48 protein-coding genes (1 of these 48 only partly in view) are annotated in these 45,525 nt (G+C 60.4%); 29 read left to right on the forward strand and 19 right to left on the reverse strand.

All coding sequences use genetic code 11. From position 1 onward, the window contains the following. The 8 genes from hppD to Q1M54_RS01105 form a co-directional block, all read left to right on the forward strand. Window positions 1-635, forward strand: partial view of a 4-hydroxyphenylpyruvate dioxygenase gene (gene hppD / locus Q1M54_RS01070; protein ID WP_300552666.1) — the 3' portion only. Its footprint begins 448 nt before the window's first position; the window shows 635 of its 1,083 coding nt (coding positions 449-1,083); its start codon lies off the left edge, out of view; the stop codon is at window positions 633-635. Between the two features lie 174 nt (window positions 636-809). After that, complete coding sequence (locus Q1M54_RS01075; protein WP_300552670.1) at window positions 810-1,268, forward strand: (2Fe-2S)-binding protein; 459 nt, start codon at window positions 810-812, stop codon at window positions 1,266-1,268. Continuing rightward, the gene (locus Q1M54_RS01080; protein ID WP_300552671.1) at window positions 1,265-3,433 is read left to right on the forward strand and encodes a molybdopterin cofactor-binding domain-containing protein; all 2,169 of its coding nucleotides are present in this window, start codon (window positions 1,265-1,267) and stop codon (window positions 3,431-3,433) included. The genes Q1M54_RS01075 and Q1M54_RS01080 overlap by 4 nt, the downstream gene beginning before the upstream one ends. Beyond that, entirely contained in the window at window positions 3,430-3,840 is a 411-nt protein-coding gene (gene soxX / locus Q1M54_RS01085; protein ID WP_300552674.1) for a sulfur oxidation c-type cytochrome SoxX, read from the forward strand. The genes Q1M54_RS01080 and soxX overlap by 4 nt, the downstream gene beginning before the upstream one ends. Next, window positions 3,837-4,322, forward strand: a complete 486-nt coding sequence (locus Q1M54_RS01090; RefSeq protein WP_300552676.1) for a thiosulfate oxidation carrier protein SoxY — start codon at window positions 3,837-3,839, stop codon at window positions 4,320-4,322. The genes soxX and Q1M54_RS01090 overlap by 4 nt, the downstream gene beginning before the upstream one ends. Then, the gene (gene soxZ / locus Q1M54_RS01095) at window positions 4,319-4,660 is read left to right on the forward strand and encodes a thiosulfate oxidation carrier complex protein SoxZ (RefSeq protein WP_300552679.1); all 342 of its coding nucleotides are present in this window, start codon (window positions 4,319-4,321) and stop codon (window positions 4,658-4,660) included. Before Q1M54_RS01090 ends, soxZ begins: the two co-directional genes overlap by 4 nt. Window positions 4,661-4,664: 4 nt before the next feature. Beyond that, window positions 4,665-5,522, forward strand: a complete 858-nt coding sequence (soxA, locus tag Q1M54_RS01100; protein ID WP_300552681.1) for a sulfur oxidation c-type cytochrome SoxA — start codon at window positions 4,665-4,667, stop codon at window positions 5,520-5,522. A 207-nt stretch (window positions 5,523-5,729) separates the two neighbouring features. Then, on the forward strand, window positions 5,730-6,632 hold the full coding sequence (locus Q1M54_RS01105) for an NAD(P)-dependent oxidoreductase (RefSeq protein WP_300552684.1): 903 nt from the start codon (window positions 5,730-5,732) through the stop codon (window positions 6,630-6,632). Window positions 6,633-6,663: 31 nt separating this feature from the next. Here the strand turns inward: Q1M54_RS01105 and recQ are convergent, their stop codons facing one another. After that, window positions 6,664-8,547, reverse strand: a complete 1,884-nt coding sequence (recQ, locus tag Q1M54_RS01110) for a DNA helicase RecQ (RefSeq protein WP_300552686.1) — start codon at window positions 8,545-8,547, stop codon at window positions 6,664-6,666. 446 nt (window positions 8,548-8,993) lie between these two features. Between recQ and queC the strand changes: the two genes are divergently transcribed. Beyond that, the gene (queC, locus tag Q1M54_RS01115) at window positions 8,994-9,713 is read left to right on the forward strand and encodes a 7-cyano-7-deazaguanine synthase QueC (RefSeq protein WP_300552689.1); all 720 of its coding nucleotides are present in this window, start codon (window positions 8,994-8,996) and stop codon (window positions 9,711-9,713) included. 23 nt (window positions 9,714-9,736) lie between these two features. On the opposite strand, the gene Q1M54_RS01120 is transcribed toward queC, so the two are convergent. After that, the gene (locus Q1M54_RS01120) at window positions 9,737-10,264 is read right to left on the reverse strand and encodes a MarR family winged helix-turn-helix transcriptional regulator (RefSeq protein ID WP_300552692.1); all 528 of its coding nucleotides are present in this window, start codon (window positions 10,262-10,264) and stop codon (window positions 9,737-9,739) included. A gap of 133 nt (window positions 10,265-10,397) precedes the next feature. On the opposite strand from Q1M54_RS01120, the gene Q1M54_RS01125 reads away from it, so the two are divergent. The 8 genes from Q1M54_RS01125 to Q1M54_RS01160 are packed head-to-tail and all read left to right on the forward strand — an operon-like array spanning window position 10,398 to window position 18,231. Continuing rightward, window positions 10,398-11,066: a dihydroxy-acid dehydratase gene (locus Q1M54_RS01125; protein WP_300552695.1), complete on the forward strand. Its 669-nt coding sequence runs from the start codon at window positions 10,398-10,400 to the stop codon at window positions 11,064-11,066. Then, window positions 11,063-12,538 carry an FAD-dependent oxidoreductase gene (locus Q1M54_RS01130; RefSeq protein WP_300552698.1) on the forward strand — a complete coding sequence of 492 codons (1,476 nt, stop codon included), beginning with the start codon at window positions 11,063-11,065 and terminating at the stop codon, window positions 12,536-12,538. Before Q1M54_RS01125 ends, Q1M54_RS01130 begins: the two co-directional genes overlap by 4 nt. Continuing rightward, window positions 12,535-13,818, forward strand: coding sequence for an aconitase X catalytic domain-containing protein (locus Q1M54_RS01135; protein ID WP_300552701.1), 1,284 nt, complete (start codon window positions 12,535-12,537; stop codon window positions 13,816-13,818). Before Q1M54_RS01130 ends, Q1M54_RS01135 begins: the two co-directional genes overlap by 4 nt. Then, entirely contained in the window at window positions 13,815-14,255 is a 441-nt protein-coding gene (locus Q1M54_RS01140; protein WP_300552703.1) for a DUF126 domain-containing protein, read from the forward strand. Before Q1M54_RS01135 ends, Q1M54_RS01140 begins: the two co-directional genes overlap by 4 nt. A 10-nt stretch (window positions 14,256-14,265) precedes the next feature. After that, window positions 14,266-15,228, forward strand: a complete 963-nt coding sequence (locus tag Q1M54_RS01145) for a tripartite tricarboxylate transporter substrate-binding protein (protein ID WP_300552705.1) — start codon at window positions 14,266-14,268, stop codon at window positions 15,226-15,228. A gap of 30 nt (window positions 15,229-15,258) precedes the next feature. Continuing rightward, window positions 15,259-16,239: a tripartite tricarboxylate transporter substrate binding protein gene (locus Q1M54_RS01150; protein ID WP_300552708.1), complete on the forward strand. Its 981-nt coding sequence runs from the start codon at window positions 15,259-15,261 to the stop codon at window positions 16,237-16,239. A 34-nt stretch (window positions 16,240-16,273) separates the two neighbouring features. After that, window positions 16,274-17,149, forward strand: a complete 876-nt coding sequence (locus tag Q1M54_RS01155; protein WP_300552710.1) for a TauD/TfdA family dioxygenase — start codon at window positions 16,274-16,276, stop codon at window positions 17,147-17,149. A 35-nt stretch (window positions 17,150-17,184) separates the two neighbouring features. Then, the gene (locus Q1M54_RS01160) at window positions 17,185-18,231 is read left to right on the forward strand and encodes a homocysteine S-methyltransferase family protein (RefSeq protein WP_300552713.1); all 1,047 of its coding nucleotides are present in this window, start codon (window positions 17,185-17,187) and stop codon (window positions 18,229-18,231) included. Window positions 18,232-18,259: 28 nt separating this feature from the next. On the opposite strand, the gene otnK is transcribed toward Q1M54_RS01160, so the two are convergent. From otnK to Q1M54_RS01180, 4 genes are all read right to left on the reverse strand, one after another. Further along, complete coding sequence (otnK, locus tag Q1M54_RS01165; RefSeq protein WP_300552716.1) at window positions 18,260-19,528, reverse strand: 3-oxo-tetronate kinase; 1,269 nt, start codon at window positions 19,526-19,528, stop codon at window positions 18,260-18,262. Beyond that, window positions 19,525-20,424, reverse strand: a complete 900-nt coding sequence (gene ltnD / locus Q1M54_RS01170; RefSeq protein WP_300552718.1) for an L-threonate dehydrogenase — start codon at window positions 20,422-20,424, stop codon at window positions 19,525-19,527. Before ltnD ends, otnK begins: the two co-directional genes overlap by 4 nt. Before the next feature lie 52 nt (window positions 20,425-20,476). After that, window positions 20,477-21,451 carry a tripartite tricarboxylate transporter substrate binding protein gene (locus Q1M54_RS01175; protein ID WP_300552720.1) on the reverse strand — a complete coding sequence of 325 codons (975 nt, stop codon included), beginning with the start codon at window positions 21,449-21,451 and terminating at the stop codon, window positions 20,477-20,479. A gap of 70 nt (window positions 21,452-21,521) precedes the next feature. Beyond that, entirely contained in the window at window positions 21,522-22,340 is an 819-nt protein-coding gene (locus Q1M54_RS01180; protein WP_300552723.1) for an amidohydrolase family protein, read from the reverse strand. A gap of 51 nt (window positions 22,341-22,391) precedes the next feature. On the opposite strand from Q1M54_RS01180, the gene Q1M54_RS01185 reads away from it, so the two are divergent. The 3 genes from Q1M54_RS01185 to Q1M54_RS01195 all read left to right on the forward strand — a co-directional run bounded on the left by Q1M54_RS01185 (window position 22,392) and on the right by Q1M54_RS01195 (window position 25,093). Further along, window positions 22,392-23,132 (forward strand): GntR family transcriptional regulator, encoded by a 741-nt coding sequence (locus Q1M54_RS01185; RefSeq protein ID WP_300552725.1) that lies wholly within the window; start codon window positions 22,392-22,394, stop codon window positions 23,130-23,132. Window positions 23,133-23,153: 21 nt separating this feature from the next. After that, window positions 23,154-24,143 (forward strand): tripartite tricarboxylate transporter substrate binding protein, encoded by a 990-nt coding sequence (locus tag Q1M54_RS01190; RefSeq protein ID WP_300552728.1) that lies wholly within the window; start codon window positions 23,154-23,156, stop codon window positions 24,141-24,143. Between the two features lie 92 nt (window positions 24,144-24,235). Continuing rightward, window positions 24,236-25,093: a methyltransferase domain-containing protein gene (locus Q1M54_RS01195; RefSeq protein WP_300552731.1), complete on the forward strand. Its 858-nt coding sequence runs from the start codon at window positions 24,236-24,238 to the stop codon at window positions 25,091-25,093. A gap of 46 nt (window positions 25,094-25,139) precedes the next feature. On the opposite strand, the gene Q1M54_RS01200 is transcribed toward Q1M54_RS01195, so the two are convergent. Next, a complete protein-coding gene (locus Q1M54_RS01200; protein WP_300552734.1) occupies window positions 25,140-25,457 on the reverse strand; it encodes an NIPSNAP family protein in 318 nt (105 codons plus the stop codon). Window positions 25,458-25,598: 141 nt separating this feature from the next. Here Q1M54_RS01200 and argE point away from each other — a divergent pair, with 141 nt between their 5' ends. Then, window positions 25,599-26,828, forward strand: coding sequence for an acetylornithine deacetylase (gene argE, locus Q1M54_RS01205; RefSeq protein ID WP_300552737.1), 1,230 nt, complete (start codon window positions 25,599-25,601; stop codon window positions 26,826-26,828). A gap of 20 nt (window positions 26,829-26,848) precedes the next feature. On the opposite strand, the gene Q1M54_RS01210 is transcribed toward argE, so the two are convergent. The 5 genes from Q1M54_RS01210 to Q1M54_RS01230 all read right to left on the reverse strand — a co-directional run bounded on the left by Q1M54_RS01210 (window position 26,849) and on the right by Q1M54_RS01230 (window position 31,899). Next, window positions 26,849-27,634: a class III extradiol ring-cleavage dioxygenase gene (locus Q1M54_RS01210; protein ID WP_300552740.1), complete on the reverse strand. Its 786-nt coding sequence runs from the start codon at window positions 27,632-27,634 to the stop codon at window positions 26,849-26,851. Window positions 27,635-27,712: 78 nt separating this feature from the next. Then, window positions 27,713-28,417, reverse strand: coding sequence for a transcriptional regulator NanR (locus Q1M54_RS01215; RefSeq protein WP_300552742.1), 705 nt, complete (start codon window positions 28,415-28,417; stop codon window positions 27,713-27,715). Window positions 28,418-28,428: 11 nt separating this feature from the next. Then, window positions 28,429-29,811: a 3-oxo-isoapionate kinase OiaK gene (oiaK, locus tag Q1M54_RS01220; protein ID WP_300552745.1), complete on the reverse strand. Its 1,383-nt coding sequence runs from the start codon at window positions 29,809-29,811 to the stop codon at window positions 28,429-28,431. 5 nt (window positions 29,812-29,816) lie between these two features. Then, the gene (locus Q1M54_RS01225; protein WP_300552748.1) at window positions 29,817-31,058 is read right to left on the reverse strand and encodes a ribulose-bisphosphate carboxylase large subunit family protein; all 1,242 of its coding nucleotides are present in this window, start codon (window positions 31,056-31,058) and stop codon (window positions 29,817-29,819) included. 13 nt (window positions 31,059-31,071) lie between these two features. After that, the gene (locus Q1M54_RS01230) at window positions 31,072-31,899 is read right to left on the reverse strand and encodes a phosphogluconate dehydrogenase C-terminal domain-containing protein (RefSeq protein WP_300552751.1); all 828 of its coding nucleotides are present in this window, start codon (window positions 31,897-31,899) and stop codon (window positions 31,072-31,074) included. A 164-nt stretch (window positions 31,900-32,063) separates the two neighbouring features. On the opposite strand from Q1M54_RS01230, the gene Q1M54_RS01235 reads away from it, so the two are divergent. From Q1M54_RS01235 to Q1M54_RS01245, 3 genes are all read left to right on the forward strand, one after another. Further along, window positions 32,064-33,500 carry an NAD-dependent succinate-semialdehyde dehydrogenase gene (locus Q1M54_RS01235; protein ID WP_300552753.1) on the forward strand — a complete coding sequence of 479 codons (1,437 nt, stop codon included), beginning with the start codon at window positions 32,064-32,066 and terminating at the stop codon, window positions 33,498-33,500. 11 nt (window positions 33,501-33,511) lie between these two features. Beyond that, window positions 33,512-34,180 (forward strand): pyroglutamyl-peptidase I, encoded by a 669-nt coding sequence (gene pcp, locus Q1M54_RS01240; protein ID WP_300552756.1) that lies wholly within the window; start codon window positions 33,512-33,514, stop codon window positions 34,178-34,180. A gap of 116 nt (window positions 34,181-34,296) precedes the next feature. After that, entirely contained in the window at window positions 34,297-34,725 is a 429-nt protein-coding gene (locus Q1M54_RS01245) for a c-type cytochrome (protein ID WP_300552759.1), read from the forward strand. Between the two features lie 41 nt (window positions 34,726-34,766). On the opposite strand, the gene Q1M54_RS01250 is transcribed toward Q1M54_RS01245, so the two are convergent. Further along, window positions 34,767-35,762: an oxygenase MpaB family protein gene (locus Q1M54_RS01250; RefSeq protein WP_300552761.1), complete on the reverse strand. Its 996-nt coding sequence runs from the start codon at window positions 35,760-35,762 to the stop codon at window positions 34,767-34,769. Between the two features lie 203 nt (window positions 35,763-35,965). Here Q1M54_RS01250 and Q1M54_RS01255 point away from each other — a divergent pair, with 203 nt between their 5' ends. Next, complete coding sequence (locus tag Q1M54_RS01255; protein WP_300552764.1) at window positions 35,966-36,583, forward strand: hypothetical protein; 618 nt, start codon at window positions 35,966-35,968, stop codon at window positions 36,581-36,583. A gap of 22 nt (window positions 36,584-36,605) precedes the next feature. On the opposite strand, the gene Q1M54_RS01260 is transcribed toward Q1M54_RS01255, so the two are convergent. Together Q1M54_RS01260 and Q1M54_RS01265 are read right to left on the reverse strand one after the other, a co-directional pair. Beyond that, window positions 36,606-37,154, reverse strand: coding sequence for a lipocalin family protein (locus Q1M54_RS01260; RefSeq protein WP_300552766.1), 549 nt, complete (start codon window positions 37,152-37,154; stop codon window positions 36,606-36,608). Beyond that, the gene (locus tag Q1M54_RS01265; protein WP_300552768.1) at window positions 37,151-37,945 is read right to left on the reverse strand and encodes an SDR family oxidoreductase; all 795 of its coding nucleotides are present in this window, start codon (window positions 37,943-37,945) and stop codon (window positions 37,151-37,153) included. Before Q1M54_RS01265 ends, Q1M54_RS01260 begins: the two co-directional genes overlap by 4 nt. A 70-nt stretch (window positions 37,946-38,015) precedes the next feature. Here Q1M54_RS01265 and Q1M54_RS01270 point away from each other — a divergent pair, with 70 nt between their 5' ends. Next, window positions 38,016-38,888 carry an isocitrate lyase/PEP mutase family protein gene (locus tag Q1M54_RS01270; protein WP_300552770.1) on the forward strand — a complete coding sequence of 291 codons (873 nt, stop codon included), beginning with the start codon at window positions 38,016-38,018 and terminating at the stop codon, window positions 38,886-38,888. Window positions 38,889-38,996: 108 nt separating this feature from the next. Further along, the gene (locus Q1M54_RS01275) at window positions 38,997-39,953 is read left to right on the forward strand and encodes a tripartite tricarboxylate transporter substrate binding protein (RefSeq protein WP_300552811.1); all 957 of its coding nucleotides are present in this window, start codon (window positions 38,997-38,999) and stop codon (window positions 39,951-39,953) included. Window positions 39,954-39,972: 19 nt separating this feature from the next. On the opposite strand, the gene Q1M54_RS01280 is transcribed toward Q1M54_RS01275, so the two are convergent. Continuing rightward, window positions 39,973-41,382 carry an ATP-binding protein gene (locus tag Q1M54_RS01280; RefSeq protein WP_300552773.1) on the reverse strand — a complete coding sequence of 470 codons (1,410 nt, stop codon included), beginning with the start codon at window positions 41,380-41,382 and terminating at the stop codon, window positions 39,973-39,975. Between the two features lie 29 nt (window positions 41,383-41,411). Next, a complete protein-coding gene (gene moaC, locus Q1M54_RS01285; protein ID WP_300552776.1) occupies window positions 41,412-41,897 on the reverse strand; it encodes a cyclic pyranopterin monophosphate synthase MoaC in 486 nt (161 codons plus the stop codon). A 116-nt stretch (window positions 41,898-42,013) separates the two neighbouring features. On the opposite strand from moaC, the gene Q1M54_RS01290 reads away from it, so the two are divergent. Both Q1M54_RS01290 and Q1M54_RS01295 read left to right on the forward strand, forming a co-directional pair. Continuing rightward, window positions 42,014-43,528, forward strand: coding sequence for a M48 family metalloprotease (locus Q1M54_RS01290; RefSeq protein ID WP_300552779.1), 1,515 nt, complete (start codon window positions 42,014-42,016; stop codon window positions 43,526-43,528). A 48-nt stretch (window positions 43,529-43,576) separates the two neighbouring features. After that, window positions 43,577-44,038, forward strand: a complete 462-nt coding sequence (locus tag Q1M54_RS01295; RefSeq protein ID WP_300552782.1) for a DUF3717 domain-containing protein — start codon at window positions 43,577-43,579, stop codon at window positions 44,036-44,038. A 73-nt stretch (window positions 44,039-44,111) separates the two neighbouring features. On the opposite strand, the gene recX is transcribed toward Q1M54_RS01295, so the two are convergent. Further along, window positions 44,112-44,561 (reverse strand): recombination regulator RecX, encoded by a 450-nt coding sequence (recX, locus tag Q1M54_RS01300; protein ID WP_300552784.1) that lies wholly within the window; start codon window positions 44,559-44,561, stop codon window positions 44,112-44,114. Between the two features lie 13 nt (window positions 44,562-44,574). Further along, window positions 44,575-45,525: recombinase RecA (gene recA, locus Q1M54_RS01305; RefSeq protein WP_300552787.1), on the reverse strand; the 951-nt coding region annotated here is incomplete at its 5' end.

Genomic DNA, 45,525 nt, shown 5'->3' on the forward strand with positions numbered 1-45,525 from the left:
GCCACCCGCCGGGCCACGGCCTCAAGCTCATCGACCACATGACGCACAACGTCTACAAAGGCCGCATGGCGTATTGGAGTGGTTTTTACGAAAAGCTCTTTAACTTTCAGGAGATTCGTTACTTCGACATCAAGGGCGAATACACGGGCCTCACCAGCCAAGCCATGATGGCCCCAGACGGTTTGATCCGCATCCCGCTGAATGAAGAGTCGGGCAAGACCGGTGGCCAGATCGAAGAATTCTTGATGCAGTTCAACGGCGAGGGCATCCAACACATCGCGCTCTTAACCGACGACCTCTTAAAAAGCGTGGACGCGCTGCAGATGGCCGGCATCCCGCTCATGACTGCCCCCAACGACATTTATTACGAGATGCTTGAAGAGCGCCTGACAGGCCATGGCGAACCGGTGCCCGAGTTGCAGGCACGCGGCATCCTGATGGACGGCTCAACCGCCAACGGCGAGAAGCGTTTGCTGCTGCAAATCTTCAGCCAAACCCTGTTGGGCCCGGTGTTCTTTGAATTCATCCAGCGCAAAGCCGACGAGGGCTTTGGCGAAGGCAATTTCAAGGCGCTGTTTGAAAGCCTGGAGCGGGATCAGATTCGGCGTGGGGCGATTCAGGTGGATATGCGCTGAGTCGTTTTCAGCCTTTGTGGGAGGCCTGCCCTCGCCAAGAAGGGCCCTTAGTGAGGGTCGCGCATGTGACTTTCGAGAGGAAATCGACGGCACTGTCGGTTGTTACCCGGTTGCACAAAAGGGGTCTTCTCGCCACAGTTGAAAGCTGTTGCTTTGAACAAAGGGTCCCCCGTCATGAAACTGAACGTCAACGGTAAAAACCGCAGCCTCGATGTCGAGCCCGAGATGCCCCTGCTTTGGGCCTTGCGCGATGAGCTTGACATCAAAGGCCCCAAGTTCGGTTGCGGCATTGCCCAGTGCGGTTCGTGCACGGTTTTGTTGAACGGTGAGCCTGTGCGCTCGTGTGTTTATCCCGTGTCGGGTGCCTCTGGACAAAAAGTCATCACCATCGAAGGCTTGGCCGACAAGGGCCGCTTGCATGCTGTGCAGCAAGCCTGGATCGACCACCAGGTGCCTCAGTGCGGTTATTGCCAAGGCGGGCAGATGCTCGCGGCCGTGGCCTTGCTCAAGAAAAAGCCCAAGCCGACCGACGAAGACATCGATGCCGCCATGACCAACATTTGCCGTTGCGGCACCTATGCACGCATCCGCACCGCCATCCACGCCGCCGCCAAGAAAGGGGCCCGCGCATGAGCACCCCAGATCTGACTTCCGGCATGGATCGCCGCCACTTCTTGAAGATCTCCAGCACCGCCACGGCGGGTTTGTCGATGGGATTTTTCGTTCCACAAAGCGCGCAAGCTGCCAACACGCCTCAGCTGAATGTGTGGGTCGAAATCGAACCCAACGACACGATTGTCATCCGCTACGCCCGTGCAGAAATGGGCCAAGGCAGTATGACTTCTGCGCCCATGATGATTGCCGAGGAGTTGGAGGCCGATTGGAAGAAGGTGCGCGTCGAGTACGCCACGGCGCATGAAAACCTGCGCACCAAACGCGCCTATGGCGACATGGCTTCGGTGGGCAGCCGCACCATCCGCAATTCGCAGGAATACCTGCGCAAAGCCGGTGCTACCGGGCGTGAGATGCTGATTGCCGCGGCTGCCCAGCAGTGGGGCGTGCCGGCCAGCGAGTGCAAAGCAGCGCTGAGCAAAGTCACCCATGTGCCCAGCAAGCGGGTGCTCAGTTACGGCAAGCTGGCGGCCACGGCTGCCAAGCTGGAAGCCCCCAAAGACGTCAAGCTCAAAGACCCCAAAGCCTGGACATTGATCGGCAAGTCCATCCCGCGTGTGGACATTCCCGACATCGTGACCGGCCGTGTGAAATACGGTATCGACGCACAAGTGCCTGGCATGTTGCACGCGGCCATTGCGGCTTGCCCTGTGTTCAACGGCACCATCAAAACCATGGACGCCTCTAAGGTGGAAAACCGCAGGGGCATCGTCAAGGTGTTGAACATGGGCACCTTTGTGGCCGTGGTGGCCGACAACTGGTGGCGCGCCAAAGAAGCGCTGCGCGATGTGGCGGTGGACTGGGATGTGGGCGAGCACGGCACCCTGAGCAGCGCCGCCATCATGTCCCACTTCAAAGCGGGTATGGAGCAACCAGAACTGGCGGTGGCCCGCAACGACGGCAACACGGCAGACGCGCTGAGCAAAGCGGCCAAGGTGGTGGAGGCCGAGTACTTCACGCCCTATTTGGCGCACGCCACCATGGAGCCCATGGTCTGCACCGCTTGGTTGCAGGGCGAACAACTCGATGTGTGGTGCTCGACGCAAAACCCCGAAGCCACTTTGGCCGTGGCGGCTGCGACTGCGGGCGTGCCACAGGCCAACGTGAAAGTGCACCCGATGCAATTGGGCGGAGGACTCGGGCGCAAAAGCCCGCAAGACTTCACGCGCCAAGCTGTCGCGATTGCCAAGGCCATGCCCGGCAAGCCCGTCAAAATGCTGTGGTCTCGCGAAGAGGAAATTCAGCACGGCTTGTACCGCCCAGCCAGCTTGATGCGTTTCAAAGCGGGTTTGAGTGCCACGGGCAAAGCCGAGGCGCTGCACATCCGTGTGAGTGCCCCATCCATCTTGGCCACTTTGCTGAAACTGCCCTTGCCCAGAGGCGTGGACGGTCAGGCGGTGGCCAGCTTCAACGACCACCCCTATGACATCCCCAACACCTTGGTGGACTATGCCCAGCGCAACACCAATGTGCCGGTGGGTTTTTGGCGCACCGTGGGGCATTCACAAAACCCGTTTGGGCGTGAGTGTTTCATTGACGAGATGGCCCAGGCGGCAGCGCAAGACCCGGTTCAATACCGCTTGGCCATGCTGCCTAACAATGAAAAAGCCAACCGCGACCGTGCCATTTTGTTGGCCGTGACCCAAGCGGCCGGGTGGGACAAAAAGCCTGCCCCGGGTGTGTTCCGGGGCGTGGCTGCCACCGACGGTTATGGCAGTTGGACGGCCTGCGTGTGCGATGTCTCCATCAATGCCAAAAACGAGGTCAAGATCCACCGCATCGTGATTGGCATTGACCCCGGCTATGCCGTCAACCCCGACAACATCGTTGCCCAGTTCCAGGGCAGCGTGGTGCACGGTTTGACTGCCATCTTCTGGGGTGAAAACACCATCAAGGACGGGCGTGTGGAGCAATCCAACTTCCACGATTACCGCATGATGCGTTTGAACGAAATGCCCAAGGTGGAGGTGGTGATTGCCCCCACGGGTGGCTTCTGGGGCGGTGTGGGCGAGCCGGCCCAGGCGCCTTTGGCACCCGCTGTGGCCAACGCCATTTCGGCCGCTTTGGGCAAACGCATCCGCAGCTTGCCTTTGAAAAACCATGGTTTGACTTTGGCACGGGCATGACGGTGCTGGGCTTTGCGCGGGTGTGGGCCTTGGTGTTCAGCGCTGGCTGTGTCGCAGCGCAAACGCCTGAGGCTCCCCAAGCCGGCTCGCCCGAGCGGGGCAAAGCCCTGCTCTTGCAAAGGCAAGACAGCGGCTGTGTGCTCTGCCATCAAGTGCAGGGTTTGCCTGTGGGTGGCGCACTCGGCCCGTCTTTGGTCGGTTTGGCCGAGCGCAGCACCAAGACCCAAGCCCGCGAGCGCATCGCCGATGCCCGGCGCTTTAACCCGCAAACCATCATGCCGGCCTATCTCAGCACCGAGGGTTTGAACAAGGTGGCGAGCCCCTACAAGGGTCAAACCATTTTGACGGCGCAGGGGCTTGAAGACATCTTGAGTTACCTGTTCTTGCCCAGCAAGGCCACGCCATGAAGTGGCCCACATTGACCCGTCGCGAGGGCTTGCGGCAAGCGCTGCGGGGCGGTCTTTATGGGCTGGCAGTTCAGCTGTGGCCCAGCCGCGCCCAAGACATGGCATCGGGCAAGTTGTTGAGCTTGGCGCAAATGACCGAGCCCCTGACCCAAGGCGCCCGTTTGTTGCAGCAAGACGTGAAGATCGTGGCCCCCGTACTGGCCGACAACGGCACTTTGGTGCCTGTCACGGTGCAGGTGCAAAGCCCCATGACGGCGCAAGACCATGTGACGCATTTGTACCTGTTGTCTCAGCGCAATCCGGTGACCCAAATGGCGGTTTTCCGTTTGGGGCCGTGGAACGGACGGGCCGAAGTCAGCACGCGCCTGCGCTTGGCGGGCACCCAGCAAGTGGTCGCGTTGGCGCGCCTGTCCAATGGCGAGTTTCGTTATGGCCAGATGGAAATCATCATCACCGAGTCGGCTTGCGTCGACGCCTCATGACCATGGCATTTGCACGCATCCAATGGCCTGAACGCGTCTTGGCGGGGGATGTGGTCAAAGTCCGTCTGCTGGTGCAACACCCCATGGACACGGGTTATCTGCAAGACCTGTTGGGCAAATTGGTGCCACGCAATGTGATCCGGTCATTGACTTGCACTTGGGGCCAGCAAGAGGTGTTCCGTGTGGAGCCTTCGTCGGGAATTTCGGCCAATCCCTTGTTCGAATTTTTTGTCCGAGCAGAACAAACGGCCGAGATGCATGTGGCGTGGATCGATGACCGGGGTGTCAAAGGCCACTTGCGGCAAACGCTGCCGGTCTTGCCCAAGAGCAACCCCTGAGCGCATGAGCAGCAGAGCGTTCGCATCGATGCCCGCAGCTGGGTGTGTGCGCACCGTGCTCAAGACGTTCTGGTTGGTTTTCATGCTGATCGCGTTGTGGTCGGTGAGTGGCTACGCCGCTGCGCAAACGGCAGCGCCACCCGCGCGCAGCTTGCCTTTGTCGCAGCTCAAATCGGGCCTGCATTATTCGGGCAAGGATGTGCAAGCCTTGCAAGCCGATGAGTTTGCCAACCCAGCGCAACTCTGGCTGAGCCAAGGGGCGCAAGCTTGGAGCCAAGCCAGTGCTGTTAACGGCAAATCGTGCGTCAGTTGTCACGGTGCAGTGGCCACCAGCATGAAAGGCGTCGCCTCGCGTTACCCCGCCATCGATGCCGCCAGTGGGCGATTGTTCAATCTGGAAGACCGCATCAACCAATGCACCATGCGCCACCAACAAGCGGCGGCCATGCCCCCTGAATCAGATGCCTTGCTTGGCTTGAGTTTGCTGGTGACGCAGGCCTCCAAAGGCATGCCCTTGCGGGTGGACATTGGCGGTGCGGCGCGCGGACACTGGCAAGCGGGGGCCACCTTGTATGCACAACGCCAAGGCCAAATGAATTTGTCGTGCGCCCAGTGCCATGACCAAAATTTTGGGCAACGCCTGTACACCGACCCGCTGAGTCAAGGGCAGCCCAATGGCTACCCGGTGTACCGTCTGGAATGGCAAAAACCTGGATCGCTGGAGCGGCGTTTTCGCAGTTGTTATGCCGGTGTCCGCGCCGAAGTTCCGCTTTGGGGTGCCCTGGAGATGCGGCAACTGGCGCTGTACCTGATGTGGCGCGGTGAGGGCTTGCCCATCGAGGTGCCGGCAGTGCGCAAGTGATCAAGCCGCCCCGTTGCATATGCGCCGCACTTGCCGCTTTTTGAAAGCCTGGAGCGTGACCAGATTCGGCGGGGGGCGATTGCGGTGGATGCCTGAAAAATGCCTGCACAGTCGGCGCGATGGTTGCTCGCTGAGCACGCAGGTGACAGCCGCTTGTTGGCGAGCGTTCCAGAATAATCCACCCCCTTCACTAAAGCAGAGGCTCACATGCAGCACATCGGATTTGTCGGCGCTTCGGGTTTGATGGGCCATGGCATGGCCAAAAACATCCGGGCCAAGGGCTTTGATTTGTCGATCTCGGTCCATCAGCGCACCACGCCTGTACAAGACCTGTTAGCCGCAGGTGCACGTCAGGTGGGCACTCATGTCGATTTGGCCGCCTGCGATGCGGTGCTCATTTGTGTGACCGGCTCGCCCCAGGTCGAGGCGGTGGTGGCCGGGCCGGGCGGCTTGCTGTCCAAGGCTCGCTCGGGTCTGGTCATCATCGACACATCCACCAGCGAGCCCGACTCCACTCGGCGCCTGGCCGCCCTGTGCGCTGAGCATGGCGTGATTTATGTAGATGCGCCGCTTGCGCGCACGCCCATCGAGGCAGAGGCGGGCAAGCTCAACTCCATGGTGGGCGCATCGCCCGAGGTGTTCGCGCGCATTGAGCCGGTCATCCGGGCCTACAGCGAAAACGTGTTTCATGTGGGCGACATGGGTTCTGCCCACGTCATCAAACTGCTGAACAACTTTGTGGCGCAGGCCATTTGCACCGCCACGGCCGAGGCTTTTGCGGTGGGGGCCAAGTCGGGCGTGGACCTGGACCAACTGGTGCAGGTCATTTCGGCTGGCGGGGTCAATTCGGGACTGTTCCAGTTGATGGCCAAAACCTTGCAAGGTGATTACGGCGCGATGAAGTTTGAGCTGAACAATGCGGCCAAGGATTTGCGTTACTACTCGCACCTGACGGAAAGCGTGAAGGTGCCCTCCATCATCGGCACCAGCGTGCACCAGGCCTTGAACACCGCTGTGGCATTGGGCTACGGCAGTGAGATGGTCCCCTCTCTGGTCAAGGCTCAGGCCCAGCTGAACCAAGTGAACATCACCGGGACCACCCAAGGTTGACGGGTGACGGTGACGGCATTCACCCTGGTCATCAAGCTGCCCCGTTGCACACCCGCAGCACCTGCGGGCCGTAGGCTTCAAGCTTTTTCACGCCCAGTCCGCTGATGCCTTGCAGCTGCGCCAGGCTTTGGGGTGCGGCTTCGGCAATCGCGGCCAGCGTCGCGTCATGAAAGATCACATATGCGGGCAGGTTGTGCTCTTTGGCCACTTCGGCGCGCCAGGCCTTGAGGTTGATGTAGCGCACCATCGCGTCTTGCCCCAGGTTGGCGGCGGCGGGTGATGGGGCGCTGCGGCTGCGTGTGCGCTTGTCGGCACGTTGGCTGGTGCTCTCGCGCAGCTGCACCGGCACATCGCCCTTCAGCACGGCGCGGGAGGCTTCGGTCAGGTGCAGGGTGCTGAAGCCTTCTTCGGTGTGCACATGCAGCGCGCCAATGGCGATGAGCTGGCGCATCACGGCGCGCAGTTGCTGCTCGCTGTACTCGGCCCCCACACCAAAGGTGCTGATGCTCTCGTGGCCGCGTTGCGCCACTTTTTCGGTTTTTTTGCCGCGCACGATGTCCATGGTGTGCGCCGCGCCAAAGCTGTGGCCGCTGGCTTGGTGGCAGCGGTACACGGTGGACAGCAGTTTGCGCGCCGCGTCGGTGCCGTCCCACACTTCGGGCGGGTTCAGGCAGTTGTCGCAATTGCCGCAATACGGCATGTACACGCCCTGGCTGCTCTCGGTTTGGCCTTGGTAGGTTTCGTCAAAATAGCTCAGCAAGCGCACGCGGCGGCAGTCGGTGGCTTCGGCCAGGGCCAGCAGCGCGTCGAGCTTGCCGCGCATCACTTGCTTGAATTCTTCGCCCGCCGGGCTTTCGTCGATCATGCGGCGCTGGTTCACCACGTCTTGCAGGCCATAGGCCATCCACGCGTCCGACGCCAAGCCATCGCGCCCGGCGCGCCCGGTCTCTTGGTAATAGCCTTCGATGTTTTTAGGCATGTCCAGGTGTGCCACAAAACGCACATCGGGTTTGTCGATGCCCATGCCGAAAGCGATGGTGGCCACCATCACCACGCCTTCTTCGCGCAAAAACTCGTTCTGGTGGCGCTGGCGCATCTCGGGGGGCAGCCCCGCGTGATAAGGGAGCGCATGGACGCCCGCCTCGCACAACATGGCGGCGATTTCTTCTACCCGTTTGCGCGATTGGCAATACACCACGCCCGCGGCTTCGGGGTGGTCGCGCTCAATGAAGCGCAGCAGCTGGGTACTGGCTTCTTTTTTCTCAACGATGGTGTAGCGGATGTTGGGCCTGTCAAAGCTGCTGATGAACAGCTCGGCGCTTTCCAGCTGCAGCCGCTCGATGATGTCGGCACGCGTGAGCGCATCGGCCGTGGCGGTCAGCGCCACGCGCGGCACGCCGGGGTAGCGTTCGTGCAGCACCGTGAGGCCCCGGTATTCGGGCCTAAAGTCGTGGCCCCACTGGCTCACGCAATGCGCTTCGTCGATGGCAAACAGGCTGAGCAGGCCGCGCTCTTGCAGCGAATCCATTTGCGCCAGAAAGCGGCCGTTGGTCACGCGTTCGGGCGCCGCGTAAAGCAAAGTGATTTTGCCGCGCAGCAAGCGGCGTTCAATGTCAGATGCTTCTTCGCTCGTCAGGGTTGAGTTCAAAAAAGCGGCGTTCACACCCGCTTCGTGCAGTGCGCCCACTTGGTCGTGCATCAGCGCGATCAGCGGCGACACCACCACCGTGATGCCGTGGCCAGCCCGCTGGCGTGCAATGGCCGGAATTTGGTAACACAGCGATTTGCCCCCGCCTGTGGGCATGAGCACCAGCGCATCGCCCCCGGCCGCCACATGGTCGATGATGGCCTGCTGCGGTCCGCGAAAGGCGTCGTAGCCAAAAACTTCGCGCAGGATGGGGAGGTGGGGGGACACTGGGGTTGGACGGCTGGTTAAGTGGGTGATTGTCCCCTATGGCGAGTGTCAATTTCTGGCGGGTGTGGTGTGGGTGGGCGAGGGCGTGCACAGGGTTCCTCATACGGCGGGGGTACGCCAAAATCGTCACCCTCTGCCCGCCCTCACCCACCCACAGCAGACCATGGGCTGCGCGGCATGCACACCCAGGGCCGTTGTTCATCACCCGTAAGGTTCGCGCGCTCTTCCAGCAAGGCTGACGACCACCACCAGCGTTTGGAAGGGGGCGGCGGCGGGCGACGATTTTGGCGTACCCCCGCCTCATGAGGAGCCCGCCGCCGGCCCCTTCCAAATGCGCCCAGCCGCGCCCAGCCGCGCCCAGCCGCGCCCAGCCGCGCCCAGCTGCGCCCAGCCGCGCCCAGACTCTGACAGCTCCCCCTGCATGGACAGCGTTACCATCCTTCCCCATGCACAAATCTGCCCTTGTTCTGTTTTCTGGTGGCCAAGACTCCACCACCTGCCTGGCCCATGCTTTGAGCCGTTACGAACGGGTCGAAACCCTGGCGTTTGACTATGGCCAGCGCCACAAGGTCGAGCTGGACGCCCGCCTGAACGTGCTGGCTGCGATCAAGGCGCGGTTTCCGGCTTGGGCCCCCAAGATGGGTGAGGACCACCTGCTGGACGCGGGCATCCTGGGGCAGATCAGCGAAACGTCTTTGACCCGCGACACGGCGATTGAGATGGAAAGCTCGGGCCTGCCCAACACCTTTGTGCCGGGGCGTAACCTGCTGTTCCTCACGTTGGCCGCCGCTTTGGCCTACCGCCGGGGCTTGCAGGTCATCGTCACCGGCGTGTGCGAGACCGATTTTTCGGGCTATCCGGATTGCCGCGATGACACCATGAAGGCCATGCAGGTGGCACTGTCCTTGGGCATGGACCGCAAGCTGTTGATCGAAACGCCCCTCATGTGGATAGACAAAGCGCAAACTTGGCAACTGGCGCACGACTTGGGCCAACAAGCCGACCCGGCGCAAGGCGGGCAGGCGCTGGTGGACTTGATCGTGGAGCACACCCACACTTGCTATTTGGGCGACCGCACGCAGCGCCACGATTGGGGCTATGGCTGTGGACAGTGTCCGGCATGCCAGTTGCGGGCAGCGGGCTTTGCGCGGTATGTGCAGCCCTGAGTTGGGCTTGCTTGTCAACTCCTTCAGGGCTCCTGATTCATGAAGGGAGTTTGTGCTTCGATGCGTCTGAGCAGAGACCAGAGTTGCTCGATTTCGGCCTCTGAAAACGTGGCCAACAGCCGTTCTTGCCGGGCCATGGCCGACTGGCAGAGTTCTTCATAAATCTTCAGGCCCTGCGGAGTGAGATGGGCCATGGCCGCACGGCCTCGGCTACGGGTTTGTTCCACCTCGACCAAACCTTGCAGCGTCAAAACCTTCAGACTTTTGCTGGCTGCAGCGTAATCCAGATCGGCCATTTCAGCGACTTCACGCACGATGCGGTGAGAACTTTCGCCAATCGCCATCATCGTGCGCCACTCGGCCATGCCCAGATTGTGTTGTTTGCGGTAATGGTTGGACGCACCGTTGGCCAGCCGATTGGCCACCCCCATGATGTAAGCCGCAATGAACCGGTTGACCACAGCCTTATGGCCCGCTACAGGCGGCGGCTTGCGCGCGGCACGTGCGGGTGCCGCGTCGGTTTCCGTCAAAGGGAGTGGTTTTTGGGGCATGTCGAGTTTTATAACCAATGACAACCGATTGTGAAGCATGTCGCGCAGGTGAAATTGATCATTGACAGTTCATTTATGGACATGTCAAGATAAACAGCATCCATGCACCATGCCCGCCATTTCAAGAATTTCAATGTCTCGCCCATTGCGCAGTAATTTTCCAAGAGGCTCGTATTTGTGGGCCGTTCGAAATGCCCAGTGGCAGGTGTTGGGTATTCCTGAAGAGGACTGCGAAAAACCCAAGATCGCCATCGTCAACAGCTCCTCGGGCTTGGCCGCCTGTTTTTCTCATCTGGATGGCATCGTGCCCGTGCTCAAAGAGGCGATTCGGGCGGCTGGTGGTGTTCCTTTTGAAATCCGTACCGCGGCCCCCAGCGACTTTGTCGTCGCGCCAGGGGCCAAAGGCGCTTACATGCTGGTGTCGCGGGATTTGGTGACCAACGACATCGATGGCGCCGGCCTGGGTTCCGAGGTGGCCTTGATCACCGATGGCCATTTGTCCGGGTTGGTCTGCAAAGGCCTGGTGGTGGCCGAGGTGTCACCCGAAGGTGCGGTGTGTGGCCCATTGGCCTTAGTCGAAGATGGCGACATGATCAGCATCGACCTGGACTCACAGCGTTGCGACTTGCTCGTGGACGAGGCCGTGCTGGCAGAAAGAAAGCGGCATTGGATACCACCTCCAAAACAGTTCGACAAGGGCTGGCTGCAGATTTACCGTCGCAACGTCAGTTCACTGGCCCATGGCGCGGTGCTCATTGAGCCCCATGCTTCAAGCCGCAAACAGGAAAGACAAGGCGTATGAAAGACAGCAAAGTCATCACCACCGAGCGCACGGCAGAGCGGATTTTGGTGTCCGACATTTTTGGCCGCGATGGCCAAAAGACGCAACGCCCGGATCACGGATTCTGGGAAGAAAAAGGGCGCCGCATCCCGATCTATCACCACTGCGATGTGCTGGTCGTCGGTGGAGGCCCTTCGGGCACAGCCGCTGCCGCAGCAGCGGCACGGGAAGGGGCGGATGTGACTTTGCTGGAGCGCTACAACCACTTGGGCGGCTTGTCCACGGGTGGGCTGGTGATTTGGATCGACCGCATGAGTGATTGGACAGGTCAGCTGGTCATCCGCGGTTTTGCCGAAGAATTGTTTGACCGTTTGCCTGCTGATGCTGTAGCCGGGCCAGGCCCGAGTGAATGGGGCTCGACCGACAGCAGCAAAACCGCGCATTGGTCGCAGCGCACCGCGTCTTACCACGGCGTGGTCACCTGGTCGCCCACCGTGGACCCCGAGCGTCTGAAGCTGCTGAGTCAGCAGATCATTCTGGAGCGCGGCGTCAAACTGGTCTACCACTCCTGGGCCGCATTGCCCATCGTGGAAGATGGCGCTGTTAAAGGCGTGGTGTTCGAGAGCAAGGAAGGCCGCATGGCGATCATGGCCAAGGTGGTGGTCGACGCCACGGGTGACGGCGATTTGTTTGGCCGTGCAGGTGCCGAGTTTGACACCGACATCGAAGAAGCCGATGTGCACCACAGCATGAACACTGCCTTCATGCTGGGCGGCGTGGACATGAACCGCTGGATTGCGTTCAAGGCCGGGCAGCCCGAGGCCTTCACCGCTTTCATGGCCAAAGGGCGTGCGCAATGCGGTTTGTTCGAGCGACCCTTTGTGTCCTGGCGCAACGATGTGGCCTTGTTCATGGGTCCTCGACAAACCGGCTATTCGGCACTCGATGTGGATGACCTGACCACGGTCGAAGTTCGCTCGCACCAGGCCATGGAGCAGCATCTGAATTACTACAAGCAATATGCGCCAGGCTTTGAAAATGCCTTCATGATGCTCAGCGCTCCGCAGATTGGGGTGCGCCACACGCGTCGCCTCAAAGGAGTGGGCGCGGTGCTGCGTTCGCAGTGGCCCGCTGGCGTGGCTCTGCCCGACGAGGTGGGCGTGTCGCCCGCCGTGTCGCCCGCATTTCCGAATATTTCCATTCCATATGGCGCCTTGGTGCCTGCCTCTTTGGACGGTTTGCTGGCCCCTGGACGGCATTTGTCATGCGATAAGAATTCGCATGGCTTCATGCGCGAAATTCCCCAGTGCTGGATCACCGGCCAGGCTGCCGGCGTTGCCGCTGCCTTGGCGGTGGCGCAGGGTGTGGCGCCGCGCGCGGTGGACATTGCGCAGCTGCAAGCGCGTTTGCAAAAGCAAGGCGTGTATCTGCGGCCACAAGCACCAACCAACGTGCGCCCAGATACCACCACGGCCACCGAAAGCGCCGCATGAAACTCTCGTCGCAAGAGCAAGCCATGTTCGATGGTGCGCAAGGACCGGCAGTTCAAAAAGCCATGGACTTGCTGGTGCGCTATGGCCGTGCCTTGGGTGCCGAGCGCCTGGTGGAAACGAACAACGTCGTGGCTTCGGTCAGTGCCACAACGCCCTTCATGCGTGACTTTGCCCGTCAGAACGGGGGCATGGACGCGGTGTTCTCGCAGTTCAGCTTGGACAGCGACGAGGTGGTGAAGATCCCCAAGATCAAGGCCTTCACCACCCACACGCAACTGGGCTTTGATCCGGAACAGGCCCCCCGCATGGGCGTGGACGAAGAGGCGGTGCATTTCTTTCGCAAAGGCGAGGCCTTCACCACGGGTCTGGGCATTCAGGCCACCAACACCTGCACGCCTTATCAGGTGGGCAACATCCCCACGCGAGGCGAGCACTGCGCTTGGATGGAGTCATCGGCAGTGGTCTATTGCAACTCGGTGCTGGGCGCGCGCACCAACACCGAAGGCCGGGAAAGCGTAGGCGCTGCCATGCTCACGGGCCGCATTCCGTATTGGGGTTATCACCTCGACGAAAATCGATTGGGCACTCACCTGATCGAGGTGGCCACGCCCATTGAATCCACCGCAGACTGGGGTTTGCTGGGTTACTGGATCGGCGACAAGTTGCAAGAAAAAGTGCCGGTGGTCACCGGCATTGGCAAAACGCCCAACTTGGCCCGGCTCAAACATTTTGGGGCGTCGGCTTCGTCTTCGGGGGGCGTGGAGATGTACCACATCGTGGGCATCACACCCGAGGCGATGACCCTGGAGCAGGCCTTAGGCCAGCGCAAGCCGACAGAGGTTTTGCGCTTTGATGCGCGTGAAAAACAAGTTATTTTGGACAAGCTCAACAGCACCGGAAAAGACACAAAAGTGGACTATGTGATGCTGGGTTGCCCGCACTACAGCATGGAGCAGTTGTGGGAGCTGACACAACTGATCGAGGGCCGAAAGGTCCACCCTGATTGCGAGTTGTGGATTTTCACGCCGCGCAGCACCAAGGCTTTGTGTGATCAAAACGGCTTCACCCACATCATTGAAGCAGCCGGTGGGCACATCCTCTCGGACAGTTGCTCAGCCATGAGCCGGGCCATGCCCAAAGGCACGCGCGTGGTGGCCATGGACTCGGCCAAACAAACCCATTACTTGCCCGCCATCTTGGGCGTACAGGCCTGGTTTGGCAGCACCGCAGATTGCGTGGAAGCCGCTTGCACGGGACGCTGGCAAGGGGGTCTGACATGAGTGAAATCTTGACCAAAATCATCTTGCGTGGTCGCTGCGTGGTCCCCGGCGTGAGCGAAGGCGAGGCGCTGGTTACCGGTCAGCAGATTTCGGGTTGGGGGGGCATTGACTCTCGCACCGGCACGATCGTGGAGACGCGCCACGAATTGCGAGACATCAGTTTTGCCGGCAAGGTGCTGGTTTTTCCTGGCGCCAAAGGTTCCTCGGGTTGGTCCAATGCTTTTCATTTGACGCGTACCTTTGGCGTCGCCCCCGCAGCCATGTTGTTCAATGAAATGACCACCAAAGTGGCGCTGGGCGCGGTGGTCACCCGTGCGCCGTGCATGACCGATTTTGACCAGAATCCGCTGGATGTGATCGAGACCGGCGATTGGGTTCGGGTCGACGCGGATCAAGGCGTGGTGGAAATCACCAAACGTCCATCTTCTCAACCCTAGGAGTTTTTGCATGCGTTTATTTCTTCGTTTTGCACCGTTGGTGTTGATGGGTAGTTGCTTGAGTTGGGGTCCTGCGATGGGTGCCGATTTCCCCTCCAAAACCGTGCGTCTGGTGGTGCCCTTTCCGCCAGGCGGTGCCACAGATGCCTTGGCTCGCCTGATGGCCGAAAAGCTCAGCGACAAGTGGAAGCAGCCGGTCATCGTGGACAACAAGCCCGGAGCCAACACGGCCATCGGGACCGATGTGGTGGCCAAATCTGCGCCCGACGGTCATGTGGTGGGCATCGTCACCGGATCGCATGTGACCAACCCCTTGTTGGGTGCCAAATTGCCATACGACACGCTCAAGGACTTGACGGGTGTGATGATGCTGACCCGGTTTCACATGGGCATTTATGCACATCCTTCCTTGCCTGCCAACACGCCGGCAGAATTGATCGAACTGGCCAAGCAAAAACCGCCATTGGCCTACGCCGCAGCCACCACCCAGTCGTATTTGGGCATGAGCCTGCTCAACATGATGACCAAATCTCCCATGGAGTACGTCGCCTACAAGGGCAGTGCGCAAGCCATCAATGATGTTTTGGGTGGTCACATCAAACTGATGATTGATCCCGTCCTGCACAGCACGTTGCAGCACGTGCAATCGGGCAAGCTCAAACTGATCGGCACGCTCAGCACCAAGCCCGCAGATTTGACGCCCAACATCCCGGCTTTTGGCAAGCTGGTGCCAGGGTATGACTTTTCGGGTGTCTTTGGTCTGGTCGCGCGCGCGGGCACGCCCCCGGCCTTGGTCAGGCAAATACGCCAAGACTTTGCCAGTGTGATGCAGCAGCCCGAGGTGGCCGAGCGCATTCGATCCATCGGCCAAGAGGCAATCGCCTCTACCCCTGAGGAATACAACGCCTACATTCTTGAAGAAATGAAGAAATGGGCGCCTGTGGTCCAAGCCACTGGCGCCAAGATTGATTGACCTTAATCCCCTTGCACATCAGGAGACCCCATGACACACCCTATTTCTCGTCGTTCTTTTGGTTTGAGTGTGACGGCTGCAGCGGCAACGGCTGTCGCGCCGCAAGTGTTTGCGCAGCCCAGCTTTCCCAGCAAGCCCGTGACCTTGATCGTGCCCAACGCGCCGGGTGGCGCCATTGATATCCTGGCACGCTCGCTGCAACAGCACCTGCAGTCTGTGTGGGGCCAGTCCGTCATTGTGGAGTACAAACCAGGCGCTGGCACCGCCTTGGGCACTGACTTCGCAGCCAAGGCGACGCCCGATGGGCACACGCTGTGTTTGGTGGCCACCCCGCATGTGATCAATCCGGCTTTGCGTCAATTGCCGTTTGACACCGTCAAAGATCTCTCAGGCATCACCATTTTGGGAACGTCCAATGTCCTCATTTCAGCCACGCCCGCTTATGCGGCCAACAACCTCAAGGATGTGATGGAGCTGGTCAAGAAAAACCCGACCAAGTTCGCTTATGCAAGCCCGGGCAGTGGCAGCTCCATGCACTTTGCGATGGAGTTGCTCAAGCAACGCGCGGGAATCGAGTTGTTGCATGCCCCCTTCAAAGGCAGTGGCCCGGCTTACCCGGAGGTTTTTTCCGGGCGCATCGACTTTTTGGTGGATCCCTTGTTCTCCAGCTTGCCGCATGTTAAGTCGGGCAGGCTCAAACCGATCGCAGTGACAGGGCCGCGCCGTTCACCCTTGGCCCCCGAAATTCCCACAGTGGCCGAGCTTTATCCGGGCTTCAATGTGCAAAGTATGTTTGGCATGGTGGTGGCCAGTGGCACGCCGCGCAACGTGGTCCAAAAAATCTATGCCGATTTGATCACCGTCTTGAAAAAGCCCGAAGTGATTGAAAAAATGGCCTCTTTGGGTTTGGAGCCCAATCCCATCACACCTGAGCAGTTCGATGTGACCATCAAGGAAGACATCGAGCGCTGGACCAAGCTGGTCAAGAGTGCGAACATCAAACTGGATTGACCCCCAGCCCACCAGCAGATAGACAGGTCACAGCATGCACATTGAAAAACTCTCACCTTTTGCTGGGCGTGTCACCGGAATCGATTTGGCGCAGGTGTCATCTGCCCTGGCAGATGACATCCGGTCCGCGATGGACCAGCACGGTGTTCTGGTGTTTCCGGCGCAGCACTTGAGTCAGGATGCGCAAATCGCATTCGCGCAGGCCATGGGCCCACTGGAGCTGGGTTTTCGCAAAATCAAGACGGGTGCGCACCGCTTGAAATACAACGAGCTGGCCGATATTTCCAACGTCACGCCCGATGGCGAAATAGCAGCTCGCGAGCACACCAAGATCGTCAGCAACTTGGCCAATCAGTTGTGGCACAGCGACAGCTCTTTTCAGAAGCCGCGTGCCAAGTACTCCATGCTGTCAGCTTCGGTGGTTCCCGCATTTGGGGGGGAGACCGAGTTTGCTGATTTGCGCCTGGCCTATGACGCGCTACCGGACTGGCGTAAAGCTCAGGTGTCCGGATTGAACGCGGTTCATTCGGCCCTGCATTCGCGCTTCATACTGGGCGATACACAGTACACACCAGAACAAATCGCCATGTTCCCGCCAGTGGTCTGGCCCCTGGTGCAAACCGATCCAAGCACAGGGAGAAAGATCCTGTTTGTCGGCGCTCACATCCGTGAAATCCAAGGCATGGTCTTGGCCGAAAGTCGATTGTTGGTCATGGACTTGCTGGAGCACGCCACACAGCGGGCCTTCGTTTATTCCCACCAATGGCAAGTGGGTGACCTGGTGATGTGGGACAACACTGCCACCGTGCACCGTGGTCGTTACTTTGATTTGAGTGAGCGCCGTGAATTGCGACGCGCCACCACCCAAGAGGTACAAGCCTCGCCTGAGGCTCAGGCTTTACCCGGCTGAAAGTGGGCACGTTCAGAGGTTTTTACAATAGGGGCATGAACCCCCTGACCTACACCCGCGCCCAAGCGCTGCCCGAGATCCTCCAAAACCGCATCGCCATCTTGGACGGGGCCATGGGCACCATGATCCAGCGCTTCAAACTGTCTGAGGCCGACTACCGGGGCGAGCGTTTCAAAGACTTCCCCAAAGACGTCAAGGGCAACAATGAGTTGCTGAGCCTGACCCGCCCCGATGTGATACGCGACATCCATGAAGGCTATTTGGCTGCCGGGGCCGACCTGATCGAAACCAACACCTTTGGCGCGACCACGATCGCCCAGGCCGACTACGACATGCAGCACTTGACCCGCGAGATGAACCTGCAGTCCGCAAAATTAGCCCGCGCTGCTTGCGACAAGTTTTCTACCCCCGACAAGCCCCGCTTTGTGGTGGGCGCTTTGGGCCCCACGCCCAAGACCGCCAGCATCAGCCCTGACGTGAATGACGCCGGTGCCCGGAACGTGAACTTTGAAGAGCTGCGCGCTGCCTATTACGAGCAGGTCGAGGCCTTGGTCGAAGGCGGCTCGGATGTGTTGCTGGTCGAGACGATTTTTGACACGCTCAACGCCAAGGCCGCATTGTTTGCCATTGAAGAATTTTTTGACGCCAGTGGCGAGCGCCTGCCCCTCATCATCAGCGGCACCGTGACCGATGCTTCGGGCCGCATTTTGAGTGGCCAGACTGTGACCGCTTTCTGGCACAGCGTGCGCCATGCTCAGCCCTTGGCCATTGGCCTGAATTGCGCTTTGGGTGCGACGTTGATGCGCCCCTACATCCAAGAGCTGAACAAGGTCGCGGGCGATACCTTCATCAGTTGCTACCCCAACGCCGGTTTGCCCAACCCCATGAGCGACACCGGCTTTGACGAAACCCCCGAAGTCACCAGCCGCCTGCTGCACGAGTTTGCGGCCGAAGGCCTGGTCAACATCGTGGGCGGCTGCTGCGGCACCACCCCAGAGCACATCGGCGCCATTGGCAAGGCGGTCGCACCGCTGGCACCGCGTGGTGTGCACGGCGGCTTCTTTTACAAAGAAGCGGCCTGAGCGGTCACGCTCAGGCCGTTCAGGTCATTCAGGCCAGCGCGCCGAAAGCTTTGCTGAAAAAGTCTTCGGTGCCGAAGTTGCCCGACTTGAGGGTGATGTGAATCCCGCCAGTGGCTGATGGTGCATGGCACCACGGCACGCCGGGGTCGATCTGCGGGCCAATTTGCAGCTGCGCAATGCCCAGTGCCTGCACGCAAGCGCCCGAGGTTTCGCCACCGGCGACCACCAATTGACGCACGCCCAAACCCAGCAGGCCACGCGCCACGGCGGCCAGTGCGTGTTCGACCAAAGCCCCAGCTTCTGCCACGCCCAGTTGTGCCTGCACGGCTTTGACGGCATCGGGCTCGGCGGTGGAGTACACCAGCACCGGGCCGTCTTTCAAAAGCGGCGTGGCCCAGGCCAGCACCTGCTGCACCACGGCATCGCTTTGGCCATGCATCAGACTGGCGGGGGCGATGGCCATGGCGGGTCGCCCCGTGGCTTTGAAGTGCGCCACTTGCGCGTTGGTGGCCACCGAGCAGCTGCCCGACACCACCGCTTGTAGGCCTGATGCCGCAGGTAACTGGCTGGCTTGCAGCGAAGGCTTGAGGCCAAAGTTGGCGGGCAGGCCAATGGCCACGCCCGAACCCGCAGTGACCAGCGGCATGCCTTTCAAGGCAGGCCCGAGCAGGTGCAGGTCGGCGTTGCTGGTCGCGTCCACGACGGCCACGCCCACACCTTCGGCACGCAGCTCGGCCATGCGTTCGCGGATGGCCGCTTCGCCTTGCCCCACGGTTTTGTGGTCGATCAGGCCCACTTTGCGCTTCGTTTGCGCCTGCATCACGCGCACCAAATTCGGGTCCGTCATGGGCGTGAGCGGGTGGTTTTGCATGCCCGATTCGTTGAGCAGTACGTTGCCTGCGAACAGGTAACCCTTGAATACGGTGCGGCCGTTGTCCGGAAAGGCCGGGGTCGCGATGGTGAAGTCGGTGCCCAGCGCGTCCATCAGTGCTTCGGTCACCGGGCCGATGTTGCCTTCGGGCGTGCTGTCAAAGGTGGAGCAGTATTTGAAATAGATTTGCTGCGCACCTTGGGCTTGCAACCACTTCAAGGCTTCCAGCGATTGCGCGATGGCCTCGGCAGCTGGGTTGGTCCGCGACTTGAGCGCCACCACCACCGCGTCAACCTCAGCCACCAAAGGGGCTGTGGGCACGCCAATGGTTTGCACCACCCGCATGCCCGAGCGGACCAGGTTGTTGGCCAGATCGGTCGCGCCGGTAGAGTCGTCTGCAATGCATCCGAGTTTCAGTTTGCTCATGCTTTGCCCTTCGGCAACTCAATGCCCGGGAAAATTTTGATGACCGCGCTGTCGTCTTCTTTGGCAAAGCCTGCGGTGCTGGCTTGCATGAACATCTGGTGCGCGGTGCTGGACAGTGGCAGTGGGAACTTGCTGGCGCGCGCCATGTCGAGCACCAGCCCCAAATCCTTCACAAAAATGTCCACCGCCGACAGAGGCGTGTAGTCGGCCGCCAGCACATGGGCCATGCGGTTTTCAAACATCCAGCTGTTGCCGGCGCTGTGGGTGATCACCTCGTACAAAGCGGCGGCGTCCACGCCCTCGCGCAAGCCCAGCGCCATGGCCTCAGCCGCAGCGGCAATGTGCACGCCCGCCAACAATTGGTTGATGATCTTGACCTTGCTGCCCGCGCCCGCGCTGTCGCCCAGCTTGTAAACCTTGGCGGCCATGGCGTTCAAGAACGGCTCGGCCAGGGCATAGGCCTCGGGCTTGGCGGCGGTCATCATGGTCATCTGGCCACTGGCGGCTTTGGCCGCACCGCCTGAGATGGGCGCATCCACATAGCGCAAACCCATGGCTTCGAGCCGTGCCTCCAAGGCCACCGACCAGTTCGGGTCGACGGTGGAGCACATCACGAACACGCTGCCGGGCTTCATGCTGGCGGCGCAACCTGGGGCGGTGCCATCGCCAAACAACACGGTTTCGGTCTGTGCGGCATTCACCACCACCGACACGACCACATCACACGCCGCACCCAAAGAGGCCAGCGTGTCGTGCGCTGTGCCGCCCGCGTTCGTGAACGCCTCGGCCACTTCGCGGCGCACATCAAACACCTGCACGCTGTGCCCGGCGCGGCGCAACGAAGCGGCCATGCCCGAGCCCATGGCCCCCAAACCAATCAAACCGACTGTTGTCATCTCACGTCTCCATTTTCAATCGATGCAATTTAAATTTTGCAAACCGCGAGGCTCAATCCAAAGTGATCTTGGCAAAAGCGGCCACTTTTTTCCATTGCGCTGCATCTGCCTGCATGAAGTTGCCCAATCCTTGGGCATTGGCCCACGCGGGTTCGGCGCCAGCTTTGAGCATGGCGGTTTTGACCTCGGGCTGACTGGCTACGCGTTCCAATGCTTGTTCCAGTTTTTGCAGCACGGGGGCAGGCAAGCCTGCAGGCGCCGCGACACCAAACCAAGCGAACACCTGGTAGCCCTTCATGCCTGCTTCTTCCATGGTGGGCACGCCGGGCAAAGCGCTGCTGCGCTGGGGCGTGGTGACGGCCAAGGCTTTGAGCTTGCCGCCGTTGATCAGGCCCAGCGCCGAGGGCAGGTTGTCAAACATCATGTTCACTTCGCCCGCCATCAGGCCCGTCAGGCCCGCTGCTGCACCCCGGTAAGGGATGTGCGTGACGAACGCGCCCGACTGGCTTTTGTACAGTTCGGCGCTCAGGTGCAAAGAGGTGCCCTGTCCGTTGGATGCGTAGTTGAGCTGGCCCGGCTTGGATTTGGCCAGCGCCGTGAGGTCAGCCAAGGTGTTGATGCCTGCGCTTGGATTGACCATGAGCACATTGGGCACGCGGCCCAGCAGGGCCACCGGGGCAATTTGCTCAGGCTTGTAGGGCAGTTTGCTGTACAGCGCGGGGCTGATCGTCAGCGGGGGCGAGGCCATGAGCAAGGTGAAGCCATCGGCCGCTGCGCGCGCCGCCTCGGCCGCCCCTAGGTTGCCACCGGCACCCGGTTTGTTGTCAATGACGATGGGCTGGCCCAGCTCCAGCGCCAGTTTGGGTGCCACCAAGCGGGCCATGTTGTCGATCAGGCCGCCGGGTGGAAAAGGCACCACCAGCTTGATAGGCCGTGAGGGCCAAGCTTGGGCCACAGCGGTGGAGGCCAAAAAGGGCGTGACGGCCAGCCAAACGGCAGCGACCGTGGTCCAAGTTCTACGTTGCATGGGATCTGATTCCTGATTTGAATTGATCAGGTCATCATACAAATTTTGAGTGGGCTTGGTATCAGGGTGATCACGGCGGTGGCTGCTGATGACGCTGTGATTGGCCACCACCCCAATAAACGCGGGTTGGGTTGTGAACCATGATCTGCTCAAAGGATTCGATACCTATCCACTCATGGGCTTGGGCGATGAGTGTTTCAAAATTCGCAAATTCCTCATGGTTGGTGCAGGGCCAGTCGCTTCCCCACAGCAATGCACCAGCGCCCAGTTCGCTCAACAAAAGAGAAGACAAAGCTTCTGGATGGACGCCGCCCAATCGGTAAGCGCCACTCAATTTCACGTAGACCGGTGCAAGGCTGGCGTGCTTTTTTAATGCCATCAAAGTGGGGTCAGAGGCGTGGGCTTCCCAGGGTTTGGCCATGTGGTCCACCACAAGGGGTGTGTCAGAGGGTATTTGGCGCAACACTTGGGGCAGTTTCCCTTGATCGGTGTGGATCTCAAGATGCCAACCCAGTGTGTGGATGGCTTCCCAAATGTTGTCAGACAGCGTCCATTCTGGGATGTCATGGGCGATGCCCGACAAATTCAAGCGGATGCCCCGCACGCCAGATCGGTGCAGGGTCTTTAAAGTTTCGATGTCCACATCCGGGTTCACCACAGCAATACCGCGCAGCATGTCGGGGTGAGACTTCAGAGCATCGATCATCAGACGGTTGTCTGTGCCCAGAAAGCTCGGTTGCACCCAAACACCGCGCGTCACCCCCACATTTCGGGCCTGGTGCGTCCAATCGGCCAGCAAAGCGCTGTATTGCGGAACGTATCGGGCGCCTTCAACTGCAACCCCTGCGTTGAAAACATGGAAATGGGTATCGACCGCATTTTTTGACATGGCTGAATTCATGAGATACATTCTAGTCCTCTAGATGTCTAGAATCAATTCATGACAACACCCATAAAAACCTATTCACTTGGACAAAGTCGATACGGTAATTTAGCGACTGCTTTGCGCGATCGAATCCTGCAAGGTGAATGGGTTCCGGGTGAGGTCATTCCTGCCGAATCGGCTTTGGCGCAAAGCTATGGTGTGGCATTGGGCACCATCCGGCAAGCTTTGTCACTGCTGGTTCAAGATGGCGTGTTGCAACGACGGCATGGCAAAGGCACCTTTGTGACCAAGGGTGTTGATGGCGCCTCCATGATGCGATTTTTCAGATTTCGCGGCACAGACGGTGTTGCCAGCATGACCCCTCATTCCCAAATTTTGGGCAGTCGTTTGCGCAGTGCCAGCGTGCAAGAAATTCAAGCCTTCGGTATGGCCAAGGGTGCTCAAGTCCTCCAAATTGAACGCCTTCGAAGCCTGGAGTCTGAACCCTGCTTGCTTGAAACCATCGTTTTGCCACTGCCCCTCTTTGGCGCTTTGGCCGATTCCGACACCGGTGCATGGGACGACTTGCTCTACCCCATGTACCAGCAACGCTGCGGGGTTGTGATTCAAAAAACACAAGACAGTCTGAGCTTTTCACAACTCAATGCCAGACAAGCCAAGCGTCTCAAACTGGCTGCGTCACACCCCTGCGTTCTGGTGGAGCGTCAGGCTTTTGATATGGCGGGCCGCTGTGTCGAACTGCGCACCACACGTGGCGACGCGTTTTCTTTCAAGTACACCGCACAGGTGCAATAACAACTTCCTAGGAGATATTTCATGATTGGTGCTTCTCGACTCAAATCCATTGGCTGTATTGCATTCGTCACCTCTGCTCTGTGCGGAACAGTGACATCTGGTTTTGCACAAACGGCTTACCCCACCAAGCCGATCACTTTGGTGGTGACTTACCCGCCAGGGGGTGGCGCAGATGCCATGGCCAGACTGATTGCGCCCAAAATGGGTGAAGCACTGGGTCAGACGGTCGTCGTTGAAAACAGGGCAGGCGCAAGCGGACAAATTGGCGCAGCAGCTGTTGCCAAAGCCAACCCGGATGGGTACACCTTGATGCTGGATGCCTCCTCTTTTTCCGTCAACCCTTCGCTGTATCCCAAGCTGCCTTATGACAGTCTGAAAGCTTTTCAGCCTGTAGGCGTGGTGGCCTTGTTCCCGAATGTGGTCTTGGTCAACGCCAATTTCCCGGCGAAGAACATGGCAGAACTCACGGCAGCTGCCCGTAAAAGTAAGGATGCCGTGTCCTATGCGTCATCGGGCAATGGCTCGGCACAACATTTGGCGGGCGCATTGTTTGAATCTGCTGCCAAAGTGGACATGATTCATGTCCCTTACAAGGGTGGCGGCCCAGCACTCAACGATGTGATCGGCGGACAAGTGCCACTTTTCTTCGGCAATTTGGCGTCCACTTTGCAGCATGTTCAATCTGGCAAATTGAAAGCCTTGGCCGTGACGTCCGATAAACGTTCTCCCATCCTGCCCGATGTACCCACTCTGGGTGAGTCTGGCCTGAAAGGCACAGAAATTTACGAATGGAATGCGGTATTTGCCCCTGCCAACACACCTGAACCTGTGATGAAAAAACTGGCAGCTGCGTTTCAACAAGCGTTGGATGCGCCTGAGGTGAAAGCTCGCGTGGCTCAGCTGGGTGGCGAGTTGCAAAAAAGTTCCCCCGAGCAGGCCAGGACATTCATTGAGCAACAAATCAACCTCTGGGGTCGCGTGGTCAAAGAACGAAAAATCACCATTGAATAAGTGAGTGAAAGGGTTGGGCAACCACTGTGCGCGAGCCACGGGCCCATCCCAAAACGTGGCATGCTCGCTGTTTTTGGGGATGGTCCTTCGTGATGCAGTTATTGGCCCGCTGGTTCAGCCTTTTTGGCTTGTTGCTGCTGTCAGCTTGCAGCAGTGTTCCTGTTTCAACTTACGCCCCCAAGCTGGGCCAAATGGGCAAAGACGTGATGTGGCTGCCCACGCGCGACGAACTGGTGACCCAAATGCTCACCGCCGCGCAGGTGTCACCCGATGACGAGGTGGTGGACTTGGGTGCCGGTGACGGCAAGATCGCGATCGCGGCCGCACGGCAATTTGGGGCGCGTGCTTGGGGCATTGAGTACAACAAAGACCTCGCCGCTTTGGCGCAGCGCAATGCCGAAAAAGCCGGTTTGGCTGGCCGGGTGAGGATTGTGCAGGGCGACATCTTTAAAGAGGATTTTTCCAGAGCCAGTGTGGTCACGCTGTATTTGCTGGAAGAGTTGAACGAACAACTTCGCCCCACCTTGCTGGGCATGCGGCCAGGCACGCGCGTGGTGTCCAACACTTTTGGCATGGGCGATTGGGAGCCCGATCAGGTGATCCGGGTGGGCAGCAACACCGGGTATTTCTGGAAAGTACCCGCCCAGCTGGCGGGTCAGTGGTCGGTGCAAGGACTGGACCGCCGTGGACCAGTGCGGTTGGCCTTGACCCAGCGGCACCAGCGTGTGGGCGGCACGCTGGCCTGGGGTGACAAAGTGCAGCCCTTGTTGGGCGCCCGCATGGACGGTGCCGACCTGCACTTCAGTTTTGTCAAAGAAGACGGGCAATTGCAGGCGGTTCAAGTCCGGGTGCAAGGGGCCACCATGGCGGGCGAGTGGGTGGCGCCTTACGGCATGCTGGAGATTCAGCCCGCGGTGGTGAAAGTCAGCGCCCAGCGCTTGGGCAACTGACTTTGGCTTGTCGCCCTGTGCGCAGGTGACCCACGCCTCGCCCTGCTCAGGGCTGGGGACCCCAGGGTGCCGACATCATGAGCTTGTTTTGCTGCTCGGCAATCAGCGGACGGATTTTGGCGGCAAAGGCCATGAAGTCCGCGTCGCCATAAACCCCGGCCCAAAAGGCACGGCGATCGGCATCGTCCTCAAACTTCCAGATGTGGATCAACTGGTTCAACGCGCCCACATCGCCCGTGAAATAACCCACCAGCTTGGGCGGGTGCTTGGACAGCACGGGCCAGCCTTCGTTTTTGTACAAGGCGACGAGTTCAGACATTTTGCCGACGATGGCGTTGTAGGTCCGCAGTTCATAGATGGCCATGGAGACTCCAAAGATGTGTGAGAAAGGAGCCTCACTTTAGGATCTCAAGGCAAGCCGACGTGTCGGCAAGGTGACGCCTGGTGGTCACTGGGCCTGTAAGATCAAAAACGCCCTCAAAGGGCTTTTTTGATGGAATCGCCCATGAACGCCCCAATCTCGCCCAACGCCCTGGCTCCAGCCGCCACTGTCCAAGCCGCAGACCTGGCCGCATTGCCCCTGATCGAAAAATGGATCGCCTTTGCCACCGTCTCGCGTGACAGCAACCTGGCTTTGCTGGACTGGACGGAAGCTTATTTGAAGGATTTGGGCATCAGCTGCAGCCGTACCTACGACGACAGCGGCCAAAAGGCCAACCTCTGGGCCACGCTGCCTGCGCACGACGGCGAAACCAAAATCGGCGGCTTGGTGCTCTCGGGTCACACCGACGTGGTGCCTGTGGACGGCCAGCCTTGGGACACCGACCCCTTCAAGGTCGTGATCCAAGGCGACAAGATGTACGGCCGGGGCGTGACCGACATGAAGAGCTTTGGTGCCATCTGTTTGATGATGGTGCCCGAGCTGCTGAAAAGAAAACTCAAGCGTCCGATTCACTTGGCTTTCAGCTACGACGAAGAAGTGGGCTGCATCGGTGTGCGTCGCATGATTGCCGGCATTCAGGCGCAGGGCTTCAAGCCTGCCGGCTGCATCGTGGGCGAACCTACCGGCATGCAGGTGGTCATTGCGCACAAGGGGAAGCATTCGTACAAAACCACGGTGCACGGTTTTGAGGCGCATTCTTCGCTCACGCCGCTGGGCGTGAACGCGGTCGAGATCGCTTGCGAATTTGTTGCCAATCTGAAAAGCATGCACCGCGAGCTGGTGCAAAACGGCCCGTTTGACCCGATTTACGACGTCCCGCACACCACCATCCACACGGGTGTGATCGCCGGTGGCACGGCGCTCAACATCATCCCGCGCCAATGCGAGGTGACTTGGGAAATCCGTCACCACCACATGAACACGCCCGAAGAGTTGTTTGCCCGGGCCAAAGCCTTTGGCGAGAGCCTGGTGCCCGCCATGCAAGCGGTTGCACCCGACACCGGCATCACGCATGAACTCAAATCGGTGCTGCCCGGTTTTGCCACCGCAGCCGACAGCGAGATCGCGCAGTTGTGTTTTGACTGTGCCGAATTGGACCCTGCCAGCGGCGCGGGCAAAGTGTCGTTTGGCACGGAGGCGGCATTGTTCCACCAGGCCGGCGTGCCCACCATCGTGTGTGGCCCCGGCCACATCGCGCAAGCGCACCAGCCCAACGAATGGGTCACGCTGGAGCAACTGGCCTGGTGCGAGCGCTTCATGCGCCGCCTGGTTGACCGGGTCTGTGTGGGCTGATTGAGGACAGGCCGTGTGCCTCAGTGAAACACGTAGCCATCCATGGCGATCACATGGTCGCTGATGCCCCGGAAAAAAGCGCCAGGCTGTGCATCAGCGCCTGCTGCGCCCCAAGCGGTGAACAGCGGCAACAAGTGTTCGTCTGTGGGGTGGGCGCGCTGACCTGAAAGCTGCTGGCGGTAGTCCAGCAAACCGGCCACATCGCGTTGCACCAAATGGGTGTGAACCCAGTCGGCAAAGGTCTGCACATAGCCGGGTGTGCCACCGCCGTGCATGCGAATCGCCATCAAGTCCCTCAGGTTGTGGGTGATGTTGCCCGAACCCACGATCAGGATATTGTGTTCAGCCAGTGAAGCGAGCGCTTGGCCGACCCGGTAAGCGTGTGCAGGCCCCAAGTGGCTTTGTACCGACAGCGGCACGATTGGGATGTTGGCGCTTGGGAACATCTGACGCATCGGAATCCAGGTCCCGTGGTCCAGGCCGCGCTGGGCGTCTTGTGCGGCGGGCAAGCCCGCCTCTTGCAGGGCGGCCATGACCAGGGCGGCCACATCGGGGCTGCCAGGCGCAGGGTATTGCATCTCGTACAGCCGTGGGTCAAAACCACCAAAATCGTGAATGGTTTCGGGTCGGGTGGCAAAACCCACGGTGGCTATGGCCGTTTCCCAATGCGGACTGACCACCACGATGGCGCGGGGGTTGCCCAACTGCGGCACCAGCGCGCTCATGGCGGCGCCAGCCGCACCGGGGTGCAGGGCAAACATGGGCGAGCCGTGGGGGACAAACAAGACAGATTTTGGGGTGTGCATGGTCTTAACTGGACGATTCATGACGCCACTGTAGGGAAAAGCATCGGTCACCTGCTGCACAGCTCTCAATGTCAAGCTTCAAAGCCCCACTTGGCGGTACAGGTCGCTGGCGCGGGTCAAGTGGGCTGACATGGCTTGGGCTGCGCCTTGCGCATCGCCTTGCGCAATGGCGTCCACGATGCGTTGGTGCTCTGCCAGAGTGAGCGACTCGGCCCCCGGTGCCCGCACGATGTGGTGGTAGTACTCGCTGGCCCAGCCAAACAAGGCTTCCACGATGGCGGGGTAAATCGGGTTGCCACCAATGCGGGCGATCTCGCGGTGGAACTCCATGTCGCGTTTCAGAAACTGGTCGAGGGTGTTGAGCGAGTCTTGGTGTGCCGCCAGCCGCTCGCGCAGGCGCTGCACATCCTGTGGGGTGGCTTTTTCTGCCGCTTGCCGCACCATGCTGACTTCCAGAAACAGCCTCGCCTCTTTGAGGTGCACTAAGGTCTCGGGCTGCATCCGCAGTAAGTGGCGTGCACCTTCGGCAATTTGTGCAATCAGCAATTGGGCGGTGGGCACCACCACTTTGGCGCGTTCGCCATGCGAGATTTCGACAATGCCCGAGCGGGCCAACTCTTGCAGGGCCTCGCGCACTGCAACGCGGCCTACGCCATAAAACGCCATGAGCTCGCGTTCTGAGGGCAGTGGCTCGCCTGGTGCGATTTCGCCGGACGTGATGCGGGCCATCAGGCGGTCCAACACCTCTTGGTAGAGCTTGCGCCGCTGAATGTGTTCAGTCATCCCTTGGCCCTTCAAGCGACGCGGCCAGCACGCACATCACCATAAAAAGAGGGCTGGCCCAGCTGCCCGCCTTTGAGGGCGATTTCCAGGCCATCGCGGCGCGCATCGTCGGACCAAGCCCGGCACAGCGGCACACCGGGTGCCATGCCTGCAGCCACCGTGAACGCCTGAATACCCAAGTGGCTGGCCACCGCACCCGAGCTGTCGCCTCCCGCCACCACCACACGGCGCAAAGGCGTGCGGTCCAACAAGCGCCGCATGACCTCTGCCAAGGCCATGCCGATGCGTTCACTGGCCTGCGTTTTGTCCAGTCCCAAGCGTTGTGCCACAGCGTCAAAGCCTTGCACCGCCGGGTCGTCTGGCCCCCGGGCCGAATAAATCACAGGCGACACGCCTTGCCCAACGGCTTGGCTGGCCTGTTGGGCCAACCGTTCAATTTCTGCGTCGGCATGCACGGGGTCGAGGCACAGGGACACGCTCATGCGCAAGGTCAAAAAGCCATGGGCTTCTGCCCAGTCAATTTGGGCGGCGCTCATGGGCGAACAACTGCCACTGACCACTCCAATGCAGTCGTGGGCTTGGGCGATGGGCAAGCCGGGCCATTCAGGCAACCAGCCCCGGCTGCGCCAGTACTCGGCCAAGGCGTATTGCAAGCCAGATGACGAAGCACTGAAGACCCCCTGCCCGCGTTGATCCCAGACCAGCCGCCCGGCTTCACGTTGCGTGGCGGTATCGGCCACATCGAGCATCAGCACAGGTTGGTCTGCGCCCTGCAGGCTTTGCCACAACGCGTCGGATTGGCCTTGCGCCATGTGGGCCAGGTTGATCAGCCCGGTGCGGCGTGGGGTTTGTTGGGCCAAGTGCAAACGCAAATCGCTCTCGTGCATGGGGGTGACCGGGTGGCGCGACATGGTCGGGTGCCGGTCGATGCGCCAGACCTCACCTTGGGCCGCGGCAAACAAGTGGCCAAACACCTGGTAGCGCTGCAGTCGGGGCGCGCCCACCACCATGGGCGACCAGGGCGCGCGGGTGCAGCGCACCCCTAAGTCAATGGCTTGGCCGATTGAGCCCACTTCGGGCGACGAATCGAAGGTTGAGCAGACCTTGTATTGGACGATTGGGGCGCCCAAGCCCGAGAGGCTTTCAAACACCGCAGGCAGGTGGGCGCGCATCCAGGCAGGGCTTTTGCCCCGCGATTGCCCGGCTACGCCGACACAGCGCACGCCCGGAAAACGGGCCAAATCTTCGGCGCGGGGGGCTTGCAAAAACAGCACTGTGGGCACGCCAGCGGCGGTGAAGGCTTCAAGCACATCGGTGGAGCCGGTGAAGTCATCGCCGTAATAGGCCAGCCACAGCCCTTCGGGCAAGCTGCCTGGTTCGCACCTTGGGTTCATCTCAGTCACCAAAAACCGAGGGCGCTTTGCAAAGCTGGGCGCGTGGCGGCATAGACCTTGAGGTCGATGCCCGCTTGGGCAGCGTCCCAGGCTTCGCGCAGCGCAGCCACACCCGCAGCCACGCCTTGGGGGTGACCAAAAATGCCGCCCCCAGCGGTGCACAGCAAGTCGGCGTGGCCCAGCGCCTTGAAGGTGTCGTGCGCCTGCAAGCCGGTTTGGGCTGAGCTGAACACCGGCATGGCGGCCATGGGCAGGTCTTGAAACAGGGGCCGTGTCACGGCCCGCGCCGAGGCGATGACGGTGTCGTCGCTTTCGCTGAATTTGTTGCGCAGGCCGTTGACGTGCAGGTGGTCCACGCCCACCAGACGCCACACCGATTGCCAAGCTGCAAAATCCCAACCCAGTGCTGGGCTGCGGCTGAGGTAGCCCCAGCCCGCACGGTGTCCGTGGATGGGCAAGGCGCTGTGGCGGCGCAAAGCGTTCAGGCCCACCAGCCCCACCGATTGGACGCAGGCCATCACGCAGGTGCCGCCATGTTTCAGCACCCAGTCGTGGCGGTGGCGCATTTGGTCGAGGTCACCCGTCAGGTTGAAAGCCACCATCACTTTGCGCCCGGTGCGATCTGCTGCGGCGTTGACCACGCGCATGACGGCGGTGACCCGTTCTTCAAAAGGGCAGTGCGGGCCATCCGCTTGCAGTTCGTCATCTTTGATGAAGTCAATGCCACCGTCCACCAGCATCTTGACTTGCTCAGCGGTTTCATCGGGGCTCAGGCCGACGCTGGGCTTGATGATGGTGCCGATCAGTGGCCCTTGGCGCACGCCGCTCATGCGCCGGGTGCCGTCGATGCCAAAAGCCGGGCCCAAGTAGGCTTTGGCAAAGGCATCGGGCAGTTGCAGCGACAAAAGCCTGAGGCCCGAGACTTGGCGCAGTTCAAACAAATTGCCGGCCACGGTGGACATCAAGGTGGGCAAGCAAGGGCCCATGTTTTCAAGAGGCCACGACAAAGTGAGCAGGCAGCGTGTGTACCGCTCAGACACCATGCCGCCGGGCAGGCTGGGGCGGTCCACCACCTCGAGGATGTCCAAGGCCTCAATGCGTGCGCCTGAGCGCTCTTTGAGTTCAGGCGTTTCATTGGCCAGCTTCAAAAAAGTCCCGCTGGACTGCTCGCCTGCAATGGTCTCGGCGGCCCGCCAGGGATCGTCACCGGTTTCAAGCCAGTACTGGGCCACGATTCTGGAGGTCATGGTTTGGCCTGTTTCAGGTGATGCGCTGGATGCTGTCAGCAATTTCTTGGCGGTCAAAAATCTTCTTCCAGTCGTCGCGCATCAAACGGGGTTTGCCATAGGTGATGGCCTTGTTGCATGCGTCAGAAAACTGGCCTGGCACCTGCTTGAAGATAACGGCCGACAAAATCGTCATGTGGCCCAGCAAAAAGTCACGCGCAGCGTCTGGTGGCACGCCGCGTGCCACCACCTCATCCATGGCTTCGCGCATCACATCGAGCAAAGTGGCGCAGACCGTCTCGGACAAGCCGGGCTCCAGCAGCGCCATTTGTTCCACGGTGACCCGGTACGAGCGCTCGATGGGTTGGTAAATCAAGCGGGCAATCGATTCGCCCAAGTCATAAGAGGCTTCGGGGCCTTGCATCAGGGCATTCACGATGGATTGCGAAGCCCGGATGCCGCCGAAATAGTCCGGAGCACCGGCCACATGGACTTCGGGGTTGAAGATGTTGGGGTGGCAGGGGTGGGTGACGAAGTAAACCAAATCGTCCCGCTTGGGCAGATGTCCGGCAAAGGGGGCTGCGGCATCCAGGGTGATGACCATGGTGCCGGGTGCCAGTTGGGGCGAAATCTCGGCTGCGATGCGCCCGATCAGGGTGTCAGGCACGGCCAAGATCACGGCGTCTACACCTCGCAGGGCGTCGTCCAAACTGCAGCAGGCTATGCCCAGCTCGTCTTTCAGGCGCTGTTGGCCTGCGGCGCTGACTTCGACGTGGCGAATTTCAAACGCCGAGCCTTGGAGGTTTTTGGCCAAACGGGCGCCCATCTTGCCGCCTGCACCCAACAATGCAATAGAAGTCATGCTTTCTTTCTGAAAATGAACAAGACCGGCCGTGGCTGGTGAATGTGTTGGTCTGATGGTATGACGAGTTAATCGGGTGCTGGCCTACTGACTTACCCCAATACCGGCGTTTCAAGCCACAATCTGCCCACCTTTTGACCTCTGTTTTTCGACTGGAATCCGCCATGACTTATCCCAATACTCAACTTTTCATCGATGGCCAATGGTGCGATGCCGAAGGCGGTCGCACTTTGGCCGTGTTCAATCCCGCCACTGGCAACGAAATTGGCCGATTGGCCCATGCGGGCATTCCCGATCTAGAGCGTGCAGCGCAAGCGGCGCAAAAGGGCTTTGAGATTTGGCGCGATACGCCGGCCAACGAGCGCAGCGTTGTGTTGCGCAAGGCCGCTGCCTTGATGCGCGAACGCGCCCCGCAAATTGCCGAGTTGCTCACCCAAGAGCAAGGCAAGCCCTTGGCCGAAGCCAAGGTCGAGGCCATGTCGGCGGCCGACATCATCGAGTGGTTTGCCGAAGAGGGCCGCCGTGTGTATGGACGCATCGTGCCGCCACGCAACATCAACGTGCAGCAGCAAGTGCTCAAACAGCCCTTGGGACCGGTCGCTGCCTTCACGCCTTGGAATTTTCCCGTCAACCAAGCGGTGCGCAAGATGTCGGCCGCACTGGCAACAGGTTGCTCGATCATCGTCAAGGCTCCGGAAGAAACCCCTGCCGCGCCCGCTGAGTTGATCCGCGCCTTTCACGATGCGGGCGTGCCTGCTGGCGTGATTGGCCTGGTGTATGGCACGCCCGCTGAGATTTCGAATTACCTGATCGCGCACCCGCTGATCCGCAAGATCACGTTCACGGGTTCTACGCCCGTGGGCAAGCAACTGGCCGCCTTGGCGGGTCAGCACATGAAGCGTGTGACCATGGAGCTGGGCGGCCACGCGCCGGTCATCCTGGCCGAAGACGCAGACATTGCGTTGGCCCTGAAAACCGCCGGTGCGGCCAAGTTCCGCAACGCGGGCCAGGTCTGCATCTCGCCCACCCGCTTTTTGGTGCACCACAAAATTGCCGATGCCTTTGCTGAAGCATTTGCTGCGCAAGCGCAGGCGCTGAAGGTGGGCGATGGCATGATGGCAGGCACACAGATGGGGCCATTGGCCAACGAGCGCCGTTTGGCGGCCATGCAGTCCATCGTGCAGGACGCCCGCGCCAAAGGCGCCAAGGTGCTCACCGGCGGTGAGCGCATCGGCACACAAGGCAACTTCTTTGCGCCCACAGTGCTCTCGCATGTGCCGCTGGACGCCGATGTGGTGGTCAACGAGCCCTTTGGCCCCATCGCGGCCATCCGCAGTTTCGAAAACATCGAAGATGCGATGGCCGAAGCCAACCGCTTGCCTTTCGGCTTGGCCGGTTATGCCTTCACCAACTCGATGAAAACCATGCACCAGCTCAGCCAGCGCCTGGACGTGGGCATGCTGTGGGTCAACCAGCCCGCGGCGCCATGGCCTGAGTTGCCCTTTGGCGGCGTCAAGGATTCAGGCTACGGCTCCGAAGGTGGCCCCGAGGCGTTGGAGGCTTACCTGAACACCAAGACGGTGTCGATCTTCAACGCCTGACAGGCGCATCCTTGATGCGCATCCTGCTCACCGGCTTCGAGCCCTTTGGCGGTCAAAGCCTCAACCCGTCTTGGGAGGTGGCGCGTGCCTTGCACGGTCTGCCATTGCCAGGTTCGCAAGGTGCTCAGGTTACCGCGGCTCAGCTGCCCTGCGTGTTTGACCAAGCCCTGCCCGCTTTGCAGCAAGCGCTGACGCAGCACACACCCGACATCGTGCTGGCGCTGGGGCAGGCGGAGGGACGGTGTGATTTGTCGGTGGAGCGTGTGGCCATCAATGTGATGGATGCGCGCATCCCCGACAACGCCGGGGCGCAGCCGATTGACATGCCGGTGATCGCAGGTAGCCCTGCGGCGTACTTCAGCACTTTGCCCATCAAGTCTCTGGTGGCCGGTTTGCGTGCGAGTGGTTTCCAGGCTTCGGTGTCCCAAACGGCAGGCACTTTTGTGTGCAACCAGGTGTTTTATGGTTTGCAACACGCTTTGGCGGGTCAAGGTGTACACAGCGGCTTCATGCACCTGCCCCTGTTACCAGAGCAGGCCGCCCACTGGCCTGGCCCGAGCTTACCCAGTTGGCCCGCGAGCCTGCAAGTGGCCGGGGTGCGGCAGGCCTTGACGCTTTTGGTGGCCCACCGACAGCAGGGCCTGAGCGACTTGAGGCAAACGGGCGGTACCCTGAATTGAACGGCCTAGACAGGGCTGGGGGATTTTGATTTTCAGACCCATTTGGTGCGCCATCGCACAGACTGAAACCCTGAGTTTTTGGATGATCTGGCTCTTGCAAAACAACAGGAGCCTGTATGAACAAACAAAACATTTGTCACTGCGTCGTGGCCAGCTTGCTCAGCGTCACCGCATCGTCATGGGCACAAACATCGGTGGGTTTGGGCAGGGCCGATTTCAAAGACAACTGTGCCAGTTGCCATGGCCATTCTGGCCGAGGCGATGGTCCGGTGCAGTCTTTCCTGGTCAAGCCACCTTCAGATTTGACGACCATCACCCAAAGGCATGGCGGCAAGTTCCCGCAAGAGCTGATGTGGGAGGTGATCGATGGCCGTTGGTCGGGCGATGGCGGGCCCCACGGATCGCGTGAAATGCCGGTGTGGGGCCAAGAATTCAAGGCCCGCGCCATGACGCAACCGGGGGATTCGGCCACCATTGCCGAATGGTCGGCGCGCAACCGCATTGTGTCTTTGCTCAAATACCTGGAGACGATTCAGCGCCCGTGACGGTTGCATCGACCGCGGCTGTCCCAGTGTTAACCCGCGGCCTATGGCGGCGCCTGCATCCGTTGGTGGGCGCGAGCGGCCACACCCGTGTCGGCAAAGGCCCAGGCCAGCGAGGCGCCCATGCCTTGCAGGGCGGTGCGCACAGCGGTTTGTTCCAGTGAGCAGCGGCGTTCGCGCTCCAGCATGTCCAGCGCCCAGTCGGGCAGCATCTGCAAGGCGGCGCGCACGATCAGTGTGACCAAAGGTCGATCCAGGGGCTCGCAGGGGTAGTTCTCAATCAGGTGCAGTGTTTCGCGTGTGCGTTCGTCGGCCCGCAATTGCGGGCGAAAGTCTTGCAACTGCGTCAAGGCTTGGTGTCGGCTCATGGGCAAGCCATGTGCACCCAGGCGGTGACCCACCTGAGCCATTTCTGCAAAGTATTGGTCCTGCCGGTTTGCGCTCAGGGGCTGCAGCGACAGGTCTTGGTAGGCCCGCAAAAAACTGGTGGTTTCACCCAAGTGGACCCATCTGATCAGTTCGGGGTCGTTGGCCACGTAGGGCGTGCCGTCTGGCAACTGGCCACGAATTTGGGCGTGGATGCGGTTGACCCGCTCGATGCTTTGCAAAGCCGCAGCCGTGCCGCCATAGGTGGTGGTGGCCACAAACAAGGCTGTGCGTCCCAGCCGCGCCTGCAGTTGGGTGCGAAAACGCGAGTGGTCCCACACGGCGCCCAAAGCCTGCGGGTGCAGCGCTTGCAACATCAGCGATGACAAGCCTCCGGTCATCATGGCCACAAAGTGCGCGTGCACCTGCCAAGCCGCCGAGTCCGGACCGAACAAGCCAGGGTCGCCTGCGGGCTCTAAAAAGTCCCGTGCATCCCCTGTGGCCCCGGTCATGGACCGCACGCGCTGACCCAGCTGCTCTTTGAGCTGCGCCGACAGGTGCGCGCGCACCCGCTCAGCCATGTGAGAGCCTAAGCTGCACCGCGCTGGCGCCGGGTTGGCGGTTGAAGGCTGTACGGCCGTCAAGAGCGCCTGGATCAAAGAAGGTGGTGTCATGGGCCCATGGGTACTCAAAGAGCTGCCAGTGTGTGGTACTGCGCCATGGATTGCACGGCCACCCTGAAAGGCCGTGGGCTCAGGCTGGGTTTGGGTCTTTGGCGGTGACCAATAACCATGTGTCTATCAGGACCATTCAGAGTGAACCCGGCTTGGATGTCGGGTCATGCACGAACATGCGCACCTTAATTTGGAGACACCCGATGGCTTGGCTGGATTTTTTGAAGAATGGCAATGAACTGAGCGAACTCTTGATCGAGGGTCAAAATCCTTATGGTTCTCAGTTGCTCAAGCAAGCCGATGTGGACCAAATGCGTGACCACATCCAGCCCACCGAGCGGGTTTTGGCGTATGTATTGGGCCGTGTCGTGCTGGCAGGGCGTGGCCTGTGGTTGTTGACCGATCAGCAGTTGTTGGTCTCAGAAAGCGACACGGGCAACTTGGTGCACCACTTTGCTTTGAAAGACATCACCGAGGCCGAATGCGTCAAGGGCAAGTATGGCTACACCCTGCGTGTCACGGCGGCAGGCCAGCTGCGCAGCGTGTACGGTGCATCGGCCCATTTGGCGGCGGTGTTTTACCGGGCGCTGGGCCAAAAGGTGCGTTGCACGCCGGTTTTCAAGCCTTCGGCGCTGGACGCCAATGACGTGGCCGAAGTGGTGCACCACTTTTCAGATGCGGCTTTGCGCTTGCAACCCGTGGCCATGGTCAATGCAGACGCCCGCGCCTTGATCGCTCAACTGGCCCAAGATGCTGCGAGCCAAGGCTGGCTGCAAACCAGCGAGGCCAACCAGGTGCGCTTGGCCGAAGCGGCGCATTGAGCCCCATCCCAGCCAGACGTCCTCAAGGCTGGCTGGCTTCAATCCGTTTCAGGTCAAAGCCCAGCTTGTCCAGCTTGGCCAGCAAGCCTTGGTACGTGGCGGCAGGCATTTGGGGTGTGCGTGACAAGATCCACAAATAGTCGCGCTTGGGTTCGCTCACGACCACCCATTGGTAATCGGCGTCCAGATCGATGATCCAGTAATCGCCCCAGACCATGGGAATGAAGGACAGCCACGCTGGGGCAAAACGCACCTTCAGCTGAGCCGATGTCGGCCCGCCGATTTGCCGTGCGGCCCCCAAGGCTTCGGTCCACTCGCCCTTGGCTGTTTTGCAGCGGTTGAGCACCTGAAGTTGACCTTGCGGCTGCAGGCTGTAGTTGGCCTGCGTGCTGCTGGCGCACTTTCTTTGAAACCAGTTGGGGTATTTGGCGATTTCGTGCCATGTGCCCATGTAGCGGGGCACATCCACCGCAGCCACGGTTTTCAGGGGAGGCAGCTCGGCTTGCGCCGGCATGCTGAGCACACAGGCCCATGCCAGTGCCAGGCTTCGGCTTGCGGTCAAAATTTTCATACAACCATCGGGTTCAAAGCCCCGTCCATGCTCATGCAAATGCCGGTGACATAGCTGGCTTTGCTGGATGCCAAAAACAGAACCGCGTTGGCGATTTCTTCGGGATCGGCCAGGCGGCCCAGCGGTATTTTGGCCACCGATTGCGCCATGACTTCGTCGGGACTCAGCCCCTTCAAGCGGGCATCGGCCGCAAAGCCTTCGTGCAGGCGGTCGGTCAAGGTCAGGCCTGGATTGACCGCGTTCACTCGGATGCCTTGCGCGCCGTAGGCGGCGGCCAGACCGGCGCTCACCAGCATCAGCGCCGCATTGGCCGCGCCACCGGGCAGGTGGATCGGGCTGGCCACTTTGCCGCCATTGCCCACCACGTTGACCACCGCGCCCTGACCGCGTGCAGCCATTCGGTGGATGGTCGGTGTGATCATGTGGACATAGGTGAAGTACTTGGCCTGCATCGCATCGGCATAAGCCTCGGGCGTGAGTTCGGGGGCTGGGGTGCGCTTGGCCGCGCCGGCCGAGTTGACCAACACGTCGACCGGACCGAATGCGGTTTCGGCTGAGTCCAGGGCCGCGAGTGCAGCCGATGCGTCGCGCAAATTGGCGGCCACGGTGTGGACGCGTGCGCCGGGGCAGGTTGCCAGCAGTTGCTGTTGTGCCCGCGCCAGGTTGGCGCTGTCGCGCGAGACCAAGCTCACGCGGGCGCCTTCGGCCAAAAAGCCCTGCGCACAAGCCAGGCCAATGCCTTTGCTGCCGCCGGTGATGAGGATGTGCTTGTCGCTTAGGTGCAGGTCCATGAGGGGCTCTTCTGATGAAATCAATGTTCTGAATCTGTCCATTTAATCACTCTTGCAAGTGCCTGGTGTCATGAACAATAAAACCTCTGCGCTGTGTGCGCGTTTGAAGCAACCTGGCCTGGTGGTCGCCCCCGGCGTGTTCGACATGGTGTCATTGCGCCTGGCCGACAGTTTTGGCTTTGATGCGCTGTACATGACCGGCTACGGCACCGTGGCCTCGCACATGGGCTTGCCCGATGCAGGCTTGGCCACTTACAGCGACATGGTGGGGCGCGTCACGGCCATGGCGGGCATGGCCCGCACCCCGCTGATTGCCGACGCCGACACCGGCTACGGCGGCCTGCTCAACATGCGCCACACCATCCGGGGCTACGAAGCCGCAGGTGCTTGCGCTATCCAGCTCGAAGACCAGGAGTTCCCCAAAAAATGCGGTCACACGCCGGGCCGCCGTGTCATCCCCATGGCCGACATGGTGCGCAAAATTCAGGTGGCAGTGGACTCGCGCGAATCCAAAGATTTTTTGATCATCGCCCGCACCGACGCCCGCACCACATTGGGCCTGGACGAAGCCCTGCGCCGCGCCGAGGCTTATGCCAAAGCGGGGGCTGACATTTTGTTTGTCGAGTCGCCCGAGTCCGAAGAAGAGATGCGCCGCATCGGCCAAAGCTTGGACGTGCCCTTGGTGGCCAACATGGTTGAAAAAGGCCGCACCCCGGTGCTGACCCGCCCCGAGTTGGAAGCCTTGGGCTACAAGTTGGCCATCTTTCCGGTGACGGCCTTGCTGGCCGGTGTGCAGGCCATGACGCAGGTTTACCAGCAGTTCAAGGACACGGGCTCATCGGCGAAGGGCAGCACGCCTTTGTATGACTTTGCCGACCTGACCCAACTCATGGGTTTTGAAGACGTGTGGGCTTTTGAAAAGCGTTACGCTGAAAACGACTGAACGTCAGTCCCCAAAGCTATTTTTAAAAACGACCAGGAGACCTGCATGAATAAAACTGTGACCCCACTTCGCCGTCAGTGGCTCAAAACCACGCTGAGCACGGCTTTGATGGCGGCGACTTGCGGCGGCTTGGCGCTCAGCGTCACCACGGCCGCTGGCCAAGCGGCCTACCCCGCCAAACCGATTCGCTTGGTGGTGCCCTTTGCGGTCGGTGGTGTGACCGACACCAGCGGTCGCCTGATCGCTGAGCAGTTGTCAAAGCGGCTGGGCCAGCAGGTGGTGGTTGACAACAAGCCCGGTGCCTCGGGCAACATCGGCACGCAAATGGTGGCCGCGGCCGAACCCGATGGATACACCTTGCTGCTGGGCTTTGATGGCACCATGGTGATCAACCCCCATGTGTTCCCCAAGGTGGGTTTTGACACGGCCAAAGATTTTGCCCCGATTGGCAAAATCGGCGATGCCATTTTGATTTTGGTGTCGCACCCCGGCGTGAAGGCCAAGACGCTGCAGGAAGTGATTGCCCTGTCCAAAACCCAGTCGGGTGGCTTGTCTTATGGCACTTCGGGCACCGGCGGCACGCCGCACATCGCGGGTGAATTGCTCAAGCAGCGCACCGGTGCCAACTTGGTCCATATTCCCTACAAAGGCGGTGGTCAGGCTTTGACAGATGTGCTGGGTGGCAACATTCCCTTGGTTTACACCGCCGTGGCAGGTGCTTTTCCGCACGTCAAGTCTGGCAAGCTGCATGCGGTGGCCGTGTCCAGCGCCCAGCGTGCACCGTCTTTGCCGGATGTGCCCACATTCATTGAAGCGGGCTTGACCGATTTCGACATCAACTCCTGGGTGGGCTTGCTGGCCCCAGCCAAAACACCTCGGGCCATCGTGGAGAGGCTCAACAACGAGTTGAACGCGGTGCTGAACGATCCAGCCGTGCGTGAGCGTCTTGTGACCTTGGGCATCACCGCCAGCCCCGGTGGCCCTGAGAAGTTTGGCCGCGACATGTCGCGCGATTTGTCGCGCTATGCAGCGGTCGTCAAATCGGCCAACATCAAGGCCGAATGACCAGCCCGCCGGGCACTTGTCAGCCTGCCTGGTGGGGTAGCCACTCGGGCAATTGAAGACAGACTCTGGCCCCGCCGTCAGGGTCGTTGTCCATGTGCAAGCGGCCCCGGTGTTGTTTGGCAATCGATTGGGCGATGGACAGCCCCACCCCCAGGCCATCGGGTTTGGTGCTGAAAAACGGGGTCGCGACCTGCGCCAGCACGTCCGGCGTCATGCCGGGGCCGTTGTCCACCACCTCCAAGACGAGCGAGGTTTTCTCGCGCCGGACGGTGATGTGGATGCGCCGATCTGGCTGCCCATGCGTGGCCTCAATGGCGTTGCGCAAAACGTTCAGCAAAATTTGGGACAACTGAACCGCATCCCCCAGCACCCATGCCTTTTCTGTGGGCAGGGTCACCTGGATGTGCACCGACTCGTTGAAAGACCCATCGTGGATCAAGTTGTTCACATCGGCGATGACTTGGCCCAATTCGACCGGTTCAAATTGGATGTCCTGGGTGCGGATGAAGGTCCGGATCCGGTGCAGGATGTCGGTGGCCTTTTGGGTGTTGCGCTGCAAGGCCTGCAGGTCATCCGCCAGCGATCGGCCAACCTGGCTTTCTTGCGCGATGGCCATGCGGTCAATGATCAAGTGCAGGTTGGTCAGGGGCTGGCTCAACTCGTGGCCCAGTGAGGCGGCCATTTGCCCCAAGCTGCGTTGCCGCTCCAGTTGAGAGATCTGCCGCAGCAAGCGCGAGGCTTCCTCTTGGCGGGCTTGTTCTTTGGCGGAAGCCAGCGATTGGCGATTCACACGCTCCATGACGATGCCTAAAAACCCGATGTTGCCCACCACCGAGGTCAGCACGCCCATGGTGATGACCAGCATCGATAAGACATCGGCACTCAAGGCCCCCGGTTGCGTCAGACCCAGTAAGACGCTGATGGCCCTGAACGACATCAGTATGCCCAGCGCCATGTACACCAGGGCCACCACTTGGGCGCTGAAGCTTTTGCGGCGCCGCCCCAGTTCTCGGGCCAAGCCAGCCACCCAGAACAGCATGCCGCAAACCATGCTGGTGCTCCAAAGAAAGCGCCAGGTGGGATTGACCCACCAGGAGCTGAACACCGCGTAGACAAGACAGAAAACCAGATTGAACAGAACCAAGCCCAAAACCCACATGGGGCGGCCCAATTTGCGCCGCAAGGCCAAAACCCACAGAGCCGTGCCCGAAAACACCAGGCCATTGGCCAGGCCGTATGTCATCCATTCGGGCAGCACGCTTCTGGAGCCCAGCAGCATCAATCCCAGGCCAAAAACCAAGCCGCCGGCGCTCCACAAAGCCAAGCCGCGCGCTGGCAATTGGCGCAGCAACAACCACAAGGCCGACGGCATGGCCATGAACAAGACCCCGGCAATGAAATAAGCGGTAGGTAAGTGAAAGAGTGTCACGCCAGGGTGCCGTCGTGTCGGGGGTCGCTTCAGCCAGGCGCGACGAAGCTCCCTGATTTACCACCGTGCTTTTCCAGCAGCTTCACGTCGGTGATGACCATGCCCCGGTCCACGGCTTTGCACATGTCGTAAATGGTGAGCAGGGCGACTTGCACGGCGGTCAGGGCCTCCATCTCGACACCGGTCTGGCCATTGACTTCAGCGGTGGCGGTGCAGGCTACACTGGATGTGTCGGCTTGAACTTCAAACTCTACAGCCACCCGTGTGAGCCCAATGGGGTGGCACAAGGGAATCAGATCGCTGGTTTTTTTGGCGCCTTGGATACCCGCGATGCGGGCGATCCCCAATACGTCCCCTTTTTTGGCAGAGCCGGAGGTGATCAAGGCCAAGGTGGCGGGCAGCATGTTGATCACGCCACGGGCAATGGCCACTCGGCGGGTGCTGGCTTTGTTGCCAACGTCGACCATATGGGCTTGGCCTTGGGCGTCAAAGTGGGTCAGGACATCTTGGGTCATGCGCGTGATTTTCTGGGTGGACGACAGATTTTTAACAAGCGTGCATCATACGGGGCTTGCCAATGACATGGATTGCTTTGAAACGCTCAGACCGTCGACTTCAGTGGGCTCTTGGAATGGCTTTGACCATCGGCTTGAGCGCGGGTGCCTCTCAAGCGCAAACCACAGGTCTGCCTGCTTTGGGCGATGGCGAAAGCATTTCCTTGAGTGCCGAGCGCCAGTTGGGCGATCGCATTGCGCGAGAACTGTTCCGTGACCCGGATTATCTGGAAGACGCGGTGCTGGACGAGTACGTCCAGCAGCTGTGGACGCCCTTGGTGCGGGCGGCCGTGGCACGCGGTGAGTTATCGCCTGAGCTGCAAGAGCGCTTTGCTTGGCGCATTTTGTTGGGCCGAGACCGGTCCGTGAATGCGTTTGCTTTGCCGGGAGGGTACCTGGGTGTGCATTTGGGGCTGATGGCCGTGGTCAGTACGGCCGATGAGCTGGCGTCAGTGCTGGCGCATGAGCTGAGCCATGTCACGCAGCGGCACATTGCACGCGGTATGAGCGACCAGTCCAAGATGACGCCTTTTTTGGTGGGGTCGATGATTTTGGGGGCTTTGGCGGCCAGCAAAAGCCCTCAGGCTGCGCAAGCCCTGATTGTGGGTGGTCCGGCTGCAGTGATTCAAAACCAACTGAGCTACACCCGCGACATGGAGCGGGAGGCCGATCGGGTGGGTTACGGCATCTTGGTCGATGCGGGCTATGACCCTGGCGGCTTTGTCAGCATGTTTGGCAAGCTGCAGCAAGCTTCGGGTTTGAACGACAGCGGTGCATTTCCTTACCTTCGCAGCCACCCTTTGACGACCGAACGCATGGCCGACATGCAGGCACGCCAACAGTTGAATGTGGTGGGACCCAAGCCTTTGCCGGACATGTCTCACGCCATGATGGCGGCCCGAGCCCGCGTGTTGTCGCAAAACAGTCCGGATGCCCTGAAGGCCTGGACTCAGGGGCCTGCATCCTTGACTGCAACTGCGTCGCCTGCAGATCAAGCGGCAGCCCTGTATGCGGCCTGTTTGTCCCATTTGTTGTTGCGTGATGGTGCGGCCACTCAGCGCAACTTGCAGGCCTTGGGCGCACTGCTTCAGTCGCAAAGGCACCTGCCTTCGCACGCGGCGGCTTTTCGGTGGTGGCGTTTGTTGCAGGCCGAGGTGGCGGAACGTCAAGACAACCCGGCTTTGGCGGCGCAGTTGTTGGCGCCTGAGGTGGGCATGCAAACCTGGCAGCGTCCCGAGCTGATGCTGCTGGCGCAGGTTTTGCAGCGTTTACCAGAACACGCTTGGGTGTCGACGGTCAAGACACAATTGCGCCAAGTGGTTCAGCAAACGCCACTGGATGCGCAAGCTTGGGACCGCTTGTCAGGTTTGTTGTCCGGTCAAGGGCAGGCCTTGGCTTCTTTACGGGCAGCCGGAGAGGCCCAAGCTGCCCGGCTCGATTGGTCAGGTGCCGTTGACCGTTTTCGGGCGGCACAAGAAGTGGCCCTGAAAGGCCGATTGCAGCCAGGGGAGCACATTGAAGCGTCGATTGTGGACGTTCGCTTGCGCTATGCCCGAGAGCGCTTGCGGGGGTTGCAAGCCCACGGGCGCTGAACACAGCCATTGGGGCTATGATCGCGCTCCCCACATCAGCTCCCCACCATGGCCGGCATCCACATCACCGACATCGAAGCTGCCATCAACCATTGGCGCAGCAAAAATCCTTCTGCGGACGGGGTGGCGCTGCCCCAAGAGTTGCGCGCCTTGGCCGAGGTGTATGGCCTGATGGTGTACCACCGGCAGGACTTGGCGGACGAGTTCAGCTTGCCCATGGCCGCTGCACAAGCCTGGCAAGACTGGTATGCCAGTACCCCCGATACGCCTTGTATTGCCATCTGTTCCACCAGCCAAGGTGATGAGACCTGCAAGGGCTGTGGGCGCAGTTTTGAAGAGGTGCAGATGTGGATCGAGTTGAGCCCGGGTGAAAAGCGTGCCATTTGGCGCCGCATCACCGTCGACGGGACTTCTTGGCGTTTCAACCGGTACGCCGAGCGGGCCGCTGAAGAGCGCCATTGGGCCAAGGTGGCGGCCGATGCCCAAGTGCCACTCGACTTGAAGCCCTGAGCTCAAGAGCAAACATCCACCACGCCAAGTCGAGTCAGCGGAATAAGCGCTTGTGCCCTGCCGGTGCAGGTGCTCACTCGGTGCCGGGCACGGTGCGTCTGACCACTTCGGCGTTGAAGCCGCGGCTGAGCAAAAAGCGCATTTGTTTGGCCCGCGCCTGCGGATCTTGCGGCGCACAGCCAAATTTTTTTTGCCAAACTTCTTGCGCCCTGCTCAGTTCGGAGTCTTTCAGGTCTGCCATGGCCTCGGCCACGGCTTCGCCACTCAAGCCTTTGGCGGCCAATTCTTGTTTGATGCGGGCGCTGCCCAATTTGCCTGAGCGGCGATTGACCACCGAGTCCACAGCCCGGCCGTCGTTGATGAAGTCCCGCGCTTGCAATTCGTCCAGCGCTTTGGCCAGTTCGCCGGGGACTTCCTCGTACTGTGACAGCTTGCGCTCCAGCTCTGAGCGCGAGTGTTCGCGCTGGCTCAAAAGCCGCAGGGCGCGGCCTTTGAGCGAAGGTTGGAGTCCGGGCTTGTTCAAGGTCTCTCGCCGTTCAGTCGCCTTTGGGTTCGGCAATGGCCGACTCCAACAAGCGGATGCCCAACGATTCGCGCACTTTGTTCTCGATCTCGCGGGCCAAGGCTGGGTTTTCACGCAAAAATTCGCGCGCGTTGTCCCGGCCTTGGCCGATTTTTTCGCCCTGGTAGGCGTACCAAGCACCCGATTTGTCGACGATCTTGGCGGTCACCCCCATGTCGATGACCTCGCCTTCGCGGCTGATGCCCTCGCCAAACAGGATGTCGAACTCGGCCGTTTTGAAGGGTGGGGCGACTTTGTTTTTGACCACCTTGACCTTGGTCTCGTTGCCGATGGCGTCGTCACCCTTTTTGATGGTCCCGGTGCGGCGGATATCGAGGCGCACAGAGGCGTAGAACTTGAGCGCGTTACCGCCTGTGGTGGTTTCGGGGCTGCCGAACATCACGCCGATCTTCATGCGGATTTGGTTGATGAAGATCACGGTGCAATTGGTCTTCTTGATGGTGGCGGTCAATTTGCGCAGGGCTTGGCTCATCAAGCGTGCTTGCAAGCCGGGCAGGCTGTCGCCCATATCGCCTTCAATTTCGGCCTTGGGGGTCAAGGCGGCCACCGAGTCGATGACAACCAGGTCCACTGCGCCGGAACGCACCAGGCTGTCTACGATTTCCAGGGCTTGCTCGCCGGTGTCGGGCTGGCTGACCAGCAGCTCTTGCAGGTTGACGCCCAGGTTTTGGGCGTATTGCACGTCCAGCGCGTGCTCGGCATCGACAAAGGCGCAGGTGCCGCCCAAGCGCTGCATTTCGGATATGACTTGCAAGGTGAGGGTGGTTTTGCCAGAAGACTCAGGGCCGTAGATCTCGATCACGCGGCCACGGGGCAGACCGCCCACGCCCAGAGCGATGTCCAGACCCAAAGAGCCGGTGGACACGACTTGGATGTCGGCGATCACTTCGCCTTCACCCAGACA

Origin of the sequence: Limnohabitans sp. Rim8 (assembly GCF_943326455.1) — a bacterium.
Classification (GTDB): domain Bacteria; phylum Pseudomonadota; class Gammaproteobacteria; order Burkholderiales; family Burkholderiaceae_C; genus Limnohabitans_A.

Excerpts from the sequence above, each read along its gene's own strand:
- Q1M54_RS01225 (WP_300552748.1), bottom strand. The coding sequence starts at position 31,058 with ATGACCTCCAGAATCGTGGCCCAGTACTGGCTTGAAACCGGTGACGAT.
- Q1M54_RS01210 (WP_300552740.1), bottom strand. The coding sequence starts at position 27,634 with ATGCACACCCCAAAATCTGTCTTGTTTGTCCCCCACGGCTCGCCCATG.
- Q1M54_RS01190 (WP_300552728.1), top strand. The coding sequence starts at position 23,154 with ATGATTGGTGCTTCTCGACTCAAATCCATTGGCTGTATTGCATTCGTC.
- Q1M54_RS01090 (WP_300552676.1), top strand. The coding sequence starts at position 3,837 with ATGAAGTGGCCCACATTGACCCGTCGCGAGGGCTTGCGGCAAGCGCTG.
- Q1M54_RS01245 (WP_300552759.1), top strand. The coding sequence starts at position 34,297 with ATGAACAAACAAAACATTTGTCACTGCGTCGTGGCCAGCTTGCTCAGC.
- Q1M54_RS01200 (WP_300552734.1), bottom strand. The coding sequence starts at position 25,457 with ATGGCCATCTATGAACTGCGGACCTACAACGCCATCGTCGGCAAAATG.
- oiaK (WP_300552745.1), bottom strand. The coding sequence starts at position 29,811 with ATGAACCCAAGGTGCGAACCAGGCAGCTTGCCCGAAGGGCTGTGGCTG.
- Q1M54_RS01230 (WP_300552751.1), bottom strand. The coding sequence starts at position 31,899 with ATGACTTCTATTGCATTGTTGGGTGCAGGCGGCAAGATGGGCGCCCGT.
- Q1M54_RS01270 (WP_300552770.1), top strand. The coding sequence starts at position 38,016 with ATGAACAATAAAACCTCTGCGCTGTGTGCGCGTTTGAAGCAACCTGGC.
- Q1M54_RS01295 (WP_300552782.1), top strand. The coding sequence starts at position 43,577 with ATGGCCGGCATCCACATCACCGACATCGAAGCTGCCATCAACCATTGG.
- Q1M54_RS01290 (WP_300552779.1), top strand. The coding sequence starts at position 42,014 with ATGGCTTTGACCATCGGCTTGAGCGCGGGTGCCTCTCAAGCGCAAACC.
- Q1M54_RS01235 (WP_300552753.1), top strand. The coding sequence starts at position 32,064 with ATGACTTATCCCAATACTCAACTTTTCATCGATGGCCAATGGTGCGAT.
- Q1M54_RS01175 (WP_300552720.1), bottom strand. The coding sequence starts at position 21,451 with ATGCAACGTAGAACTTGGACCACGGTCGCTGCCGTTTGGCTGGCCGTC.
- Q1M54_RS01080 (WP_300552671.1), top strand. The coding sequence starts at position 1,265 with ATGAGCACCCCAGATCTGACTTCCGGCATGGATCGCCGCCACTTCTTG.
- Q1M54_RS01135 (WP_300552701.1), top strand. The coding sequence starts at position 12,535 with ATGAAACTCTCGTCGCAAGAGCAAGCCATGTTCGATGGTGCGCAAGGA.
- Q1M54_RS01140 (WP_300552703.1), top strand. The coding sequence starts at position 13,815 with ATGAGTGAAATCTTGACCAAAATCATCTTGCGTGGTCGCTGCGTGGTC.
- Q1M54_RS01260 (WP_300552766.1), bottom strand. The coding sequence starts at position 37,154 with ATGAAAATTTTGACCGCAAGCCGAAGCCTGGCACTGGCATGGGCCTGT.
- ltnD (WP_300552718.1), bottom strand. The coding sequence starts at position 20,424 with ATGACAACAGTCGGTTTGATTGGTTTGGGGGCCATGGGCTCGGGCATG.
- Q1M54_RS01145 (WP_300552705.1), top strand. The coding sequence starts at position 14,266 with ATGCGTTTATTTCTTCGTTTTGCACCGTTGGTGTTGATGGGTAGTTGC.
- Q1M54_RS01255 (WP_300552764.1), top strand. The coding sequence starts at position 35,966 with ATGGCTTGGCTGGATTTTTTGAAGAATGGCAATGAACTGAGCGAACTC.
- moaC (WP_300552776.1), bottom strand. The coding sequence starts at position 41,897 with ATGACCCAAGATGTCCTGACCCACTTTGACGCCCAAGGCCAAGCCCAT.
- soxZ (WP_300552679.1), top strand. The coding sequence starts at position 4,319 with ATGACCATGGCATTTGCACGCATCCAATGGCCTGAACGCGTCTTGGCG.
- Q1M54_RS01250 (WP_300552761.1), bottom strand. The coding sequence starts at position 35,762 with ATGACACCACCTTCTTTGATCCAGGCGCTCTTGACGGCCGTACAGCCT.
- Q1M54_RS01265 (WP_300552768.1), bottom strand. The coding sequence starts at position 37,945 with ATGGACCTGCACCTAAGCGACAAGCACATCCTCATCACCGGCGGCAGC.
- Q1M54_RS01180 (WP_300552723.1), bottom strand. The coding sequence starts at position 22,340 with ATGTCAAAAAATGCGGTCGATACCCATTTCCATGTTTTCAACGCAGGG.
- Q1M54_RS01130 (WP_300552698.1), top strand. The coding sequence starts at position 11,063 with ATGAAAGACAGCAAAGTCATCACCACCGAGCGCACGGCAGAGCGGATT.
- Q1M54_RS01275 (WP_300552811.1), top strand. The coding sequence starts at position 38,997 with ATGGCGGCGACTTGCGGCGGCTTGGCGCTCAGCGTCACCACGGCCGCT.
- Q1M54_RS01185 (WP_300552725.1), top strand. The coding sequence starts at position 22,392 with ATGACAACACCCATAAAAACCTATTCACTTGGACAAAGTCGATACGGT.
- Q1M54_RS01120 (WP_300552692.1), bottom strand. The coding sequence starts at position 10,264 with ATGCCCCAAAAACCACTCCCTTTGACGGAAACCGACGCGGCACCCGCA.
- Q1M54_RS01155 (WP_300552710.1), top strand. The coding sequence starts at position 16,274 with ATGCACATTGAAAAACTCTCACCTTTTGCTGGGCGTGTCACCGGAATC.
- Q1M54_RS01195 (WP_300552731.1), top strand. The coding sequence starts at position 24,236 with ATGCAGTTATTGGCCCGCTGGTTCAGCCTTTTTGGCTTGTTGCTGCTG.
- argE (WP_300552737.1), top strand. The coding sequence starts at position 25,599 with ATGAACGCCCCAATCTCGCCCAACGCCCTGGCTCCAGCCGCCACTGTC.
- Q1M54_RS01160 (WP_300552713.1), top strand. The coding sequence starts at position 17,185 with ATGAACCCCCTGACCTACACCCGCGCCCAAGCGCTGCCCGAGATCCTC.
- Q1M54_RS01075 (WP_300552670.1), top strand. The coding sequence starts at position 810 with ATGAAACTGAACGTCAACGGTAAAAACCGCAGCCTCGATGTCGAGCCC.
- queC (WP_300552689.1), top strand. The coding sequence starts at position 8,994 with ATGCACAAATCTGCCCTTGTTCTGTTTTCTGGTGGCCAAGACTCCACC.
- soxX (WP_300552674.1), top strand. The coding sequence starts at position 3,430 with ATGACGGTGCTGGGCTTTGCGCGGGTGTGGGCCTTGGTGTTCAGCGCT.
- Q1M54_RS01150 (WP_300552708.1), top strand. The coding sequence starts at position 15,259 with ATGACACACCCTATTTCTCGTCGTTCTTTTGGTTTGAGTGTGACGGCT.
- Q1M54_RS01215 (WP_300552742.1), bottom strand. The coding sequence starts at position 28,417 with ATGACTGAACACATTCAGCGGCGCAAGCTCTACCAAGAGGTGTTGGAC.
- otnK (WP_300552716.1), bottom strand. The coding sequence starts at position 19,528 with ATGAGCAAACTGAAACTCGGATGCATTGCAGACGACTCTACCGGCGCG.
- Q1M54_RS01125 (WP_300552695.1), top strand. The coding sequence starts at position 10,398 with ATGTCTCGCCCATTGCGCAGTAATTTTCCAAGAGGCTCGTATTTGTGG.
- soxA (WP_300552681.1), top strand. The coding sequence starts at position 4,665 with ATGAGCAGCAGAGCGTTCGCATCGATGCCCGCAGCTGGGTGTGTGCGC.
- Q1M54_RS01105 (WP_300552684.1), top strand. The coding sequence starts at position 5,730 with ATGCAGCACATCGGATTTGTCGGCGCTTCGGGTTTGATGGGCCATGGC.